The sequence below is a fragment of the Thermodesulfobacteriota bacterium genome (genome assembly GCA_036397855.1).
Lineage (GTDB): Bacteria > Desulfobacterota_D > UBA1144 > Nemesobacterales > CSP1-2 > DASWID01.
Window position 1 is genome coordinate 1 of sequence record DASWID010000130.1, and the last position, 44561, is coordinate 44561.

Annotated in this window: 41 protein-coding genes, 2 tRNA genes and 1 pseudogene; 18 read left to right on the forward strand and 26 right to left on the reverse strand. The window is 40.5% G+C overall.

Going from position 1 to position 44561, the window contains the following annotated elements; genetic code table 11:
- Positions 1-866: 866 nt before the first annotated feature.
- Positions 867-2324: a radical SAM protein gene (locus tag VGA95_10495; GenBank protein ID HEX9666969.1), complete on the reverse strand. Its 1458-nt coding sequence runs from the start codon at positions 2322-2324 to the stop codon at positions 867-869.
- A gap of 626 nt (positions 2325-2950) precedes the next feature.
- Positions 2951-4852, reverse strand: a complete 1902-nt coding sequence (thiC, locus tag VGA95_10500; GenBank protein ID HEX9666970.1) for a phosphomethylpyrimidine synthase ThiC — start codon at positions 4850-4852, stop codon at positions 2951-2953.
- 456 nt (positions 4853-5308) lie between these two features.
- Here thiC and tsaD point away from each other — a divergent pair, with 456 nt between their 5' ends.
- Positions 5309-6349, forward strand: a complete 1041-nt coding sequence (gene tsaD, locus VGA95_10505) for a tRNA (adenosine(37)-N6)-threonylcarbamoyltransferase complex transferase subunit TsaD (protein ID HEX9666971.1) — start codon at positions 5309-5311, stop codon at positions 6347-6349.
- A 358-nt stretch (positions 6350-6707) separates the two neighbouring features.
- On the forward strand, positions 6708-7166 hold the full coding sequence (locus VGA95_10510; protein HEX9666972.1) for a Mut7-C RNAse domain-containing protein: 459 nt from the start codon (positions 6708-6710) through the stop codon (positions 7164-7166).
- Between the two features lie 11 nt (positions 7167-7177).
- On the opposite strand, the gene carA is transcribed toward VGA95_10510, so the two are convergent.
- From carA to VGA95_10535, 5 genes are all read right to left on the reverse strand, one after another.
- On the reverse strand, positions 7178-8305 hold the full coding sequence (carA, locus tag VGA95_10515) for a glutamine-hydrolyzing carbamoyl-phosphate synthase small subunit (protein ID HEX9666973.1): 1128 nt from the start codon (positions 8303-8305) through the stop codon (positions 7178-7180).
- A gap of 181 nt (positions 8306-8486) precedes the next feature.
- Positions 8487-9917 carry an Asp-tRNA(Asn)/Glu-tRNA(Gln) amidotransferase subunit GatB gene (gene gatB, locus VGA95_10520; GenBank protein ID HEX9666974.1) on the reverse strand — a complete coding sequence of 477 codons (1431 nt, stop codon included), beginning with the start codon at positions 9915-9917 and terminating at the stop codon, positions 8487-8489.
- A 303-nt stretch (positions 9918-10220) separates the two neighbouring features.
- The gene (locus tag VGA95_10525) at positions 10221-10886 is read right to left on the reverse strand and encodes an N-glycosylase (protein ID HEX9666975.1); all 666 of its coding nucleotides are present in this window, start codon (positions 10884-10886) and stop codon (positions 10221-10223) included.
- A gap of 54 nt (positions 10887-10940) precedes the next feature.
- Complete coding sequence (locus VGA95_10530) at positions 10941-11591, reverse strand: N-glycosylase/DNA lyase (GenBank protein HEX9666976.1); 651 nt, start codon at positions 11589-11591, stop codon at positions 10941-10943.
- Positions 11592-11648: 57 nt separating this feature from the next.
- Positions 11649-13850, reverse strand: coding sequence for a LysM peptidoglycan-binding domain-containing protein (locus tag VGA95_10535; GenBank protein ID HEX9666977.1), 2202 nt, complete (start codon positions 13848-13850; stop codon positions 11649-11651).
- Between the two features lie 253 nt (positions 13851-14103).
- On the opposite strand from VGA95_10535, the gene bamA reads away from it, so the two are divergent.
- Positions 14104-15939, forward strand: coding sequence for an outer membrane protein assembly factor BamA (gene bamA, locus VGA95_10540; GenBank protein ID HEX9666978.1), 1836 nt, complete (start codon positions 14104-14106; stop codon positions 15937-15939).
- Between the two features lie 95 nt (positions 15940-16034).
- Positions 16035-19874, forward strand: coding sequence for a translocation/assembly module TamB domain-containing protein (locus VGA95_10545; GenBank protein ID HEX9666979.1), 3840 nt, complete (start codon positions 16035-16037; stop codon positions 19872-19874).
- A 53-nt stretch (positions 19875-19927) separates the two neighbouring features.
- On the opposite strand, the gene VGA95_10550 is transcribed toward VGA95_10545, so the two are convergent.
- Positions 19928-21118: an aminotransferase class I/II-fold pyridoxal phosphate-dependent enzyme gene (locus VGA95_10550; protein ID HEX9666980.1), complete on the reverse strand. Its 1191-nt coding sequence runs from the start codon at positions 21116-21118 to the stop codon at positions 19928-19930.
- 108 nt (positions 21119-21226) lie between these two features.
- Here VGA95_10550 and VGA95_10555 point away from each other — a divergent pair, with 108 nt between their 5' ends.
- From VGA95_10555 to VGA95_10590, 8 genes are all read left to right on the forward strand, one after another.
- Positions 21227-21601, forward strand: a complete 375-nt coding sequence (locus VGA95_10555; GenBank protein ID HEX9666981.1) for a septal ring lytic transglycosylase RlpA family protein — start codon at positions 21227-21229, stop codon at positions 21599-21601.
- Between the two features lie 70 nt (positions 21602-21671).
- Positions 21672-22337: a septal ring lytic transglycosylase RlpA family protein gene (locus VGA95_10560; protein ID HEX9666982.1), complete on the forward strand. Its 666-nt coding sequence runs from the start codon at positions 21672-21674 to the stop codon at positions 22335-22337.
- Between the two features lie 421 nt (positions 22338-22758).
- Complete coding sequence (panB, locus tag VGA95_10565; GenBank protein HEX9666983.1) at positions 22759-23559, forward strand: 3-methyl-2-oxobutanoate hydroxymethyltransferase; 801 nt, start codon at positions 22759-22761, stop codon at positions 23557-23559.
- 10 nt (positions 23560-23569) lie between these two features.
- Entirely contained in the window at positions 23570-24409 is an 840-nt protein-coding gene (panC, locus tag VGA95_10570; GenBank protein ID HEX9666984.1) for a pantoate--beta-alanine ligase, read from the forward strand.
- A 14-nt stretch (positions 24410-24423) separates the two neighbouring features.
- Positions 24424-24813: an aspartate 1-decarboxylase gene (gene panD / locus VGA95_10575; GenBank protein HEX9666985.1), complete on the forward strand. Its 390-nt coding sequence runs from the start codon at positions 24424-24426 to the stop codon at positions 24811-24813.
- 349 nt (positions 24814-25162) lie between these two features.
- On the forward strand, positions 25163-25936 hold the full coding sequence (locus VGA95_10580; GenBank protein ID HEX9666986.1) for a phosphocholine cytidylyltransferase family protein: 774 nt from the start codon (positions 25163-25165) through the stop codon (positions 25934-25936).
- 5 nt (positions 25937-25941) lie between these two features.
- Positions 25942-27261, forward strand: a complete 1320-nt coding sequence (locus VGA95_10585) for a CDP-alcohol phosphatidyltransferase family protein (protein HEX9666987.1) — start codon at positions 25942-25944, stop codon at positions 27259-27261.
- A gap of 27 nt (positions 27262-27288) precedes the next feature.
- Positions 27289-28095, forward strand: a complete 807-nt coding sequence (locus VGA95_10590; GenBank protein HEX9666988.1) for an aspartyl/asparaginyl beta-hydroxylase domain-containing protein — start codon at positions 27289-27291, stop codon at positions 28093-28095.
- A gap of 61 nt (positions 28096-28156) precedes the next feature.
- Here the strand turns inward: VGA95_10590 and VGA95_10595 are convergent, their stop codons facing one another.
- Positions 28157-28405, reverse strand: coding sequence for a hypothetical protein (locus VGA95_10595; GenBank protein HEX9666989.1), 249 nt, complete (start codon positions 28403-28405; stop codon positions 28157-28159).
- A gap of 176 nt (positions 28406-28581) precedes the next feature.
- A pseudogene (locus tag VGA95_10600) lies at positions 28582-28683 on the reverse strand (hypothetical protein).
- Positions 28684-29070: 387 nt separating this feature from the next.
- On the opposite strand from VGA95_10600, the gene VGA95_10605 reads away from it, so the two are divergent.
- Positions 29071-29583: a TraR/DksA family transcriptional regulator gene (locus tag VGA95_10605; protein ID HEX9666990.1), complete on the forward strand. Its 513-nt coding sequence runs from the start codon at positions 29071-29073 to the stop codon at positions 29581-29583.
- Here VGA95_10605 and mtnA read toward each other — a convergent pair whose 3' ends face one another.
- Complete coding sequence (gene mtnA, locus VGA95_10610) at positions 29584-30621, reverse strand: S-methyl-5-thioribose-1-phosphate isomerase (GenBank protein ID HEX9666991.1); 1038 nt, start codon at positions 30619-30621, stop codon at positions 29584-29586.
- Between the two features lie 69 nt (positions 30622-30690).
- A complete protein-coding gene (locus VGA95_10615; protein HEX9666992.1) occupies positions 30691-31563 on the reverse strand; it encodes a 50S ribosomal protein L11 methyltransferase in 873 nt (290 codons plus the stop codon).
- 190 nt (positions 31564-31753) lie between these two features.
- Here VGA95_10615 and dksA point away from each other — a divergent pair, with 190 nt between their 5' ends.
- Positions 31754-32116, forward strand: coding sequence for an RNA polymerase-binding protein DksA (gene dksA / locus VGA95_10620; protein HEX9666993.1), 363 nt, complete (start codon positions 31754-31756; stop codon positions 32114-32116).
- Positions 32117-32131: 15 nt separating this feature from the next.
- Here the strand turns inward: dksA and VGA95_10625 are convergent, their stop codons facing one another.
- The 3 genes from VGA95_10625 to ald form a co-directional block, all read right to left on the reverse strand.
- Positions 32132-32587: a nuclear transport factor 2 family protein gene (locus tag VGA95_10625; protein ID HEX9666994.1), complete on the reverse strand. Its 456-nt coding sequence runs from the start codon at positions 32585-32587 to the stop codon at positions 32132-32134.
- Entirely contained in the window at positions 32584-33399 is an 816-nt protein-coding gene (locus tag VGA95_10630; GenBank protein HEX9666995.1) for an outer membrane protein assembly factor BamD, read from the reverse strand. The genes VGA95_10625 and VGA95_10630 overlap by 4 nt, the downstream gene beginning before the upstream one ends.
- A 185-nt stretch (positions 33400-33584) precedes the next feature.
- Positions 33585-34628 (reverse strand): alanine dehydrogenase, encoded by a 1044-nt coding sequence (ald, locus tag VGA95_10635; protein ID HEX9666996.1) that lies wholly within the window; start codon positions 34626-34628, stop codon positions 33585-33587.
- 387 nt (positions 34629-35015) lie between these two features.
- Here ald and obgE point away from each other — a divergent pair, with 387 nt between their 5' ends.
- On the forward strand, positions 35016-36035 hold the full coding sequence (obgE, locus tag VGA95_10640) for a GTPase ObgE (GenBank protein ID HEX9666997.1): 1020 nt from the start codon (positions 35016-35018) through the stop codon (positions 36033-36035).
- Positions 36036-36207: 172 nt separating this feature from the next.
- Here obgE and VGA95_10645 read toward each other — a convergent pair whose 3' ends face one another.
- Positions 36208-36348, reverse strand: coding sequence for a hypothetical protein (locus VGA95_10645; GenBank protein HEX9666998.1), 141 nt, complete (start codon positions 36346-36348; stop codon positions 36208-36210).
- A gap of 180 nt (positions 36349-36528) precedes the next feature.
- Positions 36529-36837: a hypothetical protein gene (locus tag VGA95_10650; GenBank protein ID HEX9666999.1), complete on the reverse strand. Its 309-nt coding sequence runs from the start codon at positions 36835-36837 to the stop codon at positions 36529-36531.
- A 219-nt stretch (positions 36838-37056) separates the two neighbouring features.
- Between VGA95_10650 and VGA95_10655 the strand changes: the two genes are divergently transcribed.
- A complete protein-coding gene (locus VGA95_10655) occupies positions 37057-37398 on the forward strand; it encodes an NUDIX hydrolase (GenBank protein HEX9667000.1) in 342 nt (113 codons plus the stop codon).
- Here VGA95_10655 and VGA95_10660 read toward each other — a convergent pair.
- On the reverse strand, positions 37362-37637 hold the full coding sequence (locus VGA95_10660; GenBank protein HEX9667001.1) for a hypothetical protein: 276 nt from the start codon (positions 37635-37637) through the stop codon (positions 37362-37364). The two genes, VGA95_10655 and VGA95_10660, sit on opposite strands and share 37 nt — an antisense overlap.
- Before the next feature lie 61 nt (positions 37638-37698).
- Here VGA95_10660 and VGA95_10665 point away from each other — a divergent pair, with 61 nt between their 5' ends.
- The gene (locus VGA95_10665; protein ID HEX9667002.1) at positions 37699-38154 is read left to right on the forward strand and encodes a transposase; all 456 of its coding nucleotides are present in this window, start codon (positions 37699-37701) and stop codon (positions 38152-38154) included.
- Between the two features lie 456 nt (positions 38155-38610).
- On the opposite strand, the gene trpC is transcribed toward VGA95_10665, so the two are convergent.
- The 6 genes from trpC to VGA95_10695 form a co-directional block, all read right to left on the reverse strand.
- Positions 38611-39393 carry an indole-3-glycerol phosphate synthase TrpC gene (gene trpC / locus VGA95_10670; protein ID HEX9667003.1) on the reverse strand — a complete coding sequence of 261 codons (783 nt, stop codon included), beginning with the start codon at positions 39391-39393 and terminating at the stop codon, positions 38611-38613.
- A 31-nt stretch (positions 39394-39424) separates the two neighbouring features.
- Positions 39425-40450, reverse strand: a complete 1026-nt coding sequence (gene trpD, locus VGA95_10675) for an anthranilate phosphoribosyltransferase (GenBank protein ID HEX9667004.1) — start codon at positions 40448-40450, stop codon at positions 39425-39427.
- 1 nt (position 40451) lies between these two features.
- Positions 40452-40892, reverse strand: coding sequence for a transcription antitermination factor NusB (gene nusB, locus VGA95_10680; protein ID HEX9667005.1), 441 nt, complete (start codon positions 40890-40892; stop codon positions 40452-40454).
- Between the two features lie 12 nt (positions 40893-40904).
- Positions 40905-41381 (reverse strand): 6,7-dimethyl-8-ribityllumazine synthase, encoded by a 477-nt coding sequence (ribH, locus tag VGA95_10685; GenBank protein ID HEX9667006.1) that lies wholly within the window; start codon positions 41379-41381, stop codon positions 40905-40907.
- Positions 41382-41393: 12 nt separating this feature from the next.
- Complete coding sequence (locus VGA95_10690) at positions 41394-42602, reverse strand: bifunctional 3,4-dihydroxy-2-butanone-4-phosphate synthase/GTP cyclohydrolase II (protein ID HEX9667007.1); 1209 nt, start codon at positions 42600-42602, stop codon at positions 41394-41396.
- A 222-nt stretch (positions 42603-42824) separates the two neighbouring features.
- Positions 42825-43814, reverse strand: coding sequence for an FAD:protein FMN transferase (locus VGA95_10695; GenBank protein ID HEX9667008.1), 990 nt, complete (start codon positions 43812-43814; stop codon positions 42825-42827).
- 127 nt (positions 43815-43941) lie between these two features.
- Here VGA95_10695 and VGA95_10700 point away from each other — a divergent pair, with 127 nt between their 5' ends.
- Complete coding sequence (locus VGA95_10700; GenBank protein ID HEX9667009.1) at positions 43942-44121, forward strand: hypothetical protein; 180 nt, start codon at positions 43942-43944, stop codon at positions 44119-44121.
- Between the two features lie 160 nt (positions 44122-44281).
- Here the strand turns inward: VGA95_10700 and VGA95_10705 are convergent.
- A tRNA-Leu gene (locus tag VGA95_10705) sits at positions 44282-44367 on the reverse strand.
- 68 nt (positions 44368-44435) lie between these two features.
- Positions 44436-44510, reverse strand: a tRNA-Cys gene (locus tag VGA95_10710).
- Positions 44511-44561 lie beyond the last annotated feature (51 nt).

The window sequence follows — 44561 nt, forward strand, 5'->3', positions numbered from 1 at the left end:
CTACGAGGTTAACACAATCTGGTCATTACAGAAGAAGATATTTATCTATTTTTTCCCTTTCTTCGTCTTTATACTGAAACAGGCATGTCCTGATGTAGATCAGGATTCAGCACAGCGTACAAAGAAATAATCCTTCGATCCTTCGATAAACTCAGGACAGGCCCTTAGATAAATCTCAGGGCTCAGACAAGGCTGTCCCCTTGTTGTCCCTAATGCCTTAATAGGGAATCCATATTCTCCCTAATGCTACCCGATAGAGACGTTCGAGTACGGGCTTAATAGGGAATCCGGAGCCTGTCCCCGCACGTTTGTGGCGGGGATGGATCCCCGACTATTGATTTCGGGGATGACATAACAACTAAAAAATTTAATTCAACCGCGACCCGCAAATTTTTTTTACATATTCGTTCCTGATTTTCTTAACCTAATTTTTGCAATGCCGTTCAGGTCCTTTTCATTCCGAAAAGTATTAATAACAACAAATCTATTCACGAAATTGTAAGAATTTTCCCCACGAAATATCTAACATCTGCAGCAATGACACCTCTTGGGTCATGCGAGGAACCCTGAGGTAGGTCCACGAGGATGAAGCAATCTAATTTTGCAGTGTGTCGCACTCAATTGAAAGACCCATTAACTATAAGTAAATTTCTGCCGTTGTAAATTATTCGATTGTATCTAATTGTAAAAATCTTAATTTCTATAGTGAGCAAAAGACGGGATTTGAGAAAAAGTTAATATTATACAGGCACTAATATCACTGTACGTAGCAGGCGCACAATCAAAATTTCCCGTATGATTCGGTAAATGATCCTCCTGCTTCAGTATCAGCGGTAGCCAATTTATGCAACTGGCTCATATTTAGGCTAAACACTCGATTGAATTGAGAGTTGCATCTTATCTGATTTAAGATATACGTCGGAATCGTAATACAACGCACCTTTTGGAAGCCACTCCCATAAAGGACCCAGGTCATTTCGCACCTTATCCACATAGAATTGTGGAAGTTCTGTTGTCTCCTGTTCGAAAAAGTCCCTGAACTGCCTATCAGTGCGGAGCCGGTTAAGCACTTCGGTGTGGTACTTGACGCGACCAGTACCTTGCGAAGAAAATGCCCTCAATACGTTCATACATCTCCAGAGGATGGGTTTAATCACTCTGAAGCGATTGATTATCGCTCGCCCTGAAAACGTATGTTTTGTAACGTCAATTACATGTTCGTAAAACTCAGGCCACGAATAGTTTTTCGGCTTGACGTTCATGGCCTGTTGAGTATTCAGGAAATGGAATGGAAACGGAAGGATACGATTGGCACGCTCGTATTCGAGATTGAGCGGTGCTGACTCTCCAAACGCAGAGAGTAGGGAATAGGCGGGGAAAGCCCCTTGTGCGATGTCCACAAATCGTTTTGTGAGTTCAAAAGGCTCTGGTCCTTCGTCTACGTCGAGTCCGAGCACAAAATTGGCCTGTAGGTATGGTATGTAGCTCAAGATCATGTTGATGTGCTCTGAGACCTGCAGGACTTTATCCATTCCTCCCTTCTTACCCGTCTTTGATTTGTTGCCCATGTCGTACCACGACTCAATTCCGGGCATGATTACCTTGAACCCAATTCGTTTGAGCCGCTTGAGATGCGGTTCGGAGAGCAAGGAGAGACTGCTTTCTGCATAGAAATCAATACTACCCGGAGGTACGACATCCTCAATAGCGCCTATGCATTCGTCAAACCGCACACCGAAGTTTGGATCGAACCAGCCCACACGCGGCCTGTTGAACTTCTGTAATAGGAAGCGCAGATCCTCCTTCATCATATCCAGGCTAAGCTGCTGATAAGGTACGACTGAGTCTATACAAAAGCTGCATGTGTAGGGGCAACCTAGACTAGATAGCATCGGAACAACCTTGATAACGGGTGAGTTATGAAGATTTTTCTCAATAAACTTCCAGCGCTCGCGTACGCCAGGAAGCGTCGAGGGCTGCTGCTTGGCACTGATTCGTAAACCAAGCGGTCGGTGCTGCGAGCAATCCTGTAAGACATCGCGAATCTTATCCCTGTCAGTTAAGCCGAAAACATAGTCAAAGTATTTGGACGCATCCTGCGGGTAGCTGCGTGCATGGGGGCCCCCGAGTGCGGTAACTGCGCCTTTCGATCGAAAGAGGCTGCTTAGCGCATACGCCAGCTGGGCACATTGAGTATACGCTCCAATGAAGACAATGTCGTAGTCATTCTGTAATTCTTCAGCCAAGTTTTCAAATCCCCTGTAACACAGGTATGTAACATCATGACCCTCTTCTACACACCATACAGCTATCGCTTGTGGCATGATATTCGCGAAATTGGCATACATGACGCGAGCCCACAAAGAACGAGTAGGAGCGTTAGTAACGAGTTCAATGATTCCGATTCGTAGCTTTCTTATACTGGTCTCCTAAGTATATGTATAGCCTCGCCCTCCGATACATATTTCAAATATTATTAAATTGCTAATCTAAGGAAAAAGTAATGAAAATACTAAATGCCACGTCTTTTAAATTGGGACTATTATTTCTCCTTGCTGTTCAGCACTCTTATTCAATATACAACTATTGACAGTTTTCGCCTTCAACTAAACAGCATACTATTACAAATAACTGTTTGAAAATCATCCTTTGGTTAGCACATACAATGATAAATTAATATCGCTTTGTCAATACCCTCGATTAATATCCATCAAATTGTTAAATAAATATTTAAGAAATTTGCAAAATTTGAAGATTCTAGAGTATGAGGAAATATTCTATGATCATATTTACATACCCGTTATCATCTAAATTGGCTATCTCTGAGTTTGGAACCGATTAGATCTTTTTAAAAGGAACTCGAAGAAATTATTATCACTTGAAAGCCATTACTATACGAAGTCTATTGTATTGTTGAATCCGCAAATAATATTGGATCTTAGACCCAAAGTCATAGCTTTTCTCTGGATATGTAAATCTCACCGCCTGAGTCGGTGAATTCTTTTGCCTTTTCTTCCAAACCTTTCCCCACGGCTTCTTCATCGGAAAGCCCGTGGCTGGCTGCGTACTCCCTTACATCCTGCGTTATTTTCATAGAGCAAAATCTCGGGCCGCACATCGAGCAGAAGTGGGCAATCTTAGCACCCTCGGCGGGCAATGTTTCATCATGATATTCTCTTGCCGTATCAGGGTCCAGTGAGAGGTTGAACTGGTCATTCCATCTGAATTCAAACCTAGCCTTACTTAAAATGTTATCCCTTAACTGAGCGGTAGGATTTCCCTTTGCGAGATCCGCCGCATGCGCCGCTATTTTGTAAGCAATAACCCCTTCTTTTACATCCTGCTTATCCGGCAACCCCAAATGCTCTTTAGGGGTAACGTAACAAAGCATCGCAGTCCCATACCAGCCAATCATTGCAGCGCCAATTGCGGATGTGATATGGTCATAACCCGGAGCAATATCCGTAGTTAAAGGACCGAGGGTGTAAAAAGGAGCTTCATTGCAAAGCTTAAGTTGTTTATCCATATTCTCCTTGATTAAATGCATGGGGATATGTCCGGGTCCTTCGTTCATTACCTGGACATCGTGTTTCCAGGCAATCTGGGTCAGCTCTCCCTGGGTCTCAAGCTCAGCAAATTGAGCTTCATCATTAGCATCGGCAATGCACCCGGGACGCAATCCATCACCCAAGGAGAATGCAATATCATAAGCCTTCATGATCTCGCACATGTCTTCAAAGTGTGAATATAAAAAGCTCTCCTCATGATGCGCCAGACACCACTTCGCCATGATCGAGCCACCCCTTGAAACAATCCCGGTGACTCTTTTAGCAGTCAGGGGTATATATCTTAACAAAACACCCGCATGAATTGTAAAATAATCAACCCCTTGCTCAGCCTGTTCGATCATAGTATCTCTAAATAGCTCCCACGTTAGTTCCTCTGCCATACCACCAACCTTCTCTAAGGCTTGATAAATAGGAACGGTACCAACGGGAACAGGCGAATTTCTGATAATCCATTCCCTTGTTTCATGTATATTGTTACCCGTGGATAAATCCATAATAGTATCAGCACCCCAACGGCACGCCCAAACGGCTTTCTCCACTTCTTCCTCAATGCTTGATGTTACAGCGGAATTTCCAATATTAGCATTGATTTTCACAAGAAAATTCCGGCCAATTATCATTGGTTCACTTTCGGGATGATTGATATTGCTCGGAATAATCGCTCTCCCAGTGGCAACCTCCTGCCTAACAAACTCAGGGGTCATATAACTTTCTGGAATATTGGCGCCGAAATTCTCTCCCTTATGATAACTTGCCAGATCATTTAATTGATCCCTCAACTCGTTGATTTGCTGATTCTCTCGAATAGCGACGTATTCCATTTCGGGGGTAATTAATCCGGCTCTAGCATAATGCATCTGCGTTACATTTTCCCCCGGCTTTGACTTAAGAGGGTTCCTGATTTTTTTAAATCTGATATTTTGAAGCTTCGAAGATCTAAGGCTTCTCCTGGAAAATTCTGAAGAAAAATCCTTAAGCCTTTCCACATCCCCCCTGTCCAAAATCCATTTCTCACGCACTGGGGATAATCCTGAATGAACATCAATCTCCGCGCTCGGATCGGTATATGGCCCGCTTGTATCATATAAAGTAATCGTAGAATTTTTCGTAAGACCTCTTTTAACAGAAGACACAGAATCGGAATCGTCCAACTCAACATCGCGCATGGCCACTCTTATATCATGAATCTTTCCCTTGACATATACCTTTCTCGAACGTGGAAACGGTTCACGAGTAATTATGCTCACGTCCGGTATCCTATCCTTTTTGGACGATGTTTTCATTCTTCACTACCCCTAAAAAATAACTGATATTTTTAGTCACTTTGATTCTTGAAATGAGGGGTGTGTATCAATATGATTCGTATCTTTAATCACCGAAAACAAAGGTGCACGGAAAATGGCCTCAGCCCATTCGTTCGCCTTTCAATGACACCCCCATTTTTTTGCCATTGAGAGTGATAACGAAGCTATCTACCACAATTCAAAAGAAGATTGCCACGAGTCTCTTTCTCGCAATGACAATTAATTATACTATCTAGGAAAAGGATATTAAAGAACCATTGCTTCAAAGTCAATCAATTTTACTGAAGGCAGTGATCCCGAAATATCTTGTATCACCCGAACATCATGGGCTTATTTTCATTCAATTTATGTCATCTCATACAACCCATCACGATCATTATAACCATGAAGATTTTGAGTTTGTGAAAAAAACTTCGATTTAGTAAAATTAAATGGATGAACACTTTAGTCTTGGGAATAGAAACCTCTTGTGATGAAACAGCGGCCGCAGTAATTAAGGATGGAAAACATGTGCTTTCAAACATTGTTTCATCTCAAATTGAAATTCATAAGAAATACGGTGGCGTAGTGCCTGAATTGGCATCGAGAAACCACCTCGAGAAGATCATCCCCGTAATTGAGCAAGCACTAGAAAAAGCAGAAGTCTCACTTAGCGATATCTGCAGGATCGCCGTCACAAGTGGGCCCGGTCTTGTTGGATCCCTGCTTGTGGGACTTTCAACTGCAAAAGCCATTTCATTCGGCTTGGACATCCCATTTATTGGGATTGACCATCTTGAGGCACATATCACCGCAGCTCACTTAGAATATAATGTACCGTTTCCCTTTTTAGGTCTCATAGTATCCGGCGGACATACAAGCCTCTATACGGTGAATAGTTATACCGAGTTTCGTCTGCTCGGAAAAACGAGGGACGATGCGGCTGGAGAGGCATTTGATAAGGCATCAAAACTATTAGGGCTTGGTTACCCGGGAGGGGCAGAGATCGACAGAATTTCCAAGGAAGGAAACCCTCAATCAATTAACTTTCCACGGCCATTTAAGAAGGCATCATCATTTGATTTTAGCTTCAGTGGAATAAAGACATCCTTGGTTTATTTCGTAAAGAAAACCCCTGTTATTGACAAGGACAGACTACCGGATATCTGCGCAAGCTATCAGGAGGCAATTGTCGAGACACTGGTCGAAAAGACATTGAGCGCTGCTAAATTAAACAGAATTAAGAACGTTGTAATATCTGGAGGAGTAGCAAGCAATTCACGTCTCAGAGACCTTGCAAAAGAGAGATTTGAACAAGACGGTATTTCACTTTTCATCCCATCGCCAGAGTATTGTACCGATAATGCAGCGATGATTGGAGCCTTAGGATTTCATAAAAGCAGAAACGGAGAGTCCTCATCTCTGGGCTTAGCTCCATATTCCACTACGAGACCAAAGTATATCAGAGGAAAAGGGTTGGTCTTGGACAATGAGTAGCCCAGGACTTTCATTCTCCATTTATGTTACGATGAAATTACTTCAGGCTCGCTCATTGTCATCCCCGAATGTTTTTACCGGGGATCCATAAAAACAATGAAGTGGATTCCCGCATACAAATGACAAGGCGGCGTGGATTAACACTTAATGATTGTGTGTTGAAAAAGGGACGCGGATTTCCAAATATGCAATAGGGAAAGATCAAATCGGGACTGGAAAGTCCCGACTATCGCAATTAAAATTTCCAAAAATAATGATAGGCGTGGTTTTCCAACCGCGCATGAAAATCCATACGTTTCCTTTAATAAAAATTCAACTTTTTTTTCACAACCTCATCGGCATGATAAAATATTAGGAAATGACTGAATCACGCTTTATTGCCGATTCAATGCTTGGAAAGCTTGCAAAGTGGCTGAGGCTGGCTGGCTTGGATGTAAGTTACAAAAATGATATTGAAGATCATGTGTTGATTGATCGAGCATTATCGGAGGACCGTATAATCCTTACAAGGGATAGAAATATAAACAAAAGAAAGATCGTAAAAAAGTGTCTGCTCATACACAGCGACCATTTAGAAGAACAAATCAGACAATTTTTTGAAACCTACAAAATAAATGGCACTGAAAAATCCTTTTGCAGATGTATTCGTTGTAATACGCTTTTAACGGATGTTAATAAACATGAATTACCAGGCAAAGTCCCCGCTTATGTGTTTGAAACTAAGGATAAGTTTAAGCAATGTGACTCATGCCATAGGATATACTGGGCAGGAACACACAGGGAAAACGCCGAGAGGTTTTTGAGAAAGTTTACCTAGAGTTCTAGCAATTAAGTGCTAAACTCCTGCACCAGTCTTATAAATTCATCAAAAAGATATGATGAATCATGGGGCCCTGGAGAAGCTTCTGGATGATACTGGACTGAGATTATTGGATATTTTGTGTGCCTTAGTCCTTCTACTGTTTTATCATTAAGATTTATATGAGTAATCTCCACATCGGATCCCAACGAGTCTGGGTCAACCGCAAACCCGTGATTCTGTGATGTAATTTCTACCCTCCCAGTCGATAAATTCTTGACCGGTTGATTGCCCCCCCTGTGTCCGAATTTTAATTTAAAGGTTTTCCCACCAAGTGCCAATCCAAGTATCTGATGCCCTAAACAAATTCCAAATATCGGTTTCTTGCCCACTAGTTTTTCTACATTCTTTATAGCGTAGGAAACGGCAGAGGGATCTCCCGGTCCATTAGACAATACGATACCATCCGGATCCATTGAGAGGACTTCCCCGGAAGAGGTTCGAGAAGGAACAACCTTCACTTCACAACCCACGTCAACCAGCCTTCTCAAAATATTCTGTTTTATCCCATAATCATAAACTACTATTTTGTTTTCTTTTAATGGCTTATGCTCCATATTTGGAGACTGAGCTAAGACTTGGCTTCCCTTTTCCCAAGTATAGGGCTTCTGGCAGCTTACCTCTGTCACAAGGTCTGCGTCCAGGATTGAGGGCGACGAATGTACTTTCTTCAATAAGCTATCATGCGAAAAGTCAACTGTAGAAATCACTGCTCGCTGGGCTCCTTGAGAGCGTATTCTCCTTGTGATATCCCTTGTGCTGACATCCTGAATACCGACAATGTTGTAATTTTTTAAATAGGATTCCAGATCTCCCGATGATCTCCAGTTACTGGGTTTACTGCAGTATTCACGAACGACAAAGCCCCTGACAAAGGGTCTTCTTGATTCTACATCCTCGAGATTTACCCCATAGTTCCCGATCTCGGGATAGGTCATTACAACAATCTGCCCGTTATAAGATGGGTCGGTGAGTATTTCCTGATAACCATACATTGATGTGTTAAATACAATCTCTCCATAGGATTCACCATCCGCCCCGAAACCAAGGCCCTCGAACTTTGTACCATCTTCTAAAACAAGTATCGCTTTATTCACGAGATGGTTGGGAAAATACACACGAAAGGTATGACTGTCAAATATAAATATATTCTCGATCAGAAAATGTTAATACGTCAATCCACTGGACAACTAATATTGAGAAGATGGAGGACTGAAGTCCTCCGCTACGAAATATTCTTAACTACTCAACAGGATTGGGAAAATCAAATTCAGGAGATCAATTCTCTAATAACTTTCTCTTTAAGGTTTCATTAACAATTTTTGGATTCGCTTTACCTTGCGTCGCCTTCATAACCTGACCAACAAAAAAGCCTATCAGCTTTTCCTCACCGGCCTTATACCTGGATGCTTGGTCAGGATTTTTTTCAATAACATCATTTATGATGTCCTCAATTTCACCCAGATCGGAAATTTGCTTTATGCCCTTCTCGTTTATTATCTCATTCGCCGCCTTCCCATTAATAACCATGTCACCAAAAACTTCCTTTGCGATCTTTCCACTTATCGTGCCGTCTTCAATCAGATTCAATAACTCACAGAGCATCTTTGGAGTAACATTAAAAGACTTGATCTCCTCCTCGGACTTTAATTCCCTCAAAACCTCTGTCATGATCCAGTTACTAACTGACTTAGGTTTATTACAATAATTCAAGCATTCCTCAAAATAGTCCGCCACATCTCTCGATGCAGTTAAGACTCCTGCATCGTATAGGGGGATCTCAAAATCCCTAATATATCTCTCAAACCTTTGATCGGGTAATTCCGGAAGGGATTTCCCAATTTGTTCAACCCATTTATCGTCTATGATCACAGGAAGCAGATCAGGGTCAGGAAAGTACCTGTAATCATGGGCTTCCTCTTTTGACCTCATTGAAAAGGTCAGATTTCGATTTGAATCAAAAAGTCTGGTCTCCTGTTGCACTTTCTTGCGGTCTTCCAAAAGCATTATATGTCTATCAATCTCATACTCGAGTGCCTTATGTATAAACTTAAAGGAATTCACATTCTTAATCTCAGTTTTCGTCCCCAACTCCTTAACACCCTTGAGGCGAACGGAAACATTTGCATCACACCTCAAGCTACCCTCCTCCATATTCCCATCGCAGACACCAATATACATCAATATGGAGCGAAGCTTTTTCATATATGCTACGGCTTCATCAAGGGTACTTATATCAGGTTCACTCACAATTTCTATAAGCGGAACACCTGCGCGGTTGAGGTCAACGTAGCTCATGCCCTTAGAATTTTCATGAACCAGTTTTCCCGCATCCTCTTCAAGATGAATTCTCGTTATTCCAATCCTTTTCTTCGAACCGTTGGATTCAATCTCAAGCCAGCCATTCTTTGAAAGAGGCTCTTCGTATTGAGAAATTTGATATCCTTTTGGCAGATCTGGATAAAAATAGTTTTTACGGGCAAATCTTGATCTCTTTGAGACCTCACAGTTTGCTGCAATTGCCGCTCGGACAGCAAATTCAAGAGCCTTCTCGTTTAAAACAGGGAGAACTCCAGGCATCCCTAAGCATATCGGGCATACCTGAGAATTGGGGTTCGCTCCAAATCTTGTCGAACAAGCACAGAAGATCTTGGTTTCCGTCAATAATTGGGCATGGACTTCCAGTCCAATTACAGGTTCATATTCCATTTTTCAAATCTCCAACTTGTTAGATTAATGTGATTTAATAGAGAAAGGTTGTCAAGCAGAATTTCTTTAGTTGGACAGATTACTTCAGACTATCTTAGAATAAGTTCCTTAAAACCTGTTAAAAATAGTCCCCGCAGCCGCTGCAACCAACCCTGTGCCCTTCGATTCTTCAGTGTAAACTCCGGCGGATCAATCTCATGTTAATACAATGTAGCGGAGGACTTTAGTCCTCCATTTTTTCTTTCATCATATTGTGCGACCTAACCTGTCCAGCATAGTCGAAGGGAGGTCGCCGCTACGAATCTATTTGGGTATATGCCCGGTTCTTTCGCTCCAGAGTAAAAGGTCAAGTTCATCAATACTGATCTCAATAGTATCAGCAAACTGCTTCATCTTCCCTTCTATTTCAAGATATCGCTTTCTGGTCGTTGGAGGTTTAAGACTCTCAAGAATTCCATATTCATAGAGCGATCTTAGAATGTTTTTATCAAGGAGCGCATAACCAAAGAACCCGATATTCCTTAAAAAGTGGCTTGCCTGTAAATATCCTATCCCTTTAATATCTTTGTTCGATCCGAAAAAATCCCTCCTATCAATAGAATCCTTAAACGATAGAATCAATCCCTTTAATTCAAAATTGCATTCCCTCCTAAGATATTCCCTTGTACGAATAATATATCCAGCTTTTTCCGGATACTTGTGTTGATCTTTAAGCCTCATGTAGAGCTCTTCCTCATCCGCATACATCAATGACTCTTTCAAGGCATTAAGAGCTTTCAAACCCATTCTGGGTCCCACTGCCGAGGTCAATATACAAAATGTAAGCTCCTCAAAAATTCTTCTATCATCACCTTTTTCGAATACCTCTTTAAACTCTTCGAGAAGTGATTTGATTATATCCTTCTTCTCTTCATAACTCACTTTGAGCTCAGAAAAATGTTTATCACTTTCAGAAAACCTGGCTGACATCTATTAGATACAAAAAAAGCTAAATAGTCGTTGGTTGATTCTTGTTACCTGAATTTATTTTATAATTTCCCCCGTCTTCTCACTCCATAAGAGGAGATCGAGCTCATCAAAATCAATTTCCAACAAAGCTGCTAATTTCTTCAATTTCCTCTCAATCCTCATATAACTAGACCTTGATGTAGGGGGTTTAGGGTCATCAATTAGCTCAAATTCGTGAATTGATCTCAGAATATGCTTATCGAGGATCGCGTATCCCCTAAAACCGATATTTCTCAAAAAGTGGCTTGCCTCTTTATAACCTATTCCTTTTATACCTCTGTAATTCGCGAAAAAATCCCTCCTTTTTACTGGACCATTTAAATAAAGTATCAAATCCTTTAGTCTAAAATCGTAATCTTTCCTGAGCCATTCCCTTGTGTGTAATATATAATTAGCCCGGCTATTTGGAAACCTATGGACTCCCTTAAGCCTCCTCGAAAGTTCTTGAGAGTCTGCCCTCATCAGCACTCCTTTCACCGATTCTACTGATTTGACAGCCATCCTTGCACTCGCACCGGCAGCAAATATGCAGAATGCAAGCTCTTCGAATATTTTTTCATCATCACCTTTCGCAAATATATTTCGAAATTCACCGAGACGGTATTTGATTAGTTTTCTTTTTGCGACGTAACTACTCTTGAGTCTTAATACAAGATCATCATTCATACAGGAAGTATAATAGGAAGGAATAGATAAGATAAGACGATTTTGACACTAAAGATACTAATCCATATTGATACTAAGCCTTTCACCCGCGACAAGTTTGGTAGTCTTGAGGTTGTTCCACTTTTTAAGGTCGGATACGGATACATCATATTGGCCTGCGATCTTCCAGAGGGTTTCACCCTTCCTGACACGATGGGAAACTGAACTGCGTGTTCTGGTAGGTGAATTGACAGCAACCCTCTTTCCATTTGGTATATTTAGTGCTTGGCCCACCCTTATTGTGGAACCCTTTAGACCGTTTGCTGATTTTATCGAGGCTACACTCACACCATGACCTACTGCTATCGTCCCCAGTGTATCCCCACTCTTAACCTTGTATTTTACTGGTGTACTACCGGCTGAACTCGAATAACTGCGACCAGAGCCACCTGGTATCGTAAGCGTCTGACCTACCATTATTTTCGACCCACTGATATTGTTTGCAGACTTTACCGATGAGACGCTCACTCCATAACGTCTGGCGATTGTACCAATAGTGTCCCCACGGTTGACCTTGTACTTAACCGTTGCTTTGCTATCACTGGCGCTTCCAGTGCCCGAGCCATTAGTACCGGGAATTCTAATGGTCTGACCAGCCATTATAGTCGATCCCTTGATATTGTTTGCAGATTTTATAGAAGATACACTCACACCATGGCGTTCGGCGATTTTCCCTAATGTATCTCCCCTACTTACCCTGTACTTACCAGATGCGGTACTACTCGCAACATATTTTGGGGTTACGGCACCTGGTATGCCAAGAACCTGACCTACAAATATCGTAGAACCCTTGAGGTTATTTGCTCTCTTGATTGTTGATATACCTACCTGGTGTCTTGCAGCTATTGCTCCAAGGGTATCGCCGCTATTGACCCTATATCTAACCGTAACCCTATCATTACTCGCATAACCATAATCACCACCGGGAGTATAGCCCCTGCCTGGTATAGTAAGAACCTGACCAACCGTGATAGTTGACCCCCTTAAACTGTTTGCTTTTTTTATCGAGGACACACTGACATTGTAGCGGTTAGATATCTTACCGAGCGAGTCGCCCCTATTAACCCTGTATCTTAGAGAATTACCAGAGCCCGAATAACCTATTGAGGCTATAGTCCTCAGCGATGAGATTTCTAACTGTCTAGAAGCTACGATCCTTCCATATCCAGGCGGGACCTTAATTTCATATAAGCCTCCAGGCGGAGTGACACCATGCATTAAATTAGGATTAAGTTCCATAAGGGTATAATTACTAGCGCCGATAATCCTCGCAATATCAGTAAGATTCTTTTGCGCTGGCACAGAAACCTTCTCGTATCTCAATGGCTCACTGTAATATATACCAGTAAAACCATACTTTTGAGGATCCTTTGCAATTATCAATGCTGCCATGAGCTTTGGAACATAATCCTGTGTTTCCTTCGGAAGGGCAAGATCTGAAATCAACCAATAATCATAGATATTATATGTATCAATGGCTGCCTGAACCCTGTGTTCTCCACAATTATAACCTGCAGCGGCAAGTTCCCAAGACTGAAACATTTCATAGAGGTCACCGAGATAACTTGCAGCTGCAATAGTAGATTTTTCAGGATCCATTCTCTCATCAACCCATGAATCGACCCTGAGTCCATATCGTAATGCCGTAGGTCTTATAAATTGCCATGGTCCCACGGCAGCCGCGTGAGATTTTGCCCTGACGTTAAATCCACTCTCAATCATGGCTAGGTACACTAAGTCAGGTGGCAATCCCTTATTCTGCAAGATCTCAGACATCATTGGTATATACTGCCCAGATCTCTGAAGCCATTTCTCAAAAAACTTGCGACCCGATGTTTGAAAATAACCCATATAGTACGTGACCCTGGAATTCATGACCACAGGTAACTGTTTCCTTTTGGGATCATACTCAGGGTAGTTTTCAAAAATCTCATCCCTGAGATAGAAGAAATAATAATAGGCTCTCCAAGTTTGAGAATTAGGTTCTAGAAGAAAAAAACGCGAATCCTTGTCTTTTACAAATAAATCCTCGCTTTCTGATGGAAGAGCGTATTTCCTCCCTAATGAATCCATTCCAAGAGGGACTTCTGATCCTTTCCCATTCGGAACTCCATACAGAGTAATTCCACTTGATAACGATGATTGATTATAGTTATTACGTGCACAACCAAATAGAATTAGTATTATGAGGCTTAGAACACAGGGATACCGTGAAAGCATTGGCACTCTTTTTATCACATATTAAATAGTATGTCAACCATTTTTTTAAGAATTTGATAAAGAAAGTGAAAAAATCATTCAACTCTCGCCGGAGATTTAAGAGAAACAGCTCAATAGGTTGATATAATTTATTATCCTGAGCCATCCAAAATTCTATCTTTTTCATTTATCTTGAATCTTAAAGTCAACTATGGATAATTTAGATTCGACTTTGAGAATTTTAGACTCAAACACTCGTGGTTGTGTTCCTTTAATGTACAAACTACTGAGAAATCCTATTTTACTAACGATATTTTTTTATAATATCTCTTTATTTTCAAATAACTCCTTCGCCGAAAATAACTCTCTTAACAATGACTCTGAAGTAATTAGAATTTCAGGAATTAAAATTGAAGGTGCTAAGGCTATTTCCGCAAAAAAAATTAAAGAAAGTATAGCAACCGAGTTTCCTTCGTTAAAGCCATGGATAAAAAAACCCGAGTTTGATGAAGAAGTCCTGAAAGATGACATGCTTCGAATTAAATCCCTGTATGCGAACAATGGATATTATGATGCGACAGCAGAATACAAATTAAAGTTAAATGAAAAGGAAAACAATGTAGATATCACAATCATCATTAAAGAGGGAGAACATGTCATCGTTACCGTATTAGAATTTGATTATAAAGAACAAGTTGACGATAAAACCAAAAAACTGATTTTAAAATCGGTACCGCTGAAGATAAATAAGGCATTTTCAGCAAAAGACTACGAAGCAACGAAGGATGTTATATCGGAACACTTATCTGATGATGGATACCCAAAGGCGGAAATCAAGGGTGAGGCACTCGTAAACAGAAAGGGAAAATGGGCAAAGGTTAGTTATAAAATTAACCCTGGACCACTTTACAGATTCGGTTCAATAAGGATCGAAGGTAACGAAAAAGCAAAAAAATCATTAATCGAGAGGGAGATCTTATATAAAAATGGCGAGATATACTCCGAACAGAAAATAGACGATACACAGAGCAAGATATTTCAATTAGGTGTATTTAGATCAGTGCTCATAGATACGAATTTTAATGAAGAAAATAAGACCGCAGATACCTTAATCAGATTGTCGGAGAGAGATTTTGGAACAGTGAAAATAGGTGGAGGATTTGGTACTGAGGATAAGTTAAGAGGGCAAATCGTTTGGACTCAGAGAAATTTATTTGGCAGTGGAAGAACTCTTCAAACATCTGCTAAAGCCTCATTTATAACTCAAAGGTTCCAAACGGAATTGATTCAACCGTATATAGTTGGCAGAAATTCGGCGCTCTCCACAAGTCTTAATATAGCTAGAGACGACGTACCAAGCTTTGAAGGCACAACACTTCTTAGCGCGACTACGGTGAGAAAAAGTTTTAAAAGAAAATACAGTACATTTGGGTCTTTTAATATACAATACGCAAAGATTGACAGCAGTACAACTAGGACACCCCAAGAACAGAGCAGTGATAACGTCTTTCTAACATTTTTCAACTTCGGATTTGATAGAATTACGACCGATAACGCACTAAACCCCACAAGGGGGACATCATTGTCTGTAGGTCTAGAATCGTCATTCAGAGCACTCGCTTCTGATGTAAATTACTTAAAGGGTATAATCGACCTCAGAGGTTATAAGACTATTTCAGATATAGTTTTTGCAAAAAGGCTCAGTCTCGGGGTAATTCAACCATTTGGATCTACGGGCACATTCGATGTGCCGATATTCAAAAGATTTTTTGCAGGTGGTAGCACCAGCATGAGGGGATTTCCTTTCCAAAAGCTTGGCCCTCTTGCCAGGAACGATGATCCACTTGGAGGAAATTCGTTCCTCATCGGAAGCTTCGAGGCAAGATATCCAATTTACAAGGGTCTCGGCGGGGCGGTTTTTTTCGATTATGGAAACGTCTATGCAAGGCAATGGAACTTTAAACTAGGTGAGATGAAATACGCACCGGGTGCCGGTCTGAGGTATGACACCATAATTGGACCGGTCAGATTTGATGTTGGTTATGCACTCAACCCTGAGCCAGGGATCAAGAGGGTTCAGTTTTGGATCAGCATAGGTCAGGCATTCTGAACAAATAGATAAAAAATCCGAATCTTGCAAGAAAATCTCTAATCAAAAAGCTATTCAACGATTGATTTCATGTTAAACTTCAAGTCAGATTTAAGATGCGTTCAAAAATCCTGACGACAATTGGCATATTCTTTTTATGCTTGATCATTTTATTTATTGGTTTCCTTATATTTACTCAAACAGATTTTTTCAGAGACACTATTAAAAAAGCTGCGGAAAGGGCCGTAAGTTCTATCACGAATCAGAAATTCACCATTGGCAGGATCGAAGGAAACCTTTTTAATAGAATTAATGTTAAAGATATTAAATTCTCAATCGAAAATGAACCGTTTGTCTATATAGCAGAGCTCTCGGTCGACTATTCACTCCCGATAATTCTCGATAGATTTATGTCATTCAGCAAGGTGATACCCGTGAATGACATTCGGATAAGTGGATTAGATGTAAACCTAATACAATACAGAGACGGCAATTGGAACTTCCAAACCCTTGTTTCGGAAAAGGAAAAGGCGGTAGATGAAAAAGATGTAAAAAAGGAAGATGTCCAAACTAACTGGAGCATCATCCTTTCGAACTTTTCACTTAGAAACGCCAATATAAAAATTGACGAACGTGGAAAAAACGAAGTCGCGAATATTGACATTCGTGAATTAGAGCTCGCCGTAAAGTTATTAGGCATTACCAAAAAAATTGAACTCGAATTGAAAAAGGCAAATGTAAATGCACCCAAACAACATATCGAACTGAAAGAGCTATCGGCAAATGCCTTATATTCGAAAGAAAAGGCAAGCATAGAAAACCTAAAGGGAATAATAAACGGAGCGAAAGTTAATTTCGATGGAGAGGCAATAAATCTCAAGCAGCCTGAATTTAGATTTCAGGCCTCCGCCTATGGTTACAATTTCGAAAAGATAGGTGCTATAAACGCAGAAATAGAGGGTTCAGGGAAGTATATAAGCCCCGAGAACTTCGATGCTGAGATAAAAATAAATGTGCCGGAATCAAAGATTTTCGAAAGAAAGGTTCGGGGCTCGATTGAAAAAATTAAAATGAGCGGTACCGATATTACGATAAATAATGCAAACGTCAAAACTGAATTTGGAGAGGCGAAATTCAGTGGCAATGCTGACCTAAAAAGATTATTGGCCAAGCATGGAACAAACGACTTTGGCGTTAAACTCTCTTTGCAAGATATAAGCACATCCGAAGTACTCACAACATTGGACAGAAAAATAAAAAAATGGCCAGATATATTAAAGAACGATCTTAGTGCAACTCTTAATACTAGTCTAAATATCGAGGGGTCTTGGAAGGAGCTTGATGACTTTAAAGTTAAAGCCACTACAGAGCGTTTGACCATAAATGGCAACAGCCTGGGCGAGATTGAAACAAAAGGGACGGTAGAAGTTACAAGGTTGAATGTCAAATTGGATTTGGTTTCATCTCTGAAGAATATAGATGTGGCATCTGTATTAGTTCAGGAGAATCTCAAAAGCAACATAACTGCGAACCTAGCAACTAAAGAGTCAATACCCATTAAAGGAGCCTTCTTTGATAATTTTGTAGCAAGCGTAAAGGGAGAGTTTCTTCCATCAAGCTTTTCAGGTTTAAGAATATCGGATGGAAAGATAGATGCGGTCTATAGCGATAATACATTGGATGTCCAAACACTTTTTTTAAACTCAGACTCCTTCACATTCAAGACAACAGGGGCAAAGGTAAAAGGTAAAGGTGTGGATTTGGGATATGAATTAAAGGTCAATAATCTGAACCTTGTTTCAGAATTCGTTCCCAATGCTAACTTCAAGGGCACACTAAAGGCGCAAGGGAAGGTTCAAGGGAAGATAAACAGACCAAAAGTTACAGTTTCAGCAGATGTTTCCGATTTTGAGTTCGACGAAAAATACAAAGCGAAATCTATAGAACTCAGGGGTAAGGGAAGTTTAGATCTAAATAACCCCAATCTTGATGCAGAGATAACAATCAATAAAATTTCAATCAAAGACAATAATTTTGAAAGCATCAATCTTCTTGCAAAAAGCATCGGAAAGGACATTACGGCGGAAATCTCTATCATAGAAGACGCTGTCCGACAATATCAGGTTGATCTGAAACTGAAAGACCTTAAATCCAAAGAAAAGAAAATAGAAATGGGCAAACTAGAGCTAAATCTTGATGATAAGGTTCTAAAAAATAGAGAAATTATATTAATTACTATAGCACCAAAAAAACTTATCGTAGACAAATTTAACATTCACTATAACAATAGCTCAGCTATTGCCAACGGACTCTTGGTTTTTAATGGCATGATTAACGCTGATTTAAATGTAAGTAATCTAAATCTTGATGAAATTTCGGGCGTCCTGCAACTTGAACCTCCATTAAAAGGCATTGCTTCCGCAAACATTGCAATGAATGGAACAGTAGATGCATTAACTATCAAAGCAAATGTTAATACTCAAAACCTTGCTTATAGTAAGTTTGAAAGCGACAACACTAACTTGAATATCAATTACCTGGATAAAAGACTCGAGCTCAAATTTGAAATTGTTAAAGACAAAAGAGAAATCTTTTCGGCAAACGGCATAATCAATGCAGATCTTAATTTAAAAAACATAGTCCCTAACATTAAAAGAGGTACTTTGAACTTCAAAATAAGTTCAAACGGGGTTGACCTAAGTCCACTCGCTGGTCTAATTGAAGAGATCAAACAAATAAGTGGAATTCTAATCGCTGATTTAACTGTCACGGGAAGCGTGGAGCTTCCCAGCATGAATGGCCGGTTAAAGCTTGAAGATGTTGATTTAAGGTTACATTCGCTCAGAAATGAATTTAAAATCGTCAGTTCACTTATCGAATTCCAGGGACAAAAGGGTTTGCTAAGATCTGCTGAAATATTATCAGACGGAGGTAAAGGCACATTTAGCGGTGAAATTGACCTTGATACACTCTCATATACCATCAATGGAACCCTGGATGATCTTCTAATCAAGCCGAAAGCTGTTTCCGCAAACATCGATGGAAACATTGAACTCAAGGGAAGCAAAGGGAAAATAAGTATTGAGGCTGACTTAAAAATTCCGAGGGCACGGATTATCATTCCTGATGAGCCAAAAAAAAAGTTGCCAGAAATCAAATTCGTAGATGAAGATGAGAAAGAGGAGTTTGTCATTCAGGACACCAAGGAAACAGATTTTTTTGAAGACAATGTCGCGATGGATGTTCAAGCATCCATTCCCCGGAACACATGGGTAAAGGGGAGAGGTGCAAACATCGAAATAAAGGGGACATTCGATATCAAAAAGGAATACGGTGGACATATTAAAATATTCGGTACTGCAAACACAGTTCGAGGAAGTTATAAAATTTTGGGAAAGCTATTTACAATTCGGCGAGGAACTGTGAGTTTTCGCGGACAGGATGAAATCAATCCTTTACTCGATATCCAGGCTCTTTATGAGGTATCAAATGTAAACGCATTCATTAATATCGTTGGTACTGCCAAGAAACCTGAAATAAAGTTCAGCAGTGATCCTCCTATGCAAGAATCCGATATTTTATCTTATATCGTATTTGGTACTTCTACCGATAAGATCGGCTCGGGTGAGAGAAACTCACTGCAGGGCATTGCAACAGGAATTGCAGGAGGCATAGCGGTAAATGAACTCAAGGGCGTCCTTGGCGAGGATTTATCGCCGGATGTTTTGAGAATCGGTAGCGGACAGGGCGGGACCGAAATCGAAGTAGGGAAGTACTTAACAGAAAACTTGTATGTTTCGTATCAAAGAGGCTCGCAGGACTCTGCACTTGGAACTAGCACCCTTACCACCGATTGGGTTTTTATCGAATATGAAATTTTTGATTTTTTAACATTGGATAGTCAAGTTGGCGGTGAGAATTCAGGTGCAGATTTATTTTATAATTTCAACTTCTGACCAATAATTAAGATTATATCTATTTAATTTTGGTGTAGATCTAACTGTAACTACTAGATACTATTTGATAATACCTTTCTAATCCCCCTGACAGCCTGCATTATACGTTGCTCATTCTCAACAAGGGCAAACCTCACAAAACCCTCACCATATGTTCCAAAGCCGATACCCGGGGATACAGCAACTTTTGCCTGCTCAATTAGCAACTTAGAGAATTCAAGAGAACCAATTTTTTTAAATCTCTCAGGAATCTCTGCCCATACGAACATCGTTCCCTTTGGTTTTGCAATTTCCCACCCGGATCGTGTAAGACCCTCAATAAGCTTATCCCTCCTCAACTTATATCTCTCTCTAATCTGATTAACGCAATCCTGTGGGCCATTCAATGCCAAAATCCCAGCAATTTGAATCGGTTGAAAAATACCATAGTCGAGATAACTTTTAACCCTCTTTAGAGCAGATATTACTTGAGAATTTCCCACCATAAAACCAACTCGCCACCCAGGCATGCTATAGCTCTTTGAAAGCGAATAGAATTCCACACCTACCTCTTTTGCACCAGGTGCTTCAAGAAAGCTTGGAGCCTTGTATCCATCAAAACATAGATCAGCATAAGCAAAATCGTGAACGACAATCAATCCAAATTCCCTAGCGAGTTCTGTGATATCTTTAAAGAAATTGAGGTCCACAACACGGGTGGTTGGATTGTTGGGAAAAGATATTATCAATACCTTGGGTTTAGGCCAAACCTCTCTAACAGTTTGGTCTATAGACTCAATAAAATCCTGACCTTCTATAAGAGGCACGCTTTGAACTTCTCCCCTAGCAATTATTACCGAATATGAATGAATCGGGTAAGACGGATTGGGGACTATTACTGTATCTCCAGGTGCGATAATAGAAAGAATCAAATGAGAAATACCCTCTTTTGAGCCAATTGTTACGACTGCTTCAGACTCAGGATCGAGAGCAACCCCATAGTTTCTCTTATACCAATTACAGATAGCAAGTCTCAATTTTGGGATACCCGCAGAAGCAGAGTACCGGTGATTTTTGGGACTCCGCGAAGCCTCAACTAGTTTATCAACTATGTGCTTTGGGGTTGGTTGATCGGGATTGCCCATCCCCATATCTATGATATCTTCTCCCCTTGCCCGCGCCTTCGATTTAATATCATTTACAATTGCAAACACATAGGGGGGCAGCCTTTGAATTAGAGAAAATTCTTCAACTGTATCCTGCATAAGCACTTACCATCTACAAATTAAATAATTTAATAATCTTATTATAATCACAAATAAACTCAAGAAACGTTGAAAAAACCTATGATATTGTGTTAAATAAAGGCCGGTATGATACTAAAATTGGTCTTGCTAATTTTTCTTCTTTCTGTTCAATTTTATCAAAATAAAAGTTTTGCTCTTGAGAATCATTCAAATATTGGACTTGCTTCCTGGTATGGGATCGAGTTTCAGGGAAAAATAACAGCCAGTGGAAGGCTCTTCGATATGCACAAATTTACAGCAGCCCACAAATTCTTACCATTCGGGACGATAGTTAAAGTTGTCAATCTACGTAACGGTAAGGAAGTCATTGTAAACATAATCGATAGAGGTCCATTTTCGAAAAAACGGATTATTGACCTCTCACATGCTGCTGCCAAGACTATCGGATTGGTGAAGAGGGGAATTGCAAGAGTAAAGATCGAAGTAATTTCTTCTCCATGAGTGAATATTCACAGATACTTTAGAAAGAATCTTCAAAATCATTTTTCATTATGATACAATCCTAGTGATTATGGAAAGAGAAACTGGTCTCCTCCTATTGGCCCTGCCCCTCCTTTTTTCGTGTGCTGCATTTTCAAAAAAAAGCGGCGATTCTGCAAAAGGCATAAAAGAACATCCAATAGGTGAGAATTCTCAAATAGGCGTAGCATCATGGTATGGGATTGATGAGCACGGTTTGCCAACAGCTACCGGCGAACGATTTAGTAAGAACACTTTGACCGCAGCTCATAAGACCCTTCCAATGGGGACAATGGTGAGAGTGACTAATTTAGAAAATGGTAGAGATGTTATTGTCAAGATTAACGATCGGGGTCCCTTTATCGAAGGTCGTATGATAGACCTTTCATATGCAGCCGCAAAGTCAATCGGTCTAATAAGAAATGGGACCGCTAACGTAAAAGTAGAAGTAATCTCGGCCCCGGGACGGTCGAGTAATTTCTTTGATCCCAAATACACCATACAAGTGGCTTCCTTTAGCGATAAAAATAATGCTCTGATGTTCAAAGACGAGTTGGCTCATCGAATTGATGAAGAGGTAAGGGTAGAGACTTTTTATATAGAAGGAAAATACTATTACAGGGTAAGAATTGGACATTATGAGCAAAGAGCAACGGCTGAAGAACTTTCACTCAAGTTAAGGAACCATGGTTTTACGGGAAAGGTCATTTTGGAGTAATAACCTCGCTATTACTCCTCCATCCAATCGCAGACTTATCGACGATTATAATATGATTTCAATCGATTAGAAATTACAAAGCACAAAGCTTTCGTGGATGGAAGAAAGTACGAATCATGAGATCTTGGTTAAGACCGCCTGAGAAATTCATTTAATTATCATAGTCAAGGTACCTATTTGACTTTTTTCCAGTCTTCTTTACTCTATAGTGTAAATTCTTGCATTTGCGAAGTATATTCTCGTTCTTAGGAGTCCATTTAAAATCCCGCTCTGATCACCTGTTGTGACCGAGACGGAGGCGCGGTTTGAACGCAATGAAAAAAGGACGGAACAAGATCCGTACCTGGCTAAGAGATTCAATTACAATACCAGCAAGGGGAATTTATCCTTTTGCTGGTTTTTTTATATCTTAATTACTCAAATGTCAAAAATAACAGTTCCAACTATTGTTGAGAAGAAAAAACAAAATGAAAAAATAGTTGTCTTGACCGCTTATGATGCGTCTACTGCAAACATCATCGACGAAACAGGCGTTGATATTATATTAGTCGGTGATTCCCTTGGTAATGTTATTCAGGGTCTAGGAAACACCCTCCAAGTGACGATGGATGAAATGCTTTACCATACTAAAATTGTCTCAAGGGGAGTTAAGACTGCACATCTCTGTAGCGATATGCCTTTTATGTCTTATCAAGCTTCAAAACATGATGCTGTAAAAAATGCCGGCCGAATTATTAAAGAAGGCGGCGCAGAATCAGTAAAGATTGAATTAACAGATACTTACGTTGAAACTGTATATGCTATACAGAAGGCTGGTATACCCGTAATTGGCCATATCGGACTTTGTCCACAATCGGTACTTAAAATGGGTGGCTATAAGATACAAGGCAGGGAGGAAATCGAGGCACAAGGTCTCTTTGAACTCGCAAAAAAAACGGAAGACGCCGGCGCTTTTTCGATTGTTTTGGAGAGTATCCCGCAGGGACTTGCAAAAAAAATAACAGAATCTATCAACATTCCAACAATAGGTATTGGCGCCGGACCCTTTTGTGATGGTCAGGTACTTGTGATTAACGACATGGTTGGACTGTCACCAGAGCCCATTCCAAAATTTGTTAAAAAATACGCGAACTTGAGGCAGATTATGACGAGGTCGGTTGAAGAGTTCAGAGACGAGGTAAGGGGTGGAGTATTTCCAAGCGTGAATCACTCTTACGATTGATGTTGGTTCGATGAAAATTTTGAGCTCCGTAAATAAAATGAAGGAAGTAGCAAATGAGATAAGGAAAGAAGGGAAAACCATCTCCTTTGTTCCCACGATGGGGGCTTTACACGCAGCTCATCTAAGTCTAGTAGAGGAAGCAACGAAAAGAGCGGATGTCTGCGTTGTCAGCATTTTTGTAAATCCCACACAGTTTGGCCCTGACGAAGACTATATGAAGTATGCACGGGATTTAGACGGTGATATAAAAAAATTGGATAAATTTGGTGTACATCTTGTATTTGTACCCGAGACAGAAGAAATTTATCCAAAAGATTTTCAAACTTTTGTGGAAGTAGAAAAACTCGAGAACCATCTATGCGGACGCCACAGAAAGGGCCATTTCAGGGGTGTCGCTACCATAGTTCTAAAGTTATTTAATATCGTAAAACCACACATCGCAATATTTGGAGAAAAGGATTACCAGCAACTGAAGGTAATTCAAAGGATGGTAAAAGATTTAAATATCGATATCGACATCGTTAGCTGTCCGATCGTTAGAGACGAATCTGGTTTAGCATTAAGCTCTAGGAATTCGTATCTTTCGAGCGATGAGAAGGAATCGGCCAGGTCTATTATCAGAACGCTTCATAAAATGAAAGAAGAATTTGATACGGGTTCCAACCTATCGACAATGATAAAAGGGACAGGCGGAAAAATTCTAAAACAGTCTAATATTTTTGATATAGATTATCTGGAAATTTGTGATCCAGAAACGCTGGAGAGTAAGGATTTGGCCGAAAGGGGCGACTTATTAGCCATTGCGGTGAGGCTCGGTAGTACGCGGCTTATTGATAACATCAGGCTCTAAGGAGGAACAAGAAGATGGAGAGGGTACTCCTCAAATCAAAAATCCATAGGGTTACGGTAACTGAAGCGGACGTCGAATACGAAGGAAGCATAACGATAGATAAAAACCTGATGGATGCTGCTGATTTAAATCCCTACGAAAGGGTTGATATATTTAACGTGACTAATGGCCATAGATTTTTCACATATGTCATCGAAGGGAAGAGGGGATCTAACGCAATATGCGTGAACGGAGCGGCTGCCCATTTAGCAAGAAAAGGCGATTCGCTAATAATCGCAAGCTTCGCAACGTATGGTGACGAAGAATGCAGGCACCACGAGCCACGATTGGTATACGTTGATCTCAAGAACAGAATAAAAAGGATAAAACCTGAATTACCGAAGCTGAGTGTAGCCAAGAACTGACTATATTGCAATTCAAACTGTAATTAATTTATGAGATTTCGGGGTGACTTAGATTTTTTTTCAACCTTGACTCACTAAAATTTAATTAATCTGGGTATTCAAACCGCCTGGACAAAAATTAATAATTGCGAGGATTTTATATAATCTCACAAGCAGACCTCAAAAATTTGACACAAAAAGTCAGAAAAGACATTAAATATATTGACATAATCATTTTGAGAGGTTATAAATGTTAGCTATAAAAGGAGGAAGGATCAAGGGTGTACCTTAATCGTTTATTTCCCTCTAACGACCTTCTAATTAAATTCGAAAGGTTCGAAGAAATCACACTAAGGACGGAGAAGATTATATGAAAGCAGTGATACTAGCAGCGGGCAGAGGTAAAAGATTATATCCCTATACAAAATATATACCAAAGTGCCTACTCGACATCGGAAGCGAAACAATTCTTGAGCACCAAATAAATCATATAAGAGATTGTGGTATCGACGAAGTAGTAATAGTGGTAGGATTTGGTTTTGAAAAAGTTGAGAATTTTCTTCGGAATTACGATGGGTTAGGGATGAAAATAAAGACACTCTATAACCCCTTTTATCAATCTACCAATAGCCTCATTTCACTTTGGATAGCCAGGGGAGAAATGGAGCAGGATATAGTTGTTATGAACGGTGATGATGTTTTTGAGATTGAGGTGCTCGAACTGGCTCTTGGGGGCAGGGAAGAGAAGATCTGTTTGCCCATCAAGGTTAAAAAAAATTATGAAGAAGAAGATATGAAGGTTCATATGCGGGGAAAAAGAATTATCGAAATTGGTAAATCCCTAACAAACCGTTCATCCGCTGAATCGGTTGGTATTAGGGTTTTTAGAGACACCGGAGTCGAATTCCTTAAAAGAGCAATTGAAGAAGAGATGAGGATCGATGGCGCAGAAAATAAGTGGTATATATCTGCTATACACAGACTAATTAAGAAAGGGTATAAGATAAAATCACTCGACATCAATGATTTGTTTTGGATGGATGTAGATTATCCTAGTGACCTATTTAAAGCACGTTTCAATTCCAATAAATTTCTTAAGAAACCATTTACAGAAAGGATACTACGAGTTGTAGATTCGAATTAATTAAGATGGACCATGCAATAGTTGTAGCAGCCGGCACCGGCTTGGATGGGGAAAAGCTAAGCCCATTTGGTCAAATCGTATTTGGAGAAATACCCCAATTTAAACGTCTTATCATTACGGCTCAGAGGGCCGGTATAAAAAGATTTTCTATTATAATTGAAAAGGACGATACATCCTTAAAGAACCTACTGGTTAATGACAAACGGATAGAAAGCGATATCGAGTGGCATCCCCTTGGAACACCGGTGAGTTTTAGCTCAACTCCCTCATTAATTCTACAATCAAATCTGGTAACTACACCCAGTGCTCTATCAGATTTGATTAACCATAAAATCAATCAAGAAGAAATCTTACTACTGATAGACCAAGCTCGGGATGCGTGGCTAAAATCAAAAGGCGACCGTATAGAGGACATATTCCTAAGCGGGGGTAAAGCAGTTGGAGCCTTCATGGCTTCGGGCAAACTCCTCGAAAAATCTATAATGAACTCTATGGATCTTAAGTCCTGGGTCCAGGAACTAATCAGTAGAGATAAAGTAACATTCACAAATTTTTCAGATGGTTACTGGATGAGACTTACCTCGGATGACAAATCAGCTAAGATGGCAGAAGATCTTTTATTTTCACACGTCGGTAAAACAATGACCGGGTGGATATCAAAAAACATAAACAGCAAAATTTCTCTGCGCTTAAGTCGGTATCTAGTTCGCACGCCACTTTCACCAAACATGCTCAGCATTTTAATTAACATAATCGGAATGCTCTGTGGTCCGTTTTACGCGATTGGACACCCAGTATGGGGTGCCGTTTTTCTTCAGATTGCAACCGTACTCGACCGGTGTGATGGAGAGGTGGCTCGGATAAAGCTTTTGGAAACAAAGAGGGGCCAATGGGTAGATACCGTCTCGGACCAGTTGACTATACTCTCATTCATAATTGGTGTGACATTTGGATATTATAATATCACGAAGAGTCCGTTGGTTTTGGTATTTGGCGCGCTGAACCTGGGGATTTTTATATTCTTTTTAATCTGGTCATTCTATTTCCTACATAAATATACAAACTCCGGCAGTTTGGTATCATACTTCAAAGTGGATAAACTGGTAGGGAAAGAAAACAGGACGATCCTTCATAAATTGATTTTGATCATTCGTCCGATGGGCAGGAGGAACTTCTACTCTCTCGCCTTTCTAGTAGCCGCTATCTTAGTGGGTTATCCTCTGGTTTTTCTTGGTCTTACAATATCCTTGATACTATTTTTGATACACCAAGTCGAAGATATTATCTTGATCAAAAGACTAAAGCCTGCCACCTCAACCGAATGATATAGGCTTCCCTTGGAGTTTTCTTTGATGAATGAACCAACAAAATACACAGACACCGGTCAGTATTCTAAAGGAAACTCGTCAAACATAAATCAAAAAGAACCATATAACCCTCCTAAGAATTATGCACCGAAGTATATCTCAGCCATCATAAATTGGGCTGAGGGTCTCATTGAGAGGTTTTCAGTCTATGGCAACCCTCGTATCTATGACAATTCTATTTTCCCCTGGGTCAGAGAAGTAGAGGATGAATGGATGAAAATTAGAGCCGAGCTTGAAAATGTTATGCTAAGAAGAGAGGAGCTTCCTAATTTTCATGAAATAACGAGTCAGGCAAAGCCCATTACAAATGACAATCAATGGAAGACATATATGCTCGCAGGTTATGGATTAGAAGGTGAAATGAATTCTAAGAGCTGCCCCGAAACAGCTCGTATCCTGAAGAAAATCCCTGGTATGAAAACTGCTTTTTTTTCTATTCTTTCGCCAAATAAACATATCCCTGCTCATAAGGGACCCTATAATGGGGTGCTTCGCTACCATTTAGGCCTAATAGTACCTGAACCCAAAGAGCAATGCCGCATCCGTATCGGTGATGAAATAGTGCATTGGGAAGAAGGAACAAGCCTGATCTTTGATGACACGTTCAATCATGAGGTTTGGAATGACACATCTGGATTCCGGGCCGTCTTGTTCGTTGATTTCGTAAGACCAGTGAAATTTCCTATAAACATCCTGAATAAGATCATATTAAAAGCCGCTATATTCACACCTGTTATAAGAGAGGCTGCCGAGAACTACAAGAGATGGGAAAAGAAATTCTACAAGCAGTAAGGATTTTAAGGAATTAAACGGTTCTCAATTCATATTAGCAGTGCTTCTTTGGTCTATTTTTTCATTGCTTCTCATTGCTATTATTATAGATTAAAATAGCTAGAGATTCGGGATTTCTAAAAAGCATCATAAAGCAAAAAACAAGTATTCCAATTTTAACACCCCACGAAGAAAGCATAAATATGATAAGCTCTAGAAATCCGAACAAAACGATGCCTATTGTACCAGCCCAAAAGTCCATCTCATCAAGGGTTCTATTTATGAATATTATTAAGGGTGCGCTTATAAGAATAATGGCCCCAGTGAGCAATACAGCAGGTCTCCTTGATAACCTAAACTCATCTTGAAAAAACGATATTACCGGTTTGATAATAGCAACGGAAGAGGTCAATCCCGCAAATATCGCCGGAAGGCTGATGAAACCCAGGTTGAACACCCCCGATTTCGCGATTGATACAGCTCCTGCGATACCAAAAAAAGCGATAATATAGCGATAATATAAGGTATCATGAAGGCGCCACCCCCGTTTTCTGCAGCTTGGACGGGAAACCGCAAGAAATTTCCCAAACCAATCGCATTGCCGGCCATGGCTAAAATAAGTCCGGTCCTGCTTAGCCAAAACTCTCTTTTATTTGGTACCTTTCGTGGACACCGTGGTTTCTTAGCAAAAATCGCTGTTACTTTAAGTAATTATTTTCCATTTGCAAGAAGGAAAATCAGATAGCTAACTAATCTAATTCACTATGCTTTCCTGCTGTTACCAGCAAATTTATCGCTTCCTTTATGTACATCTTTCCTAGATCGGATCTTACCTTATGATTGCTCCAAATTTTTGGAAAGAAAAAAATGAGTTTTAATGCAAAAGTTAATAAATACTCTTGACAAACTTATTAATAGACTTATCTTAATATGCTTCTTATTGATAGTATAAGATAGCCAAATCCAAAAAATCTCAATAAGTCAGGATCAGAACTTATGGCTCAAAAGAAAAATCTGAGGAAACCTAAAAAAGTAATGAAAGATAAGAAGATCGCAAAAAAAGCATCTAAGAAAGGAGCTACAAAACCACTTGCCAAAAATAAAAAGGTGTCTAAAGCGACTCCCAAGCAGAAACAAAACAAAGGAAAAACATCAAAATCGCGATTCAAAAATCAAATTAAAGACATCCTCTTCCAGATGAGAAAGGAGCTTATTGATGACGTTTCTCAATCTATCAAGACGGAAACCGATTATCTCCGGTTTGACGTAGGGGACTTTTACGACCATGCGACGAGCGATAGGGCTCGTGAGTTATCTCTCATGCTCACCGACAGAGAACGACAGAAGCTCGTACAGATAGAAGAAGCCCTAAAGAAGATTGACGAAGGAAGTTATGGAATTTGCGAAAGCTGTGGTGACGAAATAGACGAGGAGAGGCTAATAGCAATGCCGTTTGCAAGGCTTTGCCTTTCATGCAAAATTGATTTAGAAACGCAGGGTAACTTATAATCAGTACAATAGCTCTTTTAGACTTATCGTATATGGTGCCCTTGCGATACCCTTTTCAGTAATAATAGAACTTATATTCTCATTTGGGGTGATATCAAAGGCAGGATTCAATACGTTGACTTCAGGAGCAATCCTATTCCCCATTATATGGGTAATCTCCTTTGTATCACGTTCCTCAATGGGGATTAGTTCCCCACTCGGGCAATCAAAATCTATTGTAGACATAGGAGCGGCTACATAAAACGGAATCCCGTGAACCTTCGCCAGAACAGAGAGTGAATAGGTCCCGATTTTATTGGCAACATCTCCATTTGACGCAATCCGGTCTGCCCCAACGATCACAGCATCTATCATGCCCTTGCTCATCACATATCCCGCCATACCGTCCGTTATTAGTGAAACTGGAACTCCGTCTTTATACAACTCCCAGGCAGTAAGCCTGGCACCCTGAAGAAACGGCCTGGTTTCCGTTACAATCACCTTAATCCTTTTCCCTCTTTCAATTGCATTCCTCACTACCCCAAGTGCGGTTCCATAATCTGCGGTTGCTAGAGAACCGGCATTGCAGTGTGTAAGAACGACAGAGCCATCCTCGATAAGCTGTCCACCCACACTGCCGATCTTCTTACATGTTTCAACATCCTCTTCGTATACCCTCTTCGCCTCTTCAACCAAGCTCATTTTTATACGCTCAATATCCCCTGCATAATTCTTATCTACTACATCCTTCATTCTTCTCAACGCCCAAAAAAGATTTACTGCCGTAGGCCTAGTCTTTGAGAGTACCATCGATATTTCTTCGAGCTCTCTAAGAAAATCACCTTTATCCTTTCCCTCACTTTTCAATGCGCCAAGTGCAACCCCCATCGCAGCAGCAACCCCGATAGCCGGAGCACCACGTATAACCATTTCCTTTATCGCCCTAGCTACATCTTCATATGTTAGACATTCTACGTAGGCTTCCTCCATGGGTAATTTCCTCTGATCGATCATCACTACCCTATCATCTTTCCATTCAATAGTTTTAAAGGAAGACATGTCGAAGACCTCTTATACAAGACCCGTTAACTCATACAAAAATCTCTTAAGTTTACGCCAGTGAAGATTTTAATCAACACCGAAAACCAAGGCTATCCAATCGCCATCCCTAAATTCTTCCCGTAAAATTAATGAAGACGTTTCCATTCCAATAAGCACCTCATCCCTTCTCGAAAACGGGATTCCCGAAAATATCAGCAAACCCTCCTCGCTCAACCTTGATTTGAGCTCATCCCTCATATTTAACAACTCCTCCACTGATATATTCGCAACCACCAAATCATATTTTCCTTTGATGCTTTCTATGTACCCACAAACCAGATTCACATTGTCGGAAATGGAGTTTATTTTCAAATTCTTTTTTGTCTCCCTTACAGCAATTTCGTCTATATCAAAGGCAACAACTCGTCTCGCACCAAGTTTCGCCGCAACGATCGAAAGTATTCCGCTTCCACAACCCGCATCGAGCACACTCTTAGAATCGGCATCTTCCAGCAAACGCTCGATGAGCTTTATACACAGTCTTGTTGATTCGTGATGACCGGTCCCAAAAGCCAGAGAAGGGTTAATTTCAACTACAATTTCTAGACCGGTTGGACGATATTTTTCCCATGGAGGTCTTATAATTATCCTGTCGCTGACCTTTACTTTCTCCAATTTCGTCTTCCACAAGTCCCAACTCGATTTATCAAATTCTTCCACATTCATATTATCGATTGAAATTCCCTGCATAATGCTATCCAAGAAGCCGACATAATCCTCTAACTTCTCCATGACATGATTAATATCAATAACCTGCGAGAAATATCCAGAGACCTCAACTTTCCCATTATCCAGTGGATCCTCGGCCACAGAAAAGGCATCGAGTCCGAGAAGAAAATCGGAAACTAATGATTTACCCTCTTCGGGGACAACGACAGACAATTTCACGAGTTTGAACATTATTCCTTCTCAATAGCCCATTTTTAATTAAATTAAGTATACATGAGTAAGGGGCTTACCTTTGCCTCCATTTCTGGGCTAGCAATATTCTCTTGCACCTTGGATGAGAGAAGGCCCCTTCAGGCTCATCCTTTTGGTGATTGACAATAAGTACATTTACAGATCATTCTCAAATGATATAATTTTTCCCATGGAGTTTTCGAAGCTTCGCTTTTTTAAGGACATTTTAGAAGGAAAAATAATCCAGCTTTTAGGCTCTGCAGGAAAGACCATGAGTCAAATGATCAACGAAGGCGACCCATTTCCCGACCCAGTCGATAGAGCTATGTCTGAATCCGGAAGAAACATTGAGCTAAGAAAACGTGATCGAGAAAGAAAGCTGATTCAAAAGATTACAAAAGCAATTCAAAAGACCGAAGATGGAACCTATGGTATTTGCGAAGAATGTGGAAATGAAATCTCCGAAAGTAGACTTAGAGTGAGACCAGAAGCTACACTTTGTATCAAATGCAAAGAAGAACAAGAAGAAAAAGAAAAGCAGTTTGGCTTATAAGGGAATTAATTACCTTCATCTTTTCCCCCCAAAAACAAAACCATCAAGAAAGTCAGCATCCGATTCTTTAATTATTCTCCATTTACCGTCTATCTTCTCAAATACAAGGTTTTCACTCAGTCTGAAGGCACCTTTATCCTTGTCAATTCGCAATTTCACATCCGTCCTCTGGGCAACATTCGCCGTGTTACCCTCTATATAAATGCTTTGATCCTTGCTACTTATTTGAATATCATCAAAAAGCGATACGTTTGTCTCAAACTGCTTCTTTAACGCATCAAGATCAATTACCTCGCCGTTTTTTTCCGCACGGTAGCCAGGCGAAATACATTCGAGATAGAGTTCAAGGTTTTTCGTTTCTAAGGCACTCTGCCTTTGTGAAAGTATCGATTCTATCCCTTTTCTATCAGAGTTGCCGCAAGAATCCAGCAATATTATCAAGCATATAATGAGTACGGATATTCTGATCATCCCTCTTTCGATTCTTCTTTCGTGTTGGTGTCAATTTCCTGCAGTAAACTTTCGGCTTTTTTCCGGTATTCCGTGTCAGGAAATTCATCTACAACCCGTTTAAGAGTAGCTCTAGCTAAGATATTATCACCCATTTTGAAATAAGAATTTCCCAAAAGATAAAGCGCTTCTTCAAACTCCTTTGTATCACTATACTGGCTCACAACCACATTATATCTATTGGCAGCAGCTTTGAAGTTTTTTCTCTTTGCATAATAATTACCTATATATATTTCACGCATTGCCAGCCTGTTCCGGCATCCTGAAATCTTTTCATTAGCTTTGCCTATCAGAGGCGATTCGGGATATTTTTCAACAAAAAATTCAAACCATTTCAGTGCTTCTCTCGTACTAGTAGGATCTCTATCCGGCTTTTTCACCTGCTTATAGTGCGAAAGTGCTAACCTGTACGTCGCGTAAGGCGCTTCTTCACTCCCCGGATGGCGTTTTAAAAATTCTTCATATTCTATAGCCGCTTGCTCATACTCTCCTTTTTGAAAATAGGCGTCAGCGGTTTTAAGTTCGGCAAGAATAGAATACTTGCTATATGGATCTCTTAGCTGTATCTCCTTTAATATCTTAAACAAGGTTTTATATTCCGTTCCAGAAAATACCCAGGGAAATCCCCTCTTTTTACTTTCAAGCATTTCAACAGCCTGCTGATACAGTTGTTCATCACTCAAACCCTGGTCAAGCCTCTTTTTCCCACAGCCAAATGATAACAGAACAAATAGTGTTAAAACTATAGATAATCCCTTCGATAATTTCATCATTTTAATATGTTTTACATCGTTAATGTGATAATAATTTCGTAACAATATACCAATTACGAAAATATTAAACAAATGATCAGAGTTTTAGTCCTGTTTATCACCTACCGGCTCAAGCGTTTAACATAAGAATTTTATCTAGATGAACATAACAGAAAATTATTATTCAATAATATTCCTTTTAGTTCCTAACCTAAATCTATCAGCAATTTCCCATTGTCTACATTAATTCCCTTTGAAAGAGCACTGTCATGATCGATACCGCTTTCAGCTAGCCTCAATACATAGGGCAATACCGAGTTTGACAATGATTCAGTAGCAGTTCTAGAGACGAGTGAAGGTACATTAGTAGCGCAGTAATGTATAACACCATCTAATTGATATACGGGTGACTCGAGGGTAGTCGGGCGACTTGTTTCGGAACATCCTCCCTGATCTATCGCTATATCAACCAAAACGCTCCCTGGTTCCATGACTTTGATCATATCTTTTGTTATAACTTTGGGCGCCTTAGCCCCCGGTATGAGAACGGCACCTATCACTAAATCTGAGTCACTCATTTCTTTACCTACCAACTCTGGATAAGCTGGCACCGTGCTAACCTTTCCCTCAAACCTTTCATAATAAAATTCTAGCTTTTTAACACTCTTATCAATGACAGTGACTTCTGCACCATTGCCTAATGCTGAAACCACCGCATTGTAACCTACCGTACCCCCCCCTATGACTGTAACCTTACCGGGTTTTACACCGGCCGTACCCCTTACTAATTTGCCCTTTCCACCATTCGGTTTTTCCAAAAAATGGAGACCAATTTGGATGGAAAGTAGTCCCGCAATCCTGCTCATAGGAATCAATATCGGGAGTGAGCCATCTTCTTCCTGAACTGTTTCGTAAGCGACAGCCCTTGATTTACTTTTAATGAGCGCTCCCAATAGCTCCTTATTTGCAGCAAGATGTAAAAAGGTAAATAGTATAAGATCCTTATGAATGAGATCAAATTCCTCAGGCAACGGCTCTTTAACCTTTAGAATCAGTCTAGACTTCGTAAAAACCTCTTCTTCATCACGTGCTATAATAGCACCTGCAGCCTTAAAATGTTCGTCGCTTATTCCACTTCCGTTTCCGGCCCCCTTTTCTAAGATGACTTTGTGTCCCCTTTGCACTAAGACATTAACAGTGATGGGTGTAACGGGAACCCTATACTCGTGGATCTTTCTCTCTTTGGGCACTCCAATTATCATATTTAACAAGTATAATCTTTGATTTTTATAAACATAACCTATTAAAATTATTAATACTAATTTTACCTAAAAACTCGGGTAATAATCGTTTACGTAGGAGATATGAAAATTATATTTTTATGATGATATAATTTAAGATGCATAACACTACAGAAAGCCGTCGGTGACCTTATTAAAAAAGACAAGACTAATGGTGCGATGACACACTGCGTCAGGGGATCGCTTCGCGGAGTTCAGGCTGAACCTTTATCCTAAGTCAAATCGAAGGATCGAAGTGCTCACAACAACTATGGAGAACATGTAGCAAGCTACTGGGAACTTTCAAATTCAATCCCATATCAAAAAGGCAAAAGGGTGCAAAATAGAGATAAAATGATCAGATTTATGGACGAGGCAAAAATATACGTTCGATCAGGCATGGGGGGAAAGGGATGTGTGAGCTTTAGACGTGAAAAATTCGTCCCCCGAGGAGGTCCAGACGGCGGTGACGGAGGTAATGGTGGTGATGTTGTGATCAAAGCAATGGCCAACAAGTATTCCCTTCTGGACCACAGATATAAACAGCATTACAGGGCAAAAAATGGTCAACATGGAAGGGGTAAGAATCAGCACGGGAAAACAGCACCGTCCCTGACAATCCCCGTCCCGATTGGCACAGTTGTCAAGAATTATGAAACGGACGAAATCATGGGAGACCTTACATTAGATGGTCAAGAAATAGTGCTGGCGAGGGGTGGACGAGGTGGGAGGGGAAACTCACACTTTAAAACGTCAGTAAACAGAGCCCCAAAGTATGCTGAGCAAGGTGAGGAAGGAGAAGAAAAGACCATCAAGCTCGAGCTCAAACTCCTTGCCGACATAAGCGTCATCGGTTTTCCAAACGCGGGGAAATCGACCCTGATCTCCAAAATATCTGCAGCACGTCCAAAAATCGCAGACTATCCCTTTACGACACTCACCCCAAATCTGGGAGTCGTAAGCTACGACGAGGGTAAAACATTTGTAGTAGCTGACGTACCCGGCCTGATAAAAGGGGCACATGCGGGCGCTGGTTTGGGCGTAAGATTCCTAAAACACATAGAAAGAACCAAGGTCATTATTCACCTTATCGATATATCACCCCTTACTAAAAGAGATCCTGTAGAAGATTACAAAATCTTGAACAATGAGCTTGAAGCATACAGCCCCGACCTTAAAAAAAAGCCTCAGATTGTCGCCTTAAACAAGATCGATATCAAGGAAGCAAATGAAGGACTGGTAGAGATAAGAAAAAGGTTTAAAAAAATTGGAGTCGAAGTCTTCCCCATTTCAGCGGTGACCGGAGAGGGAATAAATGAGCTGATCAGAGAGGTGGCTAGGCAATTAAAAGTTCTCGAGGCTCGGAATTCTATGTAGCATATTCAAATCGGGTTCACCCATCACCGTCACTGTAGGGTGCGATTCCTAGTAAATGACCCTGCGGGACGCGGCGGTCCATCAGTACCTAAACATTCAGTCTCGCATGTCATTGGTGTAAAAGCCAGGCATTCCGAGGACATAATGCGAAATATTATTAGCTTCACTTATCTTAATGTTCCATTAGAGCTTCTTTGTCTTGATACTGAATAGATCCTGACCTATCGTCAGGACTTGGTTCAGCACAGGTACAAAGAAGCAATCCTTCGACATCGCTCAGGACCAGGCTACCCAAAAATTCGCTAAAAATCATAAACTCCGACTAAAAAATTTAATCCAACCACAACCCGCAAATTTTTTTAACGTCTTCGTTTCTGATTTTCTTAATACTGAAACAAGTTCAGCACAGGCCGCAATTTTTGGAATGCCGCTCAAATCCTTTTCATTCAGTAAACCTATACTAAGCTATTCAAGAGAATTTATATCTTTCTTTTCAGGCTTCCAATTCTTTGTTTATCCTCTCCGCTGTTTTTTTCGCGTCTATTATCGCATATATCCACAATATAAGCCCGGCCACTGTATAACCTAGAACGATATATAATGTCGACATGTCAGCCGTTGAACCCACAGACTCCATAATAGCCTCAAGTGGGTTAATCAAAAGGAAATTAATAATCAAATTCAGAACGATAAGAATCACACCCTTTGGTATCTGCTTGACATAGATATGTCCAAGACCAGGAAATATCGCGGAGAGAATAAGAGCAATAGTAGGATTCTTTCTTTTTTTTTCGTCAGCCATTTTTCTTATCTCCATATGAATAACGATCTCTATTATCGCATTTTTTGAGACATATTCTAACACATAAGGAGAAAATTATATCCCCGGTTTTTTCTTTGATTATTTGGCTGATAGGACGTAGAATAAATAGCATCGTCAGTTTAAAGGAATCCTAAGAGTATCTCAAAGATTATAACACTCACAGTAGACCCTATTATAATTACAAACGATAAAAAGCTAATCTTAGTAAAAAGGAGTTTTGACCCCTATAAGGACCAGTGGGCATTTCCAGGCGGAATCGTCGAATACGGTGAAACTGTCGAGAATGCGGCAATAAGGGAAGCAAAAGAGGAAACCGGTCTCGATGTAAGAATAGAAAAGCTTCTCGGTGTCTATTCCGATCCAAAGAGAGACCCCAGGGGTCATTATGTGTCGGTTTGTTTTCTATGCGAGCCGGTGGGTGGAACATTAAAGACTAGTGAGGAAACAAAAGAGGTAAAGGCATTTACAAAAGAGGAATTGATATCGCTAGAACTTGCATTTGATCATAGAAAAATCCTCGCCAACCTAAATTTAATCTGAATCATCAAGATTATGTCCGTAAACGCTACCCAACGTGGGAAGTCGTTCAGAATCTCCTGGGAGCCCACCAGTCCCTGCCCTGAGCCTGTCGAAGGGTCGCCCCTGGTGTGGTAATTTGCAACGAGCAAGCATGTACTGAGCAATGCCGAAGGTTTGCCGGTGGGAATATAAATCGTCACTAGCAAGCCTGCACTGAGTCCAACCGAAGGGACTCGTGACCTACCCGACGGTTTTTTCACTCATTTATTAAATCGGGTAGCCCGCCAGTCTTGCTGGCGGGGCTATAATTATAATTATATTGTGTCAAAACTAAAACGCTATAATGTTGAAAACTACGTCTACTTCGTTACTTCAAAAACACTAAATAATAAGCCGATTTTTCTTAACCATGCGTATGCAGAATTATTCATTAACAACCTATTCTCTTGTAGGCAAAGGTATGGATTTCTACTTTTGGGATTCGTCCTAATGCCTGACCATTTTCACGCCCTAATAATGCCAAAGAAGGGTTTTACGATATCATCGGTGATTCAGAAAATTAAGAGCTTATTTGCTTACAGGTTAAGAAGACTCGGTGTCAAAGGTACCATATGGCAAAAGAGCTTCTATGATTTTGGGATTTATTCAGAGGAAAAGTGTAGGCAGAAGCTAGATTATATTCACGCAAATCCCGTAAGGAAAGGGATAGTTGATGATCCGGTTGATCACAGGTTTTCGTCTATGAATTATTCCGACCAAATGGACGTGATTGATTAATCTAATGCAACGAGCAAGACTCGTTGCCTACCCAAAGTGCGAACTTCAGAACCCCCTCGGGTAGTCCGCCAGTCCCTGTCCAGCACAGTCGAAGGATGCAAGCCCTACGTATGACCGCGCTTCGACCCTTCGATCAGACTCAGGGCTCAGCGCGAACGGATTTAACTCTTGACTCACCAATCGCTAGGCGGGACTTTCCACTCCCGCTTCAAGGCCTCTGTACCCCTTCGAACCCCCCAAATCTATGTCGCAACAACACCGGAAACACTACTGCAAGCTACAAGGGATTCGCTTGTTAAATCGGCCTTTCAAAAATTGCAGCCTGTGCTGAACCAAGTCCTGACGATAGGTCAGGATCTATTCAGTATCAAGACAAAGAAATAACCGCAAATAATAGATAGTCAGTGGATAACCCAGCAGCAAGCTGCAGGACATTAACGAGTTAACTTCTGTGAATTAATTGCATTCAAGGAGCAGTTTTCTCAGCTCTTCACCGGGCTCGGGAGCCCTCATAAATCTTTCTCCGATAAGTAAAACATTTACACCCTCCGATTTCAATCTCTTTATATCGGCGCTAGACCTTATACCACTTTCGCTGACGATGATTTTATCCTTTGGGATTAATTTGCAAAGTTTTAAAGAAGTCTCAAGACTCACATCGAAAGTCTTTAGGTCCCTGTTGTTTATCCCGATTATTTTGCTACCCGCTTGAATCGCTTTATCCAGTTCCGCTTCGTCATGTATCTCCACTATTGCATCCATATCCAATGAATGACCAAGTTCCAAAAGTTTTTTTAGAATCGTTGAACCCAAAGCAGCTACTATAAGAAGAATCGCATCGGCTCCATAAAATCTCGATTCATAGACCTGGTAAGGATCAATAATAAAATCTTTTCTCAAAAGGGGTATTTCTACAGAAGATCTAACATCCCTCAGGTGATTTAGGCTACCCTTAAAAAATCTAGAATCTGTAAGGACTGATATAGCACTAGCTCCGCCTCTCGCATAGCTTATTGAAATCTCAACAGGATTAAAATCCTGTCGCAATACCCCCTTCGAAGGAGAAGCACACTTAATTTCAGCTATAACCTTGGTACTTCCATTAGGACTTATGCTCTCATAGAAGCCCTTTGTCTTCTCAAGATTTTGTAACTCACTTTTCAGGAAATCGATTGGTTTGGATTTTTTGGCCCTCTCAACCTCGACCCTTTTGTTTTCGATGATCTTGTTAAGAATCATGTCGGAGAAGATGTCAGGAATTTGCTGCTATTTAGTTATCTTTCCAAGAAACTGTAAATTTGGTCAGGCTATTTAGTTTGTTTAATGCGCTCCCAGTATCAATCGACTCTTCTGCCAAAGCAACCCCCTCTTTCATATCGGATGCTTTTCCCGCGACAACTAGAGCTGCCGCCGCATTCAAAACTGAGATATCCCTTTTTGCTTCTCTCTCTTCGCCTTTGAGGACTGACAGTAAAGTCTTCGCATTTTCGACAGTATTCCCACCCCTTAGCTCTTCCAATTTCCTCCTTTTGAAACCCAGATCTGCGGGATCAAGTTGATACGCTTTAACCATTCCATCCTTTAACTCAGCTATGTCCGTCTTTCCCGTAACAGTAATCTCATCGAGTGAGTCGGAACCGTATACTACCATTGATCTTACGCATCCCAAGTTCCGGAGCACCTTAGCCATAGGCTTAAGTAAAACCCCGGAATATACCCCCATAACCTGATGTTTAACACCAGCGGGATTCGTAATTGGACCCAATAAGTTAAATATTGATCTGATGCCTATATCCTTCCTCGGCTGAGAGACAAATCTCATCGCCGGATGATAAATTGGAGCGAAAAGAAAGACAATTCCCACTTCGTTCAGACAATTTTCGGCTCCCGCAGGAGAAATATTTATATTGACACCCAACTCTTCTAAAACATCGGCACTACCTGACTGACTGGATACAGAGCGATTCCCATGTTTTGCAACTGGAACTCCAGCCCCCGCAGTGATTAATGAAGCAACTGTTGAAACATTAAAAGTCATTTGCTGATCGCCTCCAGTGCCACAAAGGTCCACAACAGTGCTGTGTCTCGATATAATCCTCTTTGATTTATTAATCATTACCTTGGCAGCACCCGTAATCTCTGGTATGGATTCCCCTTTCATCCTGAGTCCCACAAGCAGTGCAGAAATCTGGCTCGGAGTCGCTATCCCCTCCATCATCTTCTCCACTACCTCAGACATCTCATCCTCTTCAAGGTCAATTCTCTCAACAACTTTATAAATCGCCTCCTTCAGCATTTCAGAGCTCCTGTCTTTCGAGTGCTATCCTAATTCTATCCAGAATTCCGTTGATGAATGATCCTGACTCTTCTGTCCCAAATTTCTTTGCCAGTTCCACGGCCTCGTTTATGGTAACAGGGGGCGGTATATTCCTCAAGTATGCCAGCTCGTAGATCGCCATGCGTAGAATATTTCTGTCGATCGTTGGCATACGTGATAGTCGCCAATGCTTTGAATACTTATTTATGATACAATCAATGCCATCCATATTTTCACATGAACCTGCTATAAGAATGGTCGCAAACTCTTTTACCTCTTCGTTGATTGAAGCATCTTTTGCCGACCAGAATAGATCGACCTGTTGTTTTATATCTGAGTGGTCCGAGCGGGTTTCTCTTTGGGAGTCGTATTGGTACAGAAATTGAAGTGCAATTTCTCGAGCTCTTCTCCTTTTACCCATGTTAGCGGGATATTATTTCTTCTTTGGAAGAACCTTCTTAAGATTTGCCATCTCTATGGCGCTAAGAGCAGCCTCTCCACCTCTATTTCCAGCCTTAGTACCTCCCCTCTCAATAGCCTGTTCTAAGGTTTCTGTGGTTAACACACCAGAAACAATTGGGATGCTATATTCCAAACTTAATGAAGCAAGATCATTAATAACAGTCGAGGATAAATAGTCGAAATGAGGGGTTTCTCCTCTTATAATTACCCCTATAGCAATTATTGCGTTGTAAATTGAAGAGCTAGCGGCTACCTTCGCAGCAAAGGGAATCTCAAATGAACCAGGCACCTTGATAATATCAACATCCGACTCCGAAGCGTTATGCCTCTTAAGCACATCCATTGCACCTTCAACCATGTGATTTGTAATAAAGTCATTGAACCTGCTCACGACAATAGCAAATTTAAGCCCTTTTGCGTCAAGTTTTCCTTCATAGATCTGAGGCATGTGCTTCCCTTCTCAGTCTACCATCGATAAAAGGTGTCCGAGTTTGTCCTTTTTTACCTTGAGATAATTGGAGTTTCTTTCATTAGGCGGGATCTCGATAGGTACCCTTTCAACGATCTGAAGACCAAAGCCCTCTAGTCCCTTTATCTTTTTGGGGTTGTTAGTCAAGAGCCTCATATTTCTCACACCGAGATCATACAGAATCTGTGCGCCTATACCGTAATCCCTCAAATCTGGTTTAAATCCCAAAACTTCATTAGCCTCTACTGTATCAAAGCCATTATCCTGAAGCGCATACGCCTTTATCTTATTGATCAGGCCAATTCCTCTTCCCTCCTGACGCATATAGAGAACAACACCCATTCCCTCCTCTTCAATTATACGCATCGCCTGACGAATTTGCGGACCACAATCACACCTCAGTGAACCAAACACATCGCTCGTCAGACACTCGGAATGCACCCTCACGAGTATATCCTTTTCAGAATCGATTTCTCCCTTTACGAATGCAACATGATGCTGAGGATCTATTTCATTCTCGTAGACTATTGTTTTGAAGTCCCCAAAAGAGGTCGGGACAATAGCCATTGCAGCCCTTCTCACCAGGCACTCGGCCCTGAGTCGATAACTGATAAGCTCTGCGATTGTTACTATCTTGATATCATGCTTTTCTGCAAATGTTTCTAGATCGGGCAATCGTGCCATGTCACCGTCATCTTTCATAATCTCACAAATCACCGAAGCAGGTTGCAATCCTGCAAGTCTAGCAATATCAACAGATCCCTCAGTGTGTCCAGCCCTAACCAGTACGCCTCCCTTCCTGCAAATAAGTGGAAAAACATGCCCCGGCCTGACAAAATCGTCTGGCCTAGCGTGGTCCGAGATTGCTAATTGAATAGTGAAAGATCTGTCATAGGCAGATATACCAGTCGTAATTTCTTTTCTCGCATCGATCGGAATTGTAAATGCGGTATACTGAGGAACCGTACTGTTTTCTGGTTTAATTAGTTGGAGGCTTAGACAATCCGCCTTTTCTTGAGTAATCGCTAAGCATATCAATCCCCTACCGTGTTTTGCCATAAAATTTATTACTTCAGGTGTGGCAAACTCAGCAGCGATAACGAGGTCACCCTCATTTTCCCTGTCCTCATCATCCACAAGGATGACCATTTTTTTATTCCTAATGTCTTCAATAACCTCTTCAATCGAAGAAATCGCCATATCACTGCCTTCTTATCTCTTGAAAAGAAGAAAAGGAGCCTAAATTTGTAGACTAAAATAATAAGCTAATAAGTGATTTTGTCAACTAAATCACGTAATATCAAATGTATCGATCCTTAAAGATAGGAAACCACAATTAATGATTTTTTTTGTCAAACCATACCGTGAATTATAGAAACACCTTGGCACATTCGACATTAATATAAAGCAAAGTAGGAGTTGTCAGTTTGTCAACCTAAAATCTTCCACAAGTTCCTTAAATTTCTCATTGTAAAAAATCCCGCCGTCAGAAAAAACAATGAAAGCTCCAACTTTGTTATGGTTCTCCAGAAAATTGATTGCCCTCTTCCTCCCCATAGCAAACAGTGCCGTTGAATAAGCATCGGCAAGGGTACTATTACCTTCCATAACCAAAGTTATACTTTGAAAATCATTTCCAGACGAACCCACTTCGGGAACAAGAATGTGGTGATAACTCTTCCCACCCACCTTCACCCTTCGTTCATAATCACCGCTTGTTGAGATTGATAGATCCTTTCCTCCGTTTGTAAAAGAGGCTATAAACCCCTCCCTCCTGGGATGTTTAACATATATAATCTGATTATTTCCGAATACCCTTAAGTCACCCGAAATGGATACAGAACCCTTTGTAATTCCTCGCTTCTTAAGCATGCCTACAGCCTTATCCACCGCAAATCCTTTTCCAATTCCACCCAGGTCCAGCATCATTCCTTCCTTTTCAAGAAAAGCCTTATTATCATGTAAACTAAGCAGCCTAAAATCAACCAATTTCTTTACCTCATTTAAGTTATCAAATCTTCTCACTTTAGAATCCTCCCTGCCGAACCCATAAAACCCAATCGTGAGTGCACCGATTGTAGGGTCAAAAGCCCCTTGAGTTTCCCTAGCTACCTCAACAGAAATTTCGAGGACTTCTTTCAATTCATTACTAATATCTACGATATTTTCCCCTGAATAACGGTTAATTCTAGAAAGTTCGCTGTCCTGATCAAAGTCAGACATCAAGCCTTCTAAATACCTCATCTTTGAAAATGCATTATCCATATCTTCGTTCGTTCCTTCGTATAACACGATTCTAGCATGTGTTCCCATAAGAAACTGAACCCTTTCCAGTGGTCTCTCGTTGAAACAGGTGGATAACAAGCCCAGATTGAAGCATAGTAATACAAAGATTCTGATTCTCCTTAACATTCTAAAACCATATAATTTGTAGTCTGCCTTGTACAACTCTGCGAATTAGCTGATAAAGCACACCTTGACTTTTTAATGCAAAAATGTAATGTAAGGTTTTAGTTAAATTATATATGGGAGAAGTGAAATGGTCATTTTCTCTGGGTTAATTACAAAAGACGACGAATTGGACAAAGAGGAAGAAGAGGAATCTGACGAAGACGAAGACGAGGTATGGGGTGAAGATGACGAAGATTTTGACAATGAAGAAGAATGGGAAGAGGAGGAGGAGGAAGAAGAAACCGATGATGAAAAAAGCATAAATTGATAAAGCTATAATTAGAGATACTTACACCGAAATTTAAAACACTTACCTAGACATATATCCATCTTTTTCTTGATCAAAATCCTTTTAATTCAAAATTACTATTAGAATAACCAATCTTTACTTGAGTATTTTTAAATAACCTGAATTTCCTTTTTTAGCATGCCCGGGGCCGGGGTCGAACCGGCACGGGCCGTAAAGCCCATTGGATTTTAAGTCCAATGCGTCTGCCTATTCCGCCACCCGGGCTAATTCATGTAATGCATGATTTTAATTTAGAGTAAAAACACTTGTTGAACCCAATTAAATATTCTTAGTGGAGGCGGCGCCCGGATTCGAACCGGGGCATTGCGGTTTTGCAGACCGCTGCCTTACCACTTGGCTACGCCGCCCTGATCAATAATTGCGATAGTATGAATAAAATTTATCGGCTTTTCAAGTTG

Coding starts and splice junctions, on each gene's coding strand:
- VGA95_10495 (HEX9666969.1), bottom strand. CDS start 2,324: ATGCCACAAGCGATAGCTGTATGGTGTGTAGAAGAGGGTCATGATGTT.
- thiC (HEX9666970.1), bottom strand. CDS start 4,852: ATGAAAACATCGTCCAAAAAGGATAGGATACCGGACGTGAGCATAATT.
- tsaD (HEX9666971.1), top strand. CDS start 5,309: ATGAACACTTTAGTCTTGGGAATAGAAACCTCTTGTGATGAAACAGCG.
- VGA95_10510 (HEX9666972.1), top strand. CDS start 6,708: ATGACTGAATCACGCTTTATTGCCGATTCAATGCTTGGAAAGCTTGCA.
- gatB (HEX9666974.1), bottom strand. CDS start 9,917: ATGGAATATGAACCTGTAATTGGACTGGAAGTCCATGCCCAATTATTG.
- VGA95_10525 (HEX9666975.1), bottom strand. CDS start 10,886: ATGTCAGCCAGGTTTTCTGAAAGTGATAAACATTTTTCTGAGCTCAAA.
- VGA95_10530 (HEX9666976.1), bottom strand. CDS start 11,591: ATGAATGATGATCTTGTATTAAGACTCAAGAGTAGTTACGTCGCAAAA.
- VGA95_10535 (HEX9666977.1), bottom strand. CDS start 13,850: ATGCTTTCACGGTATCCCTGTGTTCTAAGCCTCATAATACTAATTCTA.
- bamA (HEX9666978.1), top strand. CDS start 14,104: ATGTACAAACTACTGAGAAATCCTATTTTACTAACGATATTTTTTTAT.
- VGA95_10545 (HEX9666979.1), top strand. CDS start 16,035: ATGCGTTCAAAAATCCTGACGACAATTGGCATATTCTTTTTATGCTTG.
- VGA95_10550 (HEX9666980.1), bottom strand. CDS start 21,118: ATGCAGGATACAGTTGAAGAATTTTCTCTAATTCAAAGGCTGCCCCCC.
- VGA95_10555 (HEX9666981.1), top strand. CDS start 21,227: ATGATACTAAAATTGGTCTTGCTAATTTTTCTTCTTTCTGTTCAATTT.
- VGA95_10560 (HEX9666982.1), top strand. CDS start 21,672: ATGGAAAGAGAAACTGGTCTCCTCCTATTGGCCCTGCCCCTCCTTTTT.
- panB (HEX9666983.1), top strand. CDS start 22,759: ATGTCAAAAATAACAGTTCCAACTATTGTTGAGAAGAAAAAACAAAAT.
- panC (HEX9666984.1), top strand. CDS start 23,570: ATGAAAATTTTGAGCTCCGTAAATAAAATGAAGGAAGTAGCAAATGAG.
- panD (HEX9666985.1), top strand. CDS start 24,424: ATGGAGAGGGTACTCCTCAAATCAAAAATCCATAGGGTTACGGTAACT.
- VGA95_10580 (HEX9666986.1), top strand. CDS start 25,163: ATGAAAGCAGTGATACTAGCAGCGGGCAGAGGTAAAAGATTATATCCC.
- VGA95_10585 (HEX9666987.1), top strand. CDS start 25,942: ATGGACCATGCAATAGTTGTAGCAGCCGGCACCGGCTTGGATGGGGAA.
- VGA95_10590 (HEX9666988.1), top strand. CDS start 27,289: ATGAATGAACCAACAAAATACACAGACACCGGTCAGTATTCTAAAGGA.
- VGA95_10605 (HEX9666990.1), top strand. CDS start 29,071: ATGGCTCAAAAGAAAAATCTGAGGAAACCTAAAAAAGTAATGAAAGAT.
- mtnA (HEX9666991.1), bottom strand. CDS start 30,621: ATGTCTTCCTTTAAAACTATTGAATGGAAAGATGATAGGGTAGTGATG.
- VGA95_10615 (HEX9666992.1), bottom strand. CDS start 31,563: ATGTTCAAACTCGTGAAATTGTCTGTCGTTGTCCCCGAAGAGGGTAAA.
- dksA (HEX9666993.1), top strand. CDS start 31,754: ATGGAGTTTTCGAAGCTTCGCTTTTTTAAGGACATTTTAGAAGGAAAA.
- VGA95_10625 (HEX9666994.1), bottom strand. CDS start 32,587: ATGATCAGAATATCCGTACTCATTATATGCTTGATAATATTGCTGGAT.
- VGA95_10630 (HEX9666995.1), bottom strand. CDS start 33,399: ATGATGAAATTATCGAAGGGATTATCTATAGTTTTAACACTATTTGTT.
- VGA95_10645 (HEX9666998.1), bottom strand. CDS start 36,348: ATGATTTTTAGCGAATTTTTGGGTAGCCTGGTCCTGAGCGATGTCGAA.
- VGA95_10650 (HEX9666999.1), bottom strand. CDS start 36,837: ATGGCTGACGAAAAAAAAAGAAAGAATCCTACTATTGCTCTTATTCTC.
- trpC (HEX9667003.1), bottom strand. CDS start 39,393: ATGATTCTTAACAAGATCATCGAAAACAAAAGGGTCGAGGTTGAGAGG.
- trpD (HEX9667004.1), bottom strand. CDS start 40,450: ATGCTGAAGGAGGCGATTTATAAAGTTGTTGAGAGAATTGACCTTGAA.
- nusB (HEX9667005.1), bottom strand. CDS start 40,892: ATGGGTAAAAGGAGAAGAGCTCGAGAAATTGCACTTCAATTTCTGTAC.
- ribH (HEX9667006.1), bottom strand. CDS start 41,381: ATGCCTCAGATCTATGAAGGAAAACTTGACGCAAAAGGGCTTAAATTT.
- VGA95_10690 (HEX9667007.1), bottom strand. CDS start 42,602: ATGGCGATTTCTTCGATTGAAGAGGTTATTGAAGACATTAGGAATAAA.
- VGA95_10695 (HEX9667008.1), bottom strand. CDS start 43,814: ATGTTAAGGAGAATCAGAATCTTTGTATTACTATGCTTCAATCTGGGC.
- VGA95_10700 (HEX9667009.1), top strand. CDS start 43,942: ATGGTCATTTTCTCTGGGTTAATTACAAAAGACGACGAATTGGACAAA.